We start from the raw sequence: 57,671 nt of genomic DNA on the forward strand, positions 1-57,671 counted from the left end.
AGAATATTAGGAGCACCTTCTGGAGCAGATTTAGGCGTAAAGGCGTCCCAATCGGACTCAGAATCTCTAATGTCAAGTGCAATTTTCCCATTGAATCCCTCATCATGTTTAGTTTCAGATTCCTTATTCGCTTGATCTGCACAGCTAAGCATCAAGGTAAACAACGTACCACATAATAAAATACTAGTCAAAACTTTCGCTTTGAAGTTGTGTGTTTTCATTTAGATTTAAATTAGTGTTTAGTTAAAAAATTTAAGTAAAAGATATGTGAAATTAACATAAGTTAATCTTAAAATCAATTTTTTTGTAAGAAATTAATTGCCCTAATTTATTCGGATTAAATTTGGGCTGCTTTTAATGACTTTCTTGAGCTACTAACTCAGCAATTTTGCAAATCACTTCAGTAGCTTTTATCATACTCTCTACAGGAACATATTCATAACGTCCGTGGAAATTATGACCACCGGCAAATATATTGGGGCATGGAAGCCCCATATAGCTTAATTGAGAACCATCTGTACCGCCACGAATAGCCTTTGTTAAAGGTTTAATACCAACTTGAATCATAGCTTCTTCGGCTAAGTTTACGATATGCTTCACGGGTTGAATCTTTTCACGCATATTATAATACTGGTCTTTAATTTCTGTAGTTATAACTTCTCTGCCGTATTGTCTATTGAGCTCTTTAGTTAGTTTGGTCATCACTTCTTTGCGTGCTTCAAAATGCCCCTTATCATGATCTCTTATAATATATTCTAAAATAGTTTCTTCTACATTACCCTTTATATCATGTAAATGAAAAAAGCCCTGATAACCTTCAGTGTGCTCAGGAGTTTCCATCCGGGGGAGTGAATTAATAAACTCGGTAGCTATATACATAGAATTTATCATTTTACCTTTTGCATATCCAGGATGTACAATTTTACCTTTAACTTTTACTACAGCACCTGCGGCATTAAAGTTTTCATATTCTAGTTCTCCAATTTGGCTACCATCCATAGTATAAGCCCAATCTGCACCAAATTTTTCCACGTCAAATTTATGAGCACCTCGACCAATCTCTTCATCAGGTGTGAAACCTACATTAATATTACCATGTTTAATTTCAGGATGATTTATAAGGTACTCCATTGCCGAAACGATTTCGCAAATACCGGCTTTATCGTCGGCACCTAAAAGTGTCGTGCCATCTGTAGTGATTAAAGTTTGACCTTTATATAGTAATAAATCTTCAAAATAATCTGGCGATAATACAATGTTTTCTGCCTCATTTAAGATGATGTCCTTACCATCATAGTTATCTATAATCTGAGGGTTTACGCTAGCACCAGTAAAATCTGGCGAGGTATCAAAATGTGAAATAAACCCAATAGTTGGCACATCATGGTTAACATTACTAGGTAAGGTAGCCATGATGTAAGCATTATCATCAATACTTACATCATGCATACCAATAGCTTTTAGCTCTTCTGCAAGTTTATTGGCCAAATCCCACTGTTTTGCAGTACTAGGTGTTGTTTCAGAAGACGGGTCAGATTCAGTATCAACAGTCACATAACTAGTAAACCGTTTAATGATTTGTTCTTTTGAAATCATAATTGAAATGATTAGAAATATTGAGAAATTAATAGCTTTTAATAGAGTTAAAAGTACGATTATTAATTTTTTTGAGCTTAAAAATTCCTTGATTTTTTAATTAGATCAATAAGAACTATTTTTGCACAAATAATACAGATGTACAAACTATTACTTCGGCCTTTATTTTTCTTGTTCGATCCTGAAAAAATTCACCATTTTACGTTTTCATTAATTAAATTTACTTCAAAAGTCCCTGGTGCTTCAGCTTTATTTAGAAGCCTTTACTTAATTGAAGATGAGCGTTTGGAAAGAAAATTGCTAGGACTTACTTTTAAGAATCCGGTAGGGTTGGCCGCTGGATTTGATAAAAATGCGGTGTTGTACAACGAACTTGCAGATTTTGGTTTTGGTTTTATTGAAATAGGAACAGTAACACCAAAAGGGCAAACCGGAAATCCTAAAAAAAGATTGTTTAGGTTGAAGGATGATCAAGGTATCATTAATCGCATGGGATTTAATAATGAAGGCCTTGAAGCGGCGATTGAACAATTAAAGAATAATAAAGGCAAACTTATTATTGGAGGAAATATTGGTAAGAATACAGAGACCAAACCAGAAGACTATACTAAGGATTACCTAACATGTTTTAATGCCTTGCACCCTTATGTTGATTACTTTGTTTTAAATGTGAGTTGCCCGAATGTAAGGAGTCATGCGAAGTTGAATGATAAGGATTATTTAGAAGAGTTGATTGGAGCTGTTCAAAAAGCAAATAAGACTTTTAATGTTGAAAAGCCAATTGTACTAAAGATTGCACCAGATTTAAACAATAATCAGTTAGATGAAATTGTTCAGCTTGTTGCCGATACTAACTTAGACGGTGTTATTGCAAGTAATACCTCAATGGATAGATCTGGATTAAAAGCATCAAAAACTTTGTTAGACCATATTGGTAATGGAGGATTAAGTGGTCAACCTATAAAAGAGAAGAGTACTCAGGTTATTAAATACCTTTCTGATAAAAGTAATAAAGCTTTCCCTATAATTGGAGTAGGAGGTGTGCATTCGGCAGAAGACGCTCTTGAAAAAATCGAAGCAGGTGCCGATTTAGTACAAATTTATACGGGGTTTATTTATGAAGGACCTAGTTTGATAAAACGAATAAACAAAGCACTGCTTAAATAGACTAACCTATTTAATAAATCGTTTTACTGTTTTTGAATCTACAGTTTCTAATAATAAAAAGTAACTCCCTGAAGACAACGTATTAATACGGATTCTATTATTTAGTGCTTTTCCAGAAAGAAGTAACTGACCTTGTAAGTTTATTACTTTAAAATATAATCTAGATAAATTATCAAAACCTTTTAGATAAATAGTATTATCTCTAATTGGATTTGGGTAAATGGAAACTGAATTTAGTGAGTTAGTAACAGAATTATCTTCACGAATTTCAATACCATTTTCAGTTTGCGTAAATTCATTTTTTTCAATGTTAAAATAGGCATACATTCTCGCCAACTGCTGAGGTGTAAAATGATTTCTACAAGCTTTTTTCGAATAAGACATGAAATTTTCAGTATCTGGTGAAAACTCATCTCCATTAGAATCTAATTCATTACCATTATAATTGCAAAAATTGTCAATCTTGTCACTAGATAAGCCAGGATCTGCAGGTGTATCACATATACCGTCACCTTCGGTATCGCAATTGCTACCATTTACTAATTCCGCAGTTATTTTTGTATTACTAATACCATGTGTATGTATTAATGAAAATACATGTCCCATTTCATGAATCAATGATGAATTATTAGATGTACATTCATTTTTCATTACTATCATATGGCAATTTTGTTTATTAACACTATAACCACAAATGCTATTGCCCGAGTTGTTTTCTATATAATCTACGAAATAAATATTAATGATACCCGAAGTATAATCCGCTTTTGTTAGTTTTTCTTCATCTCCCTTTTTGAAATGAACATATTCGGAGTTATCAATGAAATCAATATTTTCAAAAAGGTAAAAAGATATTAAAGCTTCTGAATAAATGCTATTCAACCTCTTAATAGCGTCGTTTAAGTCTGAAATATTAAGTCCTCCAGCACTTTCTGAACTTCTTATAACATGTGCTTTTATAGGTATTTGATGGATAAATTTTGAAGATCTACTGTTTTTAGAATACTTTTTGCTATTGAAGTCTTTTTCAAGTTCTTTAAGGGCAGGTTTTAAACTTTTTAAACGAGAAATGGATTCGGCACTTATAGAAGTATCACAACCCATTTCATCCTTATTTTGAGCAGTCAAAATAGAAGTGATTAAAAAAGAAATTAAAATTGTTATTTTGGTTAAAAGCTTCATATTGGGACAAAACATTTATTAAATGTAATAGCATAATGAGCCATGTAAAAAAAAAGACGATAAAGACTAAATTAAAATCGATTAATCTATTAAATGCATCTTTTTAAGATTAATGTACTACACTTGTAAGTGTCTGTGTATCAATATTTTTTTAATAAGTTTCAAGAGTAAGATGTTATTTAGAAAGCGTAAATTCCGTGGTTCAGATCTAACTCATAATTTGTGCTTCAGAAGAACTTAGTTTGTAATTGAATTATTAGTATTATTTTTATCTCCTTGTAAAATGAAGTCATGCTAAATCCAGTAAAAATAGTTGAATGCCCTAGAGATGCTATGCAAGGTATAAAGCAATTTATCCCTACGGCTCAAAAGGTGCAATACATTCAGTCTTTATTACGAGTGGGGTTCGATACTATTGATTTTGGAAGTTTCGTATCGCCTAAAGCAATTCCACAAATGGCCGATACTGCTGAGGTTTTAGCAAATTTAGATCTGGGCAAAACTACAAGTAAGCTGCTGTCTATTATTGCAAATACGAGAGGAGCAAATGATGCCTGTCTGCATGCAGAGATTGATTACTTAGGTTACCCTTTTTCTATTTCTGAAAATTTTCAAATGCGTAACACGCATAAAACGATAGCCCAATCGGTAATTACACTTTCTGAAATACTAGAAATAGCGAGTAAGGCAAACAAAGAAGTTGTGGTTTATATATCTATGGGCTTTGGTAACCCCTACGGAGATCCTTGGAATGTAGATATAGTAGGAGAGTGGACCGAAAAATTATCAAAAATGGGCGTTAAAATTTTATCCTTAAGCGATACCGTTGGCACCTCATTTCCTGAAACAATTGATTATCTTTTTAAAAACCTAATTCCACTTTATCCTCAAATAGAGTTTGGAGCACATTTGCACACCACGCCCGCTACCTGGTTCGAAAAAGTGGATGCCGCATTCAAGGCAGGCTGTCATCGTTTTGATGGTGCCATTCAAGGTTTTGGAGGCTGCCCAATGGCTAAAGATGAATTAACAGGTAATATGCCTACAGAAAAACTACTATCATATTTCACATCTCAGAAAAGAAACCCCTTAAATGCGTTAAGTTTTGAGAGCGCTCATAACGAAGCATCCAAAATATTTAAATTATATCGTTAATTTTTTTGAATTTATTTTACTGTAAATGAGTTATTTATATTTAACACTGAAAGTTTATTTAAATTTAATCTAAATAAACTTTGTGTAAATAATAATGAGTTTTATATTTGCAGCTGAAACAAAACATTATTTATATTAAGTCTAAATAAAAATCAAAAAATCGATTAAAAAATGAAAAAATTAGTACTTAGCCTATTTGTAGTTTCTGCTTTATTGCAATCTTGTTCAAATGACGATGATAATACAGGTGGAAATAATACCGTAGTTGCCCCAGCAACATATAAGTTTATAAGAAATGGAAACTCAACAGTGAGTTATTCAGGTCAAAGCACTCGAATCGCCATGGCTGAAGAATTAGTATCTGGCTTAAAAGATACTTCTAAATCTGAGGCTGTATTGGATGCTATGTTTGCTCATGAAGCTGGTAATGCAGATTTTTCGGATGCAGATTTAAATGCTTCTGGTAAAAATGTTAGAAGTAAATCGGCTGCTTCTTCTGATTATTTTGCGTCAAATTCCACAGATGCAAACGCTATAAAAGCAGGTTTTGATACTTGGATTAAATCACAAGTAGATGAGGTATTCCCTAACTGGGCAAATACGGCAACCGCTGGTAATGCTGGTCAGTTGCAAGAAGGCGGCGGTGGATCAACAAGGTATATCAGCGCTAAAGGTTTAGAGTACAACCAGGCTTTTGCGAAAAGTTTAATTGGAGCTTTGATGACCGACCAAATTTTGAATAATTATTTAAGCATTTCTGTTTTAGATGCAGGTTCTAATGTTGAAGATAACGGCAATGATGTTTTGGTAGAAGGTAAAGACTATACAACTATGGAGCACAAATGGGATGAAGCATTTGGTTATCTATATGGAGCAGAGGCTGACCCAGAAAATCCAACTTTATCTGCCGATAGTTTTCTAAATAAATATTTAGGTAGAGTAGAAGATGATGCTGATTTTGCCGGAATTGCTCAAGACATTTATGATGCATTCAAATTGGGACGCGCCGCCATTGTAGCCAAGAATTATGACGTAAGAGATGAGCAAGCCGAAATTATTAGAGAGCTAATATCAGAAGTTATCGGAGTAAGAGCCGTTTATTATTTACAACAAGGAAAAGGGAGTTTGACTACTGATCCAGCAGCAGCATTTCATGATTTGTCAGAAGGTTTTGGTTTTGTTTACAGTTTACAGTTTACAAGAAAGCCGAATTCAAACGACCCATATTTTACAAAGTCTGAAGTAGATGCTTTTATAGCAACATTAATGACGAATAATGGTTTTTGGGATGTTACTCCTGAAACTTTAGATACCATTGCCGCAGCAATCTCTGCACAATTTGATTTTACAGTTGATGAGGCTAAGTAATAAAAAAATAGAATAATTAATTTAAAAAAAAGTAGTTTTTGAGTGTAGCAGCTTAAAGGCTACTTTTTAGTACTTTTGCAAATATTTTAAAAGAATATGTTTACAATAAGAAAAGTGTTTTGGTCGGTATTTGTTATCTGTTTTGCAATGGCATGTAGTTCTTCTTCAGATGATAACCCTGGAGGGGGCAATAATGGTGATGGCTTTAATAGAGCTGCCCTATTAATAAATATTGCTGATAATATTATTATTCCGGCCTTTCAAGATCTTGATGCTAAACTAGAAACATTAAAGTCTTCTAAAACCAAATTTATAGATACGCCTAATCAAATTAATTTAGATGCGGTTAGAGCAGACTGGCTTGCCGCATATAAAGTATGGCAATTTGTAGAAATGTTCAATATTGGTAAAGCAGAAGCTATTATCTATGCTTTTCAAATGAATGTATATCCTACCTCGATTGCAGATATTGAAGCGAACGTAACTTCTGGTTCTTACGACTTAGAACATCCTAATAATAATGATGCCGTTGGTTTTCCAGCGTTAGATTATATGCTTTATGGTTTGGATTCAGATGATGCAGCCATTCTTTCAAAATATGCTGATGTAAAATATACAACCTATCTATCTGATTTGGTTGATCAGATGAAATCATTAACATCAATAGTGCTAGCAGATTGGAATACGTCATACAGAGATACATTTGTTAATTCGACCGAAAATACTGCTACCAGTGCTTTAAATAAGCTTACCAATGATTATGTGTTTTATTTTGAAAAAGGTTTACGAGCAAATAAAATAGGTATTCCGGCTGGAAATTTTTCGGCTACACCATTACCTGAAAAGGTTGAAGGGTTTTATAGTAAAGTATACTCCAAAACCTTTGCTCTTGAAGCTTTCAACGCAGCCGATAAATTGTTTAAAGGTGAAGCTTATTCGAGCAATGCTAAGGGAGAAAGTTTTAAAACGTATTTAGAGTTTCTAAAAAGAGAAGATTTAGTATCAACACTAAACACTCGATTTACTGAGGCCAATTCTAAATTACAAATATTGAATGATAGTTTTTACAATCAGGTAAACTCTGATAATGCTAAAATGACAGAAGCATATGATGCACTTCAAAAAATAGTAGTCCTTTTAAAAGTAGACATGCTGCAAGCTTTTAATATTAGCGTTGATTATGTAGATGCCGACGGCGATTAAGAAACTTTAAAATTAACTATTAGGTTGTCTCCATGGCAACCTTTTTTTATGTTCATGATTCCTAGTATAACAAAATATCTAAACAAACAAACTAGTGCTGCACCACTTGCTGTATTTAGAATATGTTTTGGTATTATGATGTGTTATGGAATGATGAGGTTTGGATATCATGGTTGGATTGATACACTCTATATTCAGCCAAAGTTTCACTTTTCTTATTTTGGCTTTGAATGGATTAAACCTCTAGGGGTTTATACCTATCTGCTGTTTATTGTCTGCGGACTTTCGGCCCTTATGGTTGCGATTGGTTTTAAATATAGGTTAACCATAATTACTTTTTTTCTTTGTTTTACATACATTGAGTTAATGGATAAAACCACCTATCTTAACCATTATTATTTTATAAGTTTACTGAGTTTTGTGATGATTTTTTTACCAGCAAATACTCATTTTTCTATAGACAATATTATTAGAAAAACGTCTTATAAGAACATACCAAGATGGACTATTGACGCCGTTAAACTATTATTAGGGATCGTTTATTTTTACGCAGGATTGGCAAAAATAAATAGTGATTGGCTGTTTCGAGCTATGCCATTAAAAATATGGTTACCCTCTAAATATGATTTGCCTTTAATTGGTGACTCACTCATGCACCAAGAATGGTTTCATTATGCAATGAGTTGGTGTGGAATGCTTTACGATTTAGCCATTCCATTCCTTTTGTTATATAAGCGAACAAGACTATTTGCTTTTTTCATGGTGCTATTTTTTCACATTTTCACAAGAGTTTTGTTTCCTATTGGTATGTTTCCGTTTATCATGATTGTATCTACCCTGATATTCTTCGATTCAGGATTACATAAAAGAATAATTAATGGAATTAAAAGCGTATTTGGTAGTATTGGTTCAAAGGTAAATATCGCGATTAATGAAAACTATAGGTACACTTTTAGAAGGCCGGTAGTAATATTGTTTGCCTTGTTTTTTATATGGCAAGTGCTATTCCCATTTAGGTATGTATTTTACCCTGGAGAGTTATTTTGGACTGAAGAAGGTTTTCGTTTTTCTTGGCGCGTTATGCTTATGGAAAAAATGGGGATTTCAACATTTAAAATTGTCAACTCAGAAACAGGAGACTTTTTCTATGTAGATAATAGTGATTTTTTAACAGATTTTCAAGAGAAGCAAATGAGCTTTCAACCAGATTTTATTTTAGAATACGCCCATTATTTGGGTGACCATTTTAAAGCTCAGGGCCATCAAAATGTGGAAGTATATGTAGAGAGTTACGTTGCTCTTAATGGTAGATTGAGTCAACCCTATATAAATGATAAAGTTGATTTATATCAACAAAAAGAATCGCTAAAACCAAAAGATTGGATATTACCATTTAATGATGAAATTAAAGGATTGTAAACTTATTTTCGCACTTCTGTTTAGCGTTGTGCTATATGCTCAGCATACTGTAAAAGGTGTTGTGTTATTCTCAGGAAACAATAACCCAGTAGCAGAGGTTAATGTTTATGATAAAGTTTCTGGACTTATCACAACAACAAATGCTATGGGTGAGTTTGAATTTACGACCTCAAAAGAAACTCTAACTTTAGTGTTTTTTTCTTTTGAATATGAGGTTAAAGAATATGCTGTAAATACCACAAATGCGAATAACTTAACTATTGTTCTCCAAGATTTAACAACCCAATTAAGTGAGGTTGAAATTACAGCAAAAAAGCGAAAATTATTTGAATTACAACGTTTAAAAGATGTTGAAGGGACGGCTATTTATGCTGGAAAAAAAACCGAGGTGGTTTTAGTAGAACAGTCCATGGCTAATCTAGCGTCTAATAACGCCAGACAAATTTACAGCCAAGTAGCAGGATTAAATATTTATCAGAACGATGATGCTGGTTTACAACTTAATATTGGAGGTAGAGGATTGGACCCAAACCGAACCTCAAATTTTAATACCAGACAAAATGGGTATGATATCAGTGCAGATGTTTTAGGTTACCCAGAAAGTTATTACACACCAGCTTCTGAAGGTATTGAGCAAATTCAGATCATTAGAGGAGCAGCGTCATTGCAATATGGAACACAATTTGGTGGATTAATCAATTTTAAAATGAAATCACCAAACCCCAACAAACCTATTGAACTAGTTACTAGAAATACCTTAGGAAGTTTTGGCTTATATACAAATTTTACAAGTTTAAGTGGTACTAAAGACAAGTTTAGTTATTACACTTTTTTTAATTACAAGAAAGGAGATGGTTTTAGGCCAAATTCTGAATTTGAGTCTAAAAATGTATTTGCCCATTTAGGCTATCAATTTTGTGATCAGACCAAGTTAGAGGGCGAAATAACCTATTTAAATTATTTGGCGCAGCAAGCAGGTGGGTTGACGGATTCGATGTTTGATCAAGATCCATTGCAGAGTAACAGAACCCGTAACTGGTTTGAAGTAAATTGGTTGTTGTATAATTTAAAACTGGATCATAAGTTTAGGGAAAAAACAACGTTTACGCTTAACTTTTTTGGCTTAGATGCTTCTAGAAAAGCTGTTGGTTTCAGAGGAGATCCGTACCCAACCGGTTTAAATAAAAACCCTATAACCACAGAAGATACTCAAAACGGTGATGGCACTTTTTTTTATAATCGTGATGTCATTCAAGGTGATTTTAAAAATTGGGGTGCAGAAGCTAGGGTGTTAACTAAATATGATTTATTTGGTCAAGAATCTGCCCTTTTATTAGGTGCTAAGTATTACCACGCTAATAACGCAAGTTTACAAGGGGCTGGAAGTAAAGGAACAAATGCAGACTTTATGATATACAATAATGATTTTCCCGATTACCCAAATGAATCTGATTTTAAATATCCAAATAGAAATTTAGCTTTTTTTGGAGAGAATATATTTAGGTTATCCGATAAATTTTCTGTGACACCAGGTTTTAGAATTGAGCAAATTAGGACTGAAACTGAAGGAGTTTATTTTCAAAAAAACTATGATAACGCCAATAATTTAATCTCTTCAGAAGCTTTTGAAGATAACCGTGTTTTTGATAGAGCTTTTGTTCTGCTGGGAGTAGGAACAAGTTATAAACCAAATGATTATTTAGAGCTATATGGAAATATCTCACAAAACTATAGATCGGTAACATTTAGTGATATTAGAACAGTTAGTCCTACCTTTATTATTGATCCAGATATTACTGATGAAGAAGGGTTTACGCTAGATATTGGTTTTAGAGGACGCTATAAAAATGCTTTTTCATATGATCTAGGAGTTTTTATGGTTAATTATAATGGACGAATAGGAAATATTCTTGATGATCGAGCCAATTGGGTAAGAACAAATGCTGGTGATGCCCTTATTTATGGTATTGAGAGTTTTATAGATTGGAATGTCATGGATGCCTTAAAGGGTAATTCTGATTATAAATTGAATCTAGGATTAAATTTAGCTTATATAGATTCGGAGTATACAAACTCAAAAGAAAATGGTGTTAAGGGAAATAAAGTAGAGTTTATACCTGAAATTAACTTGAAAACGACATTGCATTTTGGCTACAGGAATTTGCTAGGAAGTATTCAGTACACATATTTGTCTGAACAGTTTACCGATGCTTTTAATTCTCAAAAGGATACACCAGGTGGTTTAAGAGAAGGAATTATTGGAGAGATTCCGGCTTATGATATTTTAGATATTTCATTATCTTATACCTATAAACGTTTTAAAATAGAGACAGGTATTAATAATGTTTTAGATAATAGTTACTTTACACGACGGGCAACAGGGTATCCTGGACCAGGTATTATACCATCGGCACCAAGAAACTGGTATGGTACGCTTCAAATTAAAATATAATAGGTATGAAAATAGTTAAGAAAGTATGTGTTGGTTTGTTAATCGTTTTAGCATTATTACAATTTTATCGACCAGAAAAGAATAATGCAGAAACTAGAGACATAACTGCATTTGAAAAAGAAATGAAACCCGGTGCAGAAATTACGGCCATTTTAGAGGCTAATTGTTACGATTGCCACAGTAATAAAACAGTGTATCCTTGGTACGCTGAGGTAGCCCCAATTTCAATATGGATAGATCATCATGTTGAAGATGGTGTTAAACATTTTAATGTGTCCAATTGGAATTCATATACAAACAAAAAGAAAGACCATAAGTTAGAAGAATTAATAGAAGAAGTTGAAGAGGGAAAAATGCCTTTAGATTCTTATACATGGCTTCATGGAACGATGAGTACGTCTGAAAAAGAAGCATTATTAGCATGGGCTAAAAAGGCGAGGGAGTCATATCACTAAAATAGTCTATTCTGAGTACTTGAAGTAGCATGTTTCCCTGTTAATTTCTTAACAGAATTTAAGGATTAAAATCCGTAATTAAATTGTATATTTGCACGCAATTATAAACGTAATTGCAACATGACTGCACATCAAAACAAAATAGTAGGAGAAGGTTTAACCTACGATGACGTTCTATTAGTTCCAGCTTTTTCAGAAGTGTTACCAAGAGAAGTTAGTATAAAAACCAAATTCACAAAAAATATTACTATTAATGTACCAATTATATCCGCTGCTATGGATACGGTTACAGAAAGCAAAATGGCAATAGCTATGGCGCAAGAAGGTGGTATTGGTGTTTTACATAAAAACATGACTATTGAGGCACAAGCCATGAAAGTTAGAAAGGTAAAGCGTGCAGAAAGTGGGATGATTATAGATCCTGTTACGCTACCGTTAACTTCTAAAGTGAAACATGCTAAAAAGTACATGGCAGAATATGGTATTGGTGGTATTCCTATCGTTGATGAGGATGGTATTTTAAAAGGAATTGTTACGAATCGCGATTTGCGTTTTGAGCACGATAATAAAAAGCCAATTACGGAAGTAATGACCAGTGAAAATTTGGTGACTGCGGCTGTAGGAACGTCTTTGCAGGATGCAGAAATTATTTTGCAGGATCATAAAATTGAAAAATTACTGATTGTTGATGACAGTTTTAAATTATCAGGGTTAATTACGTTTAGAGATATAACCAAATTAAGTCAAAAACCTAATGCAAATAAAGATCAATATGGACGTTTGCGTGTTGCAGCAGCAATTGGAGTTACTGGAGATGCTGTTGAAAGAGCGGAGGCCTTAGTAAATGCAGGTGTCGATGCTGTGGTTATTGATACGGCTCACGGACACACTAAAGGTGTGGTAGGTGTTTTAAAAGAAATTAAATCTAAATTTCCTGAATTAGATGTTATTGTTGGAAATATAGCAACTGGTGCTGCAGCCAAATATTTGGTTGAAGCTGGAGCAGATGCCGTGAAAGTTGGTATTGGGCCAGGTTCTATTTGTACAACCCGAGTTGTTGCAGGTGTAGGTTTCCCGCAATTTTCGGCAGTTCTAGAAGTTGCTGCTGCCTTAAAAGGTTCAGGAGTACCGGTTATTGCTGATGGAGGTATTCGTTACACAGGAGATATTCCAAAAGCGATTGCCGCAGGGGCAGATACTGTCATGTTAGGATCGCTTCTAGCTGGAACTAAGGAGTCTCCGGGAGAAACTATTATTTATGAGGGAAGAAAATTTAAGTCTTACCGAGGTATGGGTTCTGTTGAAGCAATGAAACAAGGTAGTAAAGATCGCTATTTCCAAGATGTTGAAGATGATATTAAGAAATTAGTACCGGAAGGTATTGTTGGACGTGTTCCTTACAAGGGAGATTTATTTGAGAGTATCCATCAATTTATTGGAGGTTTACGTGCAGGTATGGGATATTGTGGTGCTAAAGATATTGAAACTTTAAAGGAAACAGGACAGTTTGTTAAGATAACAGCTAGTGGGATTAACGAAAGTCACCCGCATGATGTAACTATTACTAAAGAGTCTCCTAATTACTCTAGATAAATTAAGGTATGAAATTTTATTACGAATTCTCAGATAATTTAAAATACTTAAACTTTTTATCTAGGTATGATTTAGAAAATCAAAAAGCATTTAGATGATTTCAACATCATCGTCTTTAGAGACATCTTCAATAGCATCTTTTTCAACAATACTAACAGCCTTTTGTAGCATGAGGTTATTGGGGTAGGTAATTAAATCACCATTATTTAGTCGAAGGTATAAATGAAACGCTCTAATGTCTTCTATGATAGCTTCTACGGGAAAATCTTTGTCATGTATGTTTATTTTGTCTCCAACCTTAAATGGGAAATTAAAAAACATGATGATTCCAGAGGTTACGTTACTCAAAATTGACCAAACGGCAAAAAGTGCTATACCTAAAACAGCAAAAACTGAGGAGAAAATAACAATTAATTCTCGAAATTGGGCGCCAAAAATAAAGGATTCAATTATTAAAGCAAGTATAATGGCAGTCCCAGTAACATATCGGCAAATAAGTCTAATTCGTGCTTTATATATGCCGCTTTTGCGTCCTAGTTTACGAACTGCAACAATGGTAATTAATCTTAGAATAAATAAAATACCTATTACAAAACCAGAAATAATAAGTTCCTCACGATAAGCGTTAATGAAATTGGTAAACATGTACAAAAGTTTACTACAAATATACACTCAAAATAAACACGAAATTAATTTAGAAGCAGCGTTTCTCTCAAAATTTCATCAGCATTACTATTCTTTTGCCAATAAGGAGATTTGATGGTTTTGAGCTTAGTTGCTTTTGTGGTTAACATTTTAGTATGAGAACCAAAACCACTTTTAAACGTTTCTTCCCAAGCTTCTATTTCAAAAGGAAACTTAGGATTAAAATGAATAATTAATGTTCTATTTAATTCTGGATAATCAAGGGTATAGCTATCATTCTTTAAAGATGCATGAGCTGTATAAGCTTTTACATTTAAATGTCTAAGCCTTGTATATTCAAATGCAGGTATAACCTCTATGCTTCCTGTGGGTAAAGATTTCGGATTTATACGAAGTTGCGTCCATAACTCATTTTCCAAAATCGCCTTTTCAAGTTTAAAGGTTTTGTCAGCCTCTCCTTCGAAATAAGAGTGCGACATGACTTCAAATTGATCTCTATTATTTAACTGTGCATACACATGGCCACACCATTCCTGCATAGAACTTGATACTTTTATAGCATGCTTATTATTAGAAACAGGATAAAAGGTACTTTGCATAATGGAATACGGGTAAATGCCAGTATTGAAATTTTTAGTAGCATTTAATTTTAAGACTGAAATGCTTTTTTTATTTCTATTATCGGCTTTAACCTGAATTTCTGGTAGAAAATCTTCAGTCACATATATTAAAATAGCATGTCCTTCTCTTAATTCACCATAGCGTGCTTGCTCTAGTTTATATGACGAAATTTCAGCTTCACCTGCATACCAGTAAGCATTGAATTCCGGCGATGCTGGTTTTTTTGAAACCACAGTCTTTTCTGTAGTATTAACGTTTGAGTTAAAGGCAAGTTCCTTTTCTTGTGGTTTATTATTACAAGAAACCACAAGTAGTATAACCCCAATGATAAGCCAAAACAATATTTCGGCTTTTATAATTTTAAAAAGTTTTTTTAGAATGTCCATAAGGTAAATTTACAACCCTAAGTACTTTCTGCAATGCTATTTAACGTTTTGTAAACAAGATGTGTAGGCAAACCCATAACGTTAAAATAAGAGCCCTCTATTTTTGTAACACCAACTTGTCCTATCCAATCTTGAATACCATAGGCACCAGCTTTATCAAAAGGTTTGTAAGTGTTTATATAGTATTCAATTTCATCATCAGAAAGTGACTCAAAGCTCACTTTTGTAATGTTATGTATTGTTTTTTCGTAGTTAGTTGTTGTAAAGCATACTGATGAAATAACCTCGTGGGTACTATCACTCAAGGTTTTTAAAATTTCAATAGCATCTCGCCTATCATGTGGTTTACCAATGGCCTTGTTATTATGCCAAACAATAGTATCGCTGGTTATAAGAATATCTTTTGTATTCAATTCTGCTTTAAAGGGGAGCGCTTTTAACTGAGCTAGGTAGTTACTAATTTCAAAATGTGTTAATCTTGGCGGGTACTCTTCTTTTATTGGTTTTAATCGTATTTCAAAATCTAAGCCCAAATTTTTAAAAAACTCTTGCCTTCTTGGAGAACCAGAAGCTAAAATAAGATGATGATTTTTGAGTTTATCGTTCAGCATTAATTAAGAATTACATACTTGTATAAAAGTAAGGAAAGCATTCCGAAGAGCATGACTAATTTATACATATTACTGATGTGATGAAAATCATCTTTTAAGTTAGCGCTGAATGTTTTAATACTTATGTAAATTAGTGGACCAATAACCATGATTAAAAAATAACATACAGTTATGATTTCTTTGTAAAGATCAGATACCACATAACATATAATACCAATAAGAGGAATGAAATTTAAAGCAACCAATATATTTTTAGCGCGATCTCTTCCTATTGCTATAGGGAGCGTGTTCATGCCTGCTTTATAATCACCATCAATATCTTCAATATCTTTTGAAATTTCGCGCAATAGATTAATGATGAATGCAAACAGGGCATAATCAAAAACGACCTTAAAGAATATGATTTGTGTCGGTCGATTTGAAGTCGTTATTTCTGGTAATAAATCAAAAACACCTATAATGAGTATGCTCATGCCCACAAGTACCGAAATAACTATATTACCAATTAATAGCGTGCGTTTTAATTGTGTTGCATAAATATAAAGTAATGCAGAGATGAGCACAAAAATGATAAAGAAAGGTGCTCTGCCTACATGGTGTGATAAGTAAAAACCACTGCCAACACCAACAAGATTGAATATTATAAATAGGGTATAAGCTGTTTTTTCAGAAATGGCATGCCCAACAAGAATCCGATCTGGTTTGTTTATGAAATCGGTTTCAACGTCATTAATATCATTAATTATATTTCCAGCAGCTGCTATACAGGTTGAGGCTAAAATGAGTAATAAAATACCTAAAACATCTAATCGTGTACTAACACCAAAAGGTTCTAATAGTGCATACTTAATGAGCAATTGCACTAAAGCAATCATAAGGATATTTTTCCAGCGTATGAGGTTTAATATATTCAAAGGTAAAAGCTTGGAAGCGATTAATTAATCATATTTAGCACTAAAATTACCACTCCATTTGTCCTGTACTTTAAGTACTTGTTCAATAACATCTCTTACGGCACCTTGCCCGCCATTTTTATGCGAAATGTATTTTGAAATGGCTTTAATTTCGGCCACGGCATCTTGCGGGCAACATGGTAAACCAATGCCTTTCATAACAGGATAGTCAGGAATATCATCACCCATGTAAAGGGCGTTTTCAGATTTCACCCCTTTTTTATTAAAATAATCATCAAGCTGCTCTATTTTGTTATGAGCTCCTAAATAGATATCAGTAATACCCAAACCTTTAAGGCGTAGTCTTACACCTTCATTAGACCCTCCAGAAATGATACAAACGTTAAATCCTTTGTCAACCGCTGTTTTTAAAGCATAACCATCCTTTATATTCATGGTTCTAAGCATTTCGCCAGTTGTGGTTACTGTTACAGAGCCATCAGTAAGCACACCATCTACATCAAAAATAAATGTTGTAATGTGTTCCAAATACTCTTTATAGCTTTTATCTCCCATGAGTTTCTCGTATTGACTGAGTTAGTAGTTTATAAATGTCGTGGTGTCTTTTATTGTCTAAGCTTTTTAAATGCTTTTTAATCGTTTTTTTATCGTTACGCTTCGCAGGTCCGGTTTGCGCTTTGTAAGGAGAAATATTCTGAATTTTTTGAGCAGTTTCTAAAATAAGAGGTTTAAGTAAATCAAACTCTGCACCTTCACTTTCCGTAATTTCATGCCCAATTCTATAAAGTTGATTGGTGAAATTATTTACAAAAACAGCAGACAAGTGTAATACTCTACGCTGATCGCTATTGATTCTTTTCGTAGGACTTCCTAAACTTACAGCCAAGGCCTTTAAAAGTGGGTAACTTTTCTTATCAATAGTCTCAATACAAATAGGAACATTTGTAAAGTCCATGTCGGCTTCTTTGCTAAAAGATTGTAACGGGTAAAGTACACTACGTTTGTGTTTTTTATCTAAGTCGTAAATACTAACGCTACCTGAGGTATGTGCTATCAATCTGTTTTTAAAAGGCAAATCTGAAGATAGTTTGGCAATGGCATCGTCACTAACAGCCAAAATATAAATATCAGCCTCTACTAAATTGTTCAAATCATCGGTAACAGAAACCGTTCTTTCAAAAGGTTTAATAGAGTTCAAATTTCTATTATACCATTGAACAACAGAGGCTTCATTTGTTTTATTGAAGGCTTCGAATAAATGCGTGGCTACATTGCCAGCTCCAAGAATTACTACTGAAATCATAAGTGCTAAAATAGGTATTATTAGCCTATTTAAAAACCTAATGTGGTATCTTTGTTTTTATGGAAAAAAAGGATATCGAGACAAGAGAAGACGTATTTTTATTAGTGACTTCGTTTTATGATAAAGTAAGGAATGATGATGTATTAGGGCCTTTTTTTAATAATTTAATTGCAGATTGGGATAGCCATATTACTAAGCTAACTACATTTTGGGAATCGAGTTTATTTATGACACGAAAGCTCGAGCATAAATATCAAGGAGATCCTTTGGCTGCCCATGTTAAAGTTGATAAGGATAATAACCAGTGCATCACAGAATTGCATTTTGGGTTATGGTTAAATCTTTGGTTTCAAACGATTGATGATCTTTTTGTGGGTGAATATGCTGAAAACGCCAAACGACGAGCTAGAAAAATGGGCACATTCTTATATCTTAAAATTTTCGAAGCAAGACAATAGGAGTCATCATCTTAAATGCGCTTTAAACCTTGTAATTTAGCATGGTTTTTTAAATACTTTAACATGAAGGAATAAACATAAATCCTTAAATTTGCACGACCTCAAAAAAGGGTTGTGATTATGCAAAAAAAACTAGCCAATATTTTCTTTTCTACAAGACTTACTGCTGTATTGTTTATATTGTTTGCTGCCGCTATGGCAACGGGTACATTTTTAGATTCAGGGCAAGAAACATCGCCTACGCCATATACTAGAAATTTGATTTACAATGCTTGGTGGTTTGAAGCCATTATGGTCTTTTTTATTATCAATTTTACTGGTAATATTTTTAGGTTTAGACTGTATTCCAAAGAAAAATGGGCCACTTTTATTTTACACATTTCCTTTATTTTTATTTTGCTAGGTGCTTTTATTACCCGCTATGCTAGTTTTGAAGGTATGATGCCCATAAGGGAAGGTGTCACAGAAAATACGTTTCTTTCGCAAAAAACCTATATCACTGCTTATATAGACGGTGATTATGAAATTGAGGGTGTAGCACAACGATTGCCTATTGAAAGAGAAGTTGATTTTTCGGGACGTTTAGAAAATAGTTTTAAAATAAACACGAAGTATAACCAACAACCAGTAACGATTGAGTTAGAAAAATTCGTGGTTGGAGCAGAAGAAGATATTATTCCAGATGAAAATGGTGAAGATTATTTAAAAGTTGTGGAGGCAGGTTCAAACGGGCCGCATAATCACTTTTTAAAAGTAGGACAAGTACAGAGTATTCATAACGTTCTTTTTGCCTTAAATAAGCCAACAGATGGAGCCATAAATATTACTTATAAAAATGATGAGTTGACCATTAATTCTCCTTTTGAAGGAGAATACATGACTATGGCAACACGCACGCAGGGTAAATTAGTAAAAGACAGTTTACAGCCTTTGTATTTGCGGTCCAGATATGTGATAGGGAATATGCAAATGGTGTTTCCAAAGCCTGTAACAAAAGGTGTTTTTGATATTGTAAAACCTTCAGTCTTGCTTAAAAGTGGAAATGAGGACGGGGTGAAATTAAGAGTAAGTACCAATGGAGAAACTAAAACCGTGGGGGTTTTAGGAGGAAAAGGAGTTAATGGCAGGTTTAAGCAAATTAGTGTTGGCGGATTGGATTTTGCCTTCAAATATGGGTCTAAAACTTTGGAATTACCGTTCTCTATAAAATTAAATGATTTTGAGGCCGAACGTTACCCAGGTACGGAGCGCGGGTTTTCAGCCTTTTCAAGTGAGGTTACTGTTATCGACGAAAGAATGGATGATTTTGATTATAAAATATTCATGAATAATATTTTGGATCATGATGGGTATCGCTTTTTTCAATCTGGTTTTGATCCAGATGAAAAGGGGACTATCCTTTCAGTAAATCATGATTACTGGGGAACTATGTTAACCTACATAGGCTATTTTTTGTTATATTTTGGTTTGATGGCTATACTGTTTGTTAAGGGATCGCGATTTGGTGATTTAAAACGACATCTGGAGAATGTAAAATCGAAAAAAGCTAAACTTAATGTCATTATAATTCTATTATTTGGTTTAAATGGCTTTGCTCAGGTGCATGGTCCAAATGATGGTCATAACCACACAAAACCAACAAAAGCGCAAATTGATTCTATTTTAAAAGCTAATATTACTCCGAAAGAGCATGCCGATAAATTCGGTCATTTGGTGATTCAAGATTTAAGCGGACGTATGATGCCTGTGAATACTTACGCGTCTGAAATGCTTCGTAAACTGAGTAAGTCCGATACTTACGAAGATTTTGATGCTAATCAAGTTTTTCTTTCTATTCAAGAAAGTCCAATGCTTTGGTACAATGTACCAGTAATCTACCTTAAACCCAAAAAAGGAGATTCTATAAGACGTTTAATTGGTGTGCCAGAGGAAAACAAATATGTGGCCTTGGCAGACTTTTTTACTGATAAAGGGCAATATAAACTAGCGCCATTTTTAGATGAAGCTTATAAAGCTCAGATTCCTAATGGTTTTCAGAAAGAATTCAAAGAAACCGATCAACGCGTAAGCTTATTATATAACTCAATTGAGGGTATGTCATTAAAAGTCTTTCCTATACCTAATGATGATAATAATAAGTGGATTTCAACATATGATTACAAACAAGACATTTCAGTAATTAAAGATTCTTTATATGGAAATTTTGTAAAGAATGGATTCAGGGCGTATTTGTTTACTTTAAACCAAGCGAAGCAATCAGGAGATTTTAAGGAGGCCGAAAAATTACTTAAAGCATTTAATAAAACACAGCATCGCTATGGAGGTGAAGTTATGCTTAGCGATGATAAGGTGAATACAGAGCTACTCTATAATAAATATGATATTTTTAAGAAGCTATTTAGTTGGTATTTGTACGCCGGTAGTCTATTGTTTGTTTTATTGATTGTGCAAATTTTTAACGATAAGCATAAGGCTGTAAATGTTGGAGTAACAGTATTTAAGTTTATTGTTTTAGGGCTGTTCTTGTTGCATACGGCTGGACTTATTGTACGATGGTACATCTCTGGTCATGCGCCTTGGAGTGATGCTTACGAGTCTATGATTTACGTTGCTTGGGCAACTATGTTTTTTGGATTAGCTTTTGGTCGAAAAAGTGATTTAACAATTGCTTCTACTGCTTTTGTAACAGCTATGATTTTAATGATTGCCCATTGGAATTGGATGGATCCAGCCATTGCAAACCTGCAACCGGTTTTAAATAGCTATTGGCTCATGATACATGTAGCGGTTATTGTAGCAAGTTATGGTCCGTTTACGCTCGGAATGATTTTAGGCGTTGTGTCGTTATTACTTATGGTTTTTACAACTAAGGCGAACAAAGTTAAAATGGATTTAAATATTAAGGAATTAACCATTATTAATGAAATGTCTTTAACAGTTGGGTTAGTAATGTTAACTATAGGTAACTTTTTGGGAGGTATGTGGGCTAACGAAAGTTGGGGACGTTATTGGGGTTGGGATCCTAAAGAAACCTGGGCTTTAATTAGTATTATGATTTACGCTTTTGTAATTCATATGCGTTTGGTGCCTGGACTTCGGGGTCGTTGGTTTTTTAACCTGATGTCCATTGTAGCCTTTTCAAGTATATTAATGACTTATTTTGGTGTGAACTTCTATTTGGCAGGATTACATAGTTATGCTAGTGGAGATCAGATTGTGAGCGTTAAATTTATTGGTATGGCCTGCGCAATTGTTGCTACACTTGGCTTTTTAGCTTATCGCGGATATGCTAAGTTTTATAAAAAGTAAGATTTTATTAGGGTGAATGAAATTCAGAATAGACTAAGAGATTTAATGGAGCATGCTTCCAAGTTAATTTTAAATTATCAGGAATTTGAAATGTGCATAAAGCCTTCTCCTGAAAAATGGTCTAAGAAAGAAATTTTGGGACACCTGTTAGATTCAGGAATAAATAATCTTCAGCGATTCACAACGATTCAATTTGAATCAAAACCATTTAAAATAGATCCTTATAGTCAGAAAGGTTTAGTTGATTCAAATGATTATCAAAACTCGAATACTATAGAGCTATTAGAATTTTGGATAGCTATAAATAGAAGAATAATACATGTGTTCGGTATCCAGACTCAAACAACTTTAAACTTTGAAATTGTTTTGCCTAATGGAGATAAGTCTGATTTAAAATTTTTGATGATAGATTATGTAGATCACCTTGAGCATCATTTAAATCAAATTTTGGCTTAGGCCTTATTTCCCAATTATCCCAGAAACATAGTCATAGCCCAAACCAAAAGTGATGGCTAATCCAAAGCTAAGCAGGGTGCCAATTAAAATATATTCGGTGAGTTTACGGTCTTTAGCTTTGGAAAGATCTCCAAATCTAAATACTGATTTTGCTGCAATTAAAAATCCAACGCCTTCCCAATGATTGGTAATAATAAAAGCGAATACAAACAAACGTTCTAGCATGCCAATATAGGCACCTGCATTTTCTAAGGAAGCCTCTTCGGTGTATTCTTTTAAGTCCCATTTAGAGATTAAGGTTTTCATAATGATAGATGAGACTTTAGTAATACATAGTACGGCGGTTATAAATAGTAGCGTTTTAGAATTAAATAACAGATTTAAGCTAAATACATAAGGTTCGTAAAGTTGAATAACAACCGCTATAACTATAAGGTGAGCTATTTGATCTAACCCGAATAGGAGTCTGTTATTAATATGTGATTTTAGGTTTAGTTTAATGATATCTATAATTAAATGAGATAGAGCTATAATGAGAATTCCAAGCCAATATTTAAAATTGAATTGTAAAACTATAATTAGTGCACAGGTATGAACCAATACATGCCAATATAAATATTTTGATTTGTGTTTATGTATTTCTTTGTGCAGTACCCATTTTTGAGGTTGTAAAATGAAGTCGCCTATAACATGGGCAAGAATTAATGAAATGGCTAAGTTTAACATAAGGTTGTTATTTGGGTTTTATAATAGTCTAGTAGTTTAGATAATTCATCGAAACCAGCACGTTTAAGGCCTTGGCTAATATTACCTTGAGTTTTATTTAGTTTTTTAGCCAATGCTTTTTGGTTTAATTGTGGGTTTTCAAGAGCTATTTTTACTAGGTTAGCAGAAGTACTTGTCCAGTAGTTTGTAGTTAGCTGCGCTAATTCTAGCATAATATTTATTTGAATATCAAAGGATTCAAAAGGTGATTTTAGTGCCAGTGTTGTTTTTTTTAAAGCCTCAAAGCATTCACCAGAATTGACAAAAGCGGAGCCATTGGATTCTGTGATTTTTTCGGAAGCATAAGTTTTGTCTCCTATTCCAATTGCAAGTCTAACATCTAAGTTTTTATATTGTTTTATAGTGGCTTTAATTAGAAAAGATGCTCTGAGAGCTTCAGTCGTAGGTATTTCTAATTGAAAACTGTCCCCTCGGTAAATTTCCCATTGTTTAGGTGTGTTACCGAAATTGTTTAAAACTGATTTAAGTGTAGCTAACCAAGCTTGAGGCGAGCTATCCTTTGAGTTAATAATATCACCAGTTATTATACTTGTCATGTGTTATTTAACTAAAATAAACTCAAATGTATTGTTTTTATTTTGAAAATCAAAAAATATTAGTTAATTAGCTAATAAATAAAAATATTAGCTTTTAAGATTATAAATGAAAATATAGGTTGCTAAGGCAATATTCTAATATCTTTGCTAAAAGAAAGTAAATATAAAAAGATGAAGTTGTTTAAAGAGTTTAAGGAATTTGCGGTAAAAGGGAATATGATGGATATGGCCATAGGTATAATTATTGGTGCCTCATTTAATAAGGTGATTGATGTGCTGGTAAAAAAAGTGTTATTACCACCATTATCTTTAATGACAGATGGCGTAAATATGAATAGTAAACGTATTATTTTAAAGGATGCTGTTATTGATTCTTCTGGAACAACTTTAAAAGATGAAGTGGCTATTGGTTATGGCGCCTTTGGAGAAGCCTTTTTAGATTTTATTATAATAGGGTTCACTGTTTTTATAGTGGTTAAGTTTATGAATAGGTTAAGAAATAAATCGCAAGACACTAAAGATGAGACAGTGGCTACTCCAAAGGATATTGAATTATTATCTAAATTGACCAACCTTATGGAAGAACAAAACGCACTACTTAAATTTAAAAAATAGATACTTTCGTTATGGCTAAGAAAGGAAGAGAAAAAAATACTAAAAATAAAGCGAAGCATTCTAGATTGATGGATCAGAAGAAAAACAGGAAAAAGGCAGAGGAAGCTTTACGCAAAGAAAGATTAAAAGCAATAGTGCAAAAAGCAAACAACGAAAAGACTTAAAACAAATTATTGATTTTACTGAAGGTTATATCTTTAAAATCTGAAATAACCATATTAGCTTTACTATAGTCTTGATTTTTTGAGTGAAAACTATCATAGCCTACACAATAAATTCCAGCTCCTTTAGCAGCTTCAATACCATTAGTAGAATCTTCTATGACTATACATTCTTCTTTTTCAAAACCTGTGGCTTCAGCAGCTCTAATGAATATTTCAGGATGAGGTTTAGATTCTTTGAGGTCACCACCACTTAATTTAGCTACAAAATATTGATTCAAATCAAATCGCTCAAAAATTTGATTAATACTGGTCATAGCCGCCGAAGAAGCCAAAACTAAGGTTAATCCATTTTTATGATACTCTTTTATTAAATCTAACACGCCATCAATAAGTCCAAGGTCAGAATTACTATAAAAAAAATGTTTATAATGCTTTCGTTTTAATGCTACTAAGGTTTCAGGAGTTTCCTTAAGATTAAAATGATCACAAAGGCGTTTGCAAATATTTATGGTGGATTGCCCAGTGAACGATTCGTATAACTCTGTTGATACATCAATTCCAACTTCATCGAACATATCATGATATGCTTTATTGTGCATGGGTTCGCTATCAATTATAACGCCATCCATATCAAAAATAACAGCCTTTAGCATCCTTAAATTTTTATGCGAATATATAAGAATTCATTTCAACAACCTAAACCCATTATGTAAATTGTAATCACTAATTTCGCATAAGTTTTAACAGGAATATAACGATTCAAAATAACTTAAATCTATCAAAACAAAATCAAAATTTCATATAAAGAATAAGCATAAATCGGGGTACGACTTAAATGCATTGTGCGATTTATATCCAGAGTTAGAGCCTTTTGTTTATGAAAATAATTACCAAAATAAAACAATTGATTTTGCTCAGCCAGAAGCTATTAAAGCGCTAAATAAAGCATTGTTGTTAAAGTATTATAATATTAAATTTTGGGACTTCCCAGATGCTAATTTATGTCCACCAATACCTGGGCGTGTTGATTATATTCATCATATAGCTGATGTGTTAAAAGAGTCGGGAATCAATAATAGTATTAATGTTTTAGATATTGGTACAGGAGCAACTTGTATTTATCCACTTTTGGGAAACGCCGAATATGGTTGGAATTTTACTGGAACTGATATTGATAAGGTTTCTTTAAAAAACGCTCAAGATATTATTGACAAAAATAGGTTAAATGCTAGCATTAAATTGCGGTTACAAAAAGACAGTGCTCATATTTTAGAAGGAATTATTCTTGATACAGATGTATTTTCAATTTCCATCTGTAATCCACCATTTTATAAATCTGAACAGGAGGCGCTTGAAGCGACCTCAAAAAAGCTAAAAGGTCTGAACAAAGAAGGGCAGAAGCACGTACGTAATTTTTCAGGTAAAAGCAATGAGCTTTGGTATAAAGGAGGGGAGAAAGCTTTTATTCATAACTATTTATATGAAAGCTCATTATTTAAAGACCAATGTAAGTGGTTTACAACCTTAGTTTCTAAAAAAGATTTGGTAAAAGGCATGTATAGTTCCCTTAACAAACTTGGTGCGTCAGAGATCAAAATCATTAATATGGAACAGGGTAATAAAATATCTCGTATTGTTGCTTGGACGTTTCAATAGATTTAAAAGAACGTAAAAAGGGAACTCCTTAGAGTTCCCTTTTTAACATGTATAAACATTATCTATTAAAAAAATAGACTAAAATGGCCAAATTATTGGGACTAACACCATGGCAATAATGAAGAACATAAGAAGAAGCGGAGCGCCCACTTTTAGGTAATCCATAAATTTATACCCTCCTGCAGTCATTACCATGGCGTTGGTTGTAGTACCTATTGGTGTTAAGAATGCTGTAGAGGCACTAATGGCAACTACAATCATAAAAGGTGCAGGCGATAAGTTTAAAGACTGTGCAGCGAGAATAGCTATGGGTGCCATAAGCACTGCCGTGGCCGAATTGTTTATTACCTGACTAAATGTTGTTGTTAGTAAAAATACGCCACCTAGTAGCATAATTGGGTGTATAGCCCCTAAATATTCTACCAATGCATTAGCAATTAGCTGTGCTGTACCTGTTTTTTGAAGTGCGATCCCCATTGGTATCATTGCAGCAATCATAACCACACTGGTCCAACTAATACCTTTATAGGCTTTTGCTATGGGAACACATCCAGTAAGTAATACGACTCCAGCTGAAATTAACGCTGCTATAGATCCTGGAACAATTTTAAATACCATCATGATAATCATGAGTACTAATGCGCCTAAGGCAATGTATGATTTTGGGCTTAAGCTATCTACGTTTTTCGCCATACCTTCAGGACTACCAATAATTACTAAGTGTTCATGCTGATTCTTTAAATCTTCTATGCTGTTCCAAGTTCCTCTTAATAAAAAAGCATCTCCAGCTTTAATCGTAATTTCTTTATCGCTTAAAGGTTTATTGTTTCTTGAAGCAGCTAGTAATTGGATACCAAAACGTTTGAAATAATCACCCAGTTTATACTTTCTACCAACAAGCATAGAGTTTGGGTTAACAATTACTTCGGTCATTCCCACCTCTTGATTAATCAAGTTGTTTTTAAGTTCGTCAGTAATCGGTTCAAGAGGTAAAAGACCTAACCTAAAGCTTATCATCATTTTGTTAATGGCCTCAGTGTCGCCTTTAACGGTAATAATATCATGGTACAAGAATTCTGTACTAGGATCTGGAAATTCAATAAATTGAGGGATGCCTTTTAAAATTTTAGGATGTCTTCTTTTTATACGAATAATAGATACGTTGTACGTTTTTTCAAAATGCCACTGTTCTAATTTAGTATTTAGTAATGGTGATATGGATCGTACTCTCAATCTATAATATCCACTGTCAATTTTATAGGCTCCAATCCAATTGTGTAAAGTAGATTCAATATTAACAGGTTTATTATTGGTTTTGTTTTTAGGTAATAATCTGTAACCTACATATCTAAAATAGAGCAATGCTATAATTAATAGGGGAATACCTATTAAAGCAAACTCGAAGAAAGAGAAACCTTCAAAACCAGCATCTACTAAAGCATTACTAGCAATAATATTTGGAGGTGTACCGGTTAATGTTAATAACCCTCCAGTATTAGATCCAAAGGCAACAGGCATTAACATTTTTGATGGCAATGTTCCAATACTCCAAGCCGAAGATATGGTTAAAGGCATTAAGGTGGCTACAGTTCCTGTATTACTAACAAATCCAGATAGTACACCAGCACCAAGCGTTACAATAACTAGTAGTTTGGGAACGCTATTGCCAGCCCATTCAACAAACTTTTTACCAGCCATTGCGGTCCAACCTGTCTGTGCAATTCCCTCTCCAATAATAAATAATGCGGCAATCATAATTACCGTAGGATTACTAAAACCACTTAAGGTTTCTGACGAAGTTAAAATACCTGTCAAATATAAACTTAGCATGGAAATTAAAGCGACTATATCTGGTGTAAACTTTCCCCAAACAAAGAGACCAATGGTAATAACTAAAATGGCGAGCATTAAATAGATCATATTCTATAATTGTTTATTAGATTTAGTGTTTTATAAATATGAGGTAAAATTACCCTACAATTTAAGTATTAATTATGACTAATATCATGCTTTAACAAGCGGTGTTGTTTTTTAATAATTATGAAATTATAGTGGTTTTATTTGTTAATGTTGAAGACGAAAACGTGATAGTAATATTTAGTATTTAAGTATTCTTAATATATTTATTGAAATTAGAATTAGGGGAGTGATAAATGCGAAATATAAACGCAATTTTAACACTTAAAATGAAAATAAAAGACATATGAAATTAGATATTTTGGCCATTGCGGCACATCCAGATGATGTGGAGTTGGGTTGTGGAGCTACTATTGCGAAAGAAGTTGCTAATGGTAAAAAAGTAGGGATACTTGATTTAACTCGAGGAGAATTGGGTACAAGGGGAACAGCAGAAACCAGAGCGATTGAAGCTGCAGCTGCAGCTCGTATATTGGGAGTAGACGTTAGAGAAAATTTAGGATTTGCCGATGGATTTTTTGTAAATGATAAAAAGCATCAACTTGAGGTTATTAAAATCATAAGAAAGTATCAGCCAGAGATAGTTATTTGTAATGCAATTGATGATCGGCATATAGATCATGGAAAAGGTAGCAAGTTGGTGAGTGATGCCTGTTTTTTAAGTGGTTTAATGAAAATTGAAACGACATTAAAAGATCGAGTTTGTCAAGAACCCTGGAGGCCTAAACAGGTTTATCATTTTATACAGTGGAAAAATTTAGAACCAGATATAGCAGTGGATGTGTCAGGTTATATTGATGTTAAGATGGCATCTGTTTTGGCTTATAAAACACAATTTTATGATGCGAATAGTAAAGAGCCAGAAACACCAATATCTAGTAAAAATTTTACCGATAGTATTATTTATAGAGCCAGAGACTTAGGGAGACTTATTGGTGTTGAATATGCCGAAGGGTTTAACGTTGAAAGATACCCAGCAGTTGATAGTTTATTCGATTTAAAGTAGTTAGGGTAAGGCCCTTGTTTTATTTTTCAAATACAGAGAAAATATTAAAAAAGTCTTTGTAGATAAGATTGAAAACAATTACATTTGCACACGCATTACAAAATGCAGTTACACGGTGGTTGTAGCTCAGTTGGTTAGAGCATTGGTTTGTGGTACCAAGGGTCGCCGGTTCGAATCCGGTCTTCCACCCAAAAAGTAAAAGCCTTTCAAGAAATTGAAGGGCTTTTTTTGTTTTTAATCTTAGTTCATTTTGCGTATTTTGGTATAGCATAATTAGTAGTTTAAATAAAGTGTCTTTCACTTTTTTTAGGGCATTAATATTTTTATTAATGGTCTTTGTTATAATAGTTTTGCAATAAAATAAGCATTAAATAGACAGAGAATAAACCAAATTCTAAAACAATCAAATGTTAGGAAACAACAAATTCAAATTTACATTTTACTTTCTTTTTATCTGTACTATTACAATGGCGCAGGAAGTCGATTATGGGTTTTTAGATGCCACAAAGCCTCTTGAAGAGAGGGTTGAGATTTTAGTAAATCAAATGACATTGGATGAAAAGGTAAGTCAAATGACTCATAGTTCAAGTGCAATACCAAGATTACAAATCCCTGATTATAATTGGTGGAGTGAAGCATTACACGGAGTAGCAAGAAATGGAGAAGCTACAATTTTTCCGCAAGCAATTGGTTTGGGAGCAACCTTTGATTCTGAATTAGTACATAGAGTTGCAGATGCCATATCTACAGAGGCGAGAGCCAAATATGAAATAGCGCAAAAAATGGGAAACCATAGTAAATTTGCTGGACTTACGTTTTGGTCGCCCACTGTAAATTTATTTCGAGACCCTCGTTATGGTAGAGGGCAAGAGTGTTATGGAGAAGATCCTTATTTGGCCTCTAAAATAGGGGTTGCTTTTGTTAAGGGATTACAAGGAGAAGATCCAAATCATTTAAAAGTTGCCGCTTGTGCTAAGCATTTTGTAATGCATTCGGGACCTGAGCATAATAAACTTCAATTTAATGTTGAAGTATCTAAACAGGATTTGTACGAAACTTATTTCCCTGCTTTCAACGCTTTGGTTACTGAAGCTAAGGTAGAAGGTGTAATGACGGCATATAATATGGTATTTGGAAAACCATCTTGCATGAATGAGTTTTTATTGAAGGAAACCTTAAGGGAGGATTGGGATTTTGATGGTTATGTAACTTCTGATTGTGGTGCTATTTCTGGAGCTTCAGGAGGGCAGGGCTATGTAAAAACACCTCTAGAGGCATCTTCACTCGCTTTGAAAACAGGAGTGAATTTAAATTGTGGTGGTGCATATAAAAACTTGAAAAAGGCCATTGAAAAAGGCTTAGTCAGTGAGAAATTATTGAATAAAAGACTCATGCAACTTTATAAAACACGCTTTCGTTTAGGCATGTTTAATAAGGAAGAGGACAATCCTTACAGAAACATAGGGGTAGAAGACATTCACTCTAAAGCACATATTGCTTTATCTAGAGAGGTAGCGCAAAAATCTATTGTATTACTCAAAAATAAGAATAGTGTTTTACCTCTTTCACCTGATATAAAAGTACCTTATGTAACTGGCCCTTTTGCAAATTCTAATGATATGCTAATGGGTAGTTATTATGGAGTAAGTACTGGTTTAGTTACAATATTGGAAGGGATTACAGGGGCTGTTTCTAAAGGAACGTCATTAAATTACAGAAGTGGGGCACTCCCTTTTCAAATAAACCCTAATCCAAAAAATTGGGCACCGAATGTGGCTGCAGAGTCAGACGTTACTATTTGTGTTGTTGGTACCACAGCAGATTTTGAGGGAGAAGGTGTTGACGCCATAGCTTCAAGTCATGGTGGTGATAGGATAGATTTAAAGTTACCTGAAAATCAAATAAAATATATTCATCAAATTATAGAGAAGAAAAAAGATACGCCGTTAATTTTAGTTATTGCAAGTGGTAGCCCCATTTCTTTAGAAGGTATAGAAGAACATTGCGATGCCATAGTACAAATATGGTATCCTGGTGAACAGGGTGGGAATGCCGTGGCCGATATATTGTTTGGTAAAGTGTCTCCTTCTGGTCGTTTGCCAATTACATTTCCTAAAAATGTAAGTCAGTTGCCGCCTTACGAAACGTATTCGATGAAAGGGCGTACTTATAAATATATGACAGAGGAGCCCATGTTTCCTTTTGGTTTTGGATTAACCTATTCGGATACAGAATTCAAAGCCTTAGAGTTATCTTCAAAAAAAATAAAGAAGAACCAGGAATTGCGTATAAAACTGATTGTTGAAAATGTCGGTGACTTTGATATTGATGAGGTAGTACAGCTTTATATAAGCCCAAAAGACACCTCTGGAGGGATTCCGCTAAACAGTTTAAAAGGATTCAAGCGTGTCAGATTAAATAAAAGCGAGCAAAAATCAGTTGAATTTTTAATAAATTCAGATCAGCTACAAGTAATTTCAGAAGAAGGCAAAAATATTTGGAGAAAAGGAGGCTATAAGATTACCATTGGGAACTCTTCTCCAGGTAATTTAAGTGAGAGATTAGGAGCATCTAAACCACTTGAAGCAGAAATAGAATTAAAATAAAACAAACTATATAGTTAGATCGGTTATTGTTTTGTGAAAAGTTAGTATTGTTTAGAAAATGATAGTATAGATAATAAAGGAAGAATTGAAAGTCTTTTGAGTGCAGTTTGATTAAATTAACTTTTCACTTGATAAATACATGTAGGTATGAAGTCTGTAAAAGGCCTACCTATTTTAGTTTTCCTTTTTGAATAAATCAATAGCCTTTAAATACTTTAGTCCTCCATTTTTAGTTTGGTCGTGTATGAATCCTTTCAATTCTGGATGATTTTCATCAATCCAGTTTAAAAACCTATTTCTATTTCTAATGAATGTTGTATCATTAAAGATTACATATTTAGTTGTTTCAATACTACTTATTTTGTCCATATGAAATCTGATAACTTGATTAGTAACAATAGGTTCTTCATGAAGAAATAAAACTCTTTTATCTGTTTTTGAAATCCTTGCTTTAACAATTTCACCTTCTTGTTTAACTTGAAGGATTTTGTACGTAGGTTCAAATACAGAATCCCATTTCACCCATTCAACATATTCCTCTAACGAAAATGTCTGTTCATAGTCATATTCAGTTTCTTTAGTAAAAAGACTATCATTTAAAATAGTCGCTATTCCAGAAACATCAGAATTGTCCAGGCATTTGTAGTAGCTTTTAGCAATTTCTAATTTGCTAATTTCTTTTTCAAAAGTTTTCTCTTTACAAGAGATTGAAATTAGAACTAAAATTATGATTACAGAGAATTTTTTCATGGTGTATTACGACTTATTTATTTGCCTCAAATTATAATTCATTAAGAGCTAAACGAATATAGTAGAATTTTAATAAAATGCCACCAACATTACAGATCGAAGGAGTTAGAGGTACGGTTCTAATCAGGAATATTCAAATTCAGACCAACATTAAAAAATAAAGGAACATCACTCACATGGTTTACATAAGCTATATCAAAATTAACAGGACCTAAGATGGAATGATATGAAAAGGTAGAACCAACTGAAAATAAAAAGCTAGTTTCAGAAGTATCTATCCATTTCGCACTTGACGAAAGTATATTGTCAAAAAACGAATCTACATTTTTAAATCCTACAGAACCAAAATTCATGTAAGGGGTTATATAAATGTTTCGAGCAGCAGTTATTTGAGCACCCAAATGTGTTTTTATAAATTGAGTAACTATAAGCTCAGAGTCACCTAAACCACTAAAAGTAAATGAATCGCGTCGATTAACTGGTAAATTACCCCCAAGCGCGTATTGTGCTCCTTGTCCATTATTAACAAAGGATATTTTATTTGTTTGTTCAGTATCAATAAAAGTTAAGCCTGTTCCAGCATTAATTATAAATGAAAATTTATTTTTAATGGGTATGCGTTTTTCAAATTCAAAGCTAAATTTAGAAAAGCCATTGGTTGCTCCCGAAACATTATCTTCAAAAGCTTCGTCATATTGTACATTAACATTGTGAAGGAGTGATCTTGTGATTCTGGCTTTAAAATAAGTCCCCTTATTTGGGAAGAAGACTTTGTTCATACTATTTTGCGAATAATGTATCCCAATTTCAAAGTTATCGCTTGTATAGCGTCTTAAATCATAAATATTGTCATTTACACCAGGGTCAAGCCTAGGTTTAGTTTTGTTGTGCTCATAATTCAAGTCCAAACCAAAATATTGAAATAAAGGATTTAAATCTCTATTAAATTGAACAGAAGATTTAAAAAAACTGCTTTTTAGTTCTTCTCCAATATTTCCATTTACATAGTAGCTCTGTTTTGATTTCTGCCCATAAGCTTGTGCGCGCCACCACCATTTTTTGATTTCTCCAATATTTTGCTGATACTCAACTCTAAATTTTGGTTGTTCTGCTACATCAATTCCAACCAAAAGGCGAGAAGAATAGCCTAGAATATTTCTGCCAGTGTAATTAACTATGAGCCCAACACCTTGTCTGGTATCATAATGTAATGCACCATTTATTTGATTTCTAGCCTTTTCATAACAGGTTAGAATGAGGTTTGTCTGGTTTTCAGTTATATTGACCGCGTACGTAATTTGATTAAAAATTTCTGTACCCATAGCTCTGTCAATCGCCTGAGCTAACTCTTTTGAAGTATATATTGTATTAGGATGTATATTCATTCTGGCTTTTAGTAAGCTCATGTTTTCTGGACTCACATCTCTATATTCAATTTCATGAAAAGCAAATTCATCTTTAGTATTGGGAAGTTCATGTTCTTTTTTTTGGAAGTTTTCAAGAGTTTTTGATAAAGCGATTAGGTCTGTTAGTTTGTCATTACTTGCAATTAAACCTTGTTGGTAAATTTCTGGTGTTTTTACAAAATCTTGAGTAGAGTAGGTAAGGTTAGGGTAATGGTCTATGAGTATATTACAGCGTTTTTGATTATCAGGATTTTTTAAATTGCTAGTCATCATAGATGTTTGAAACAAAATAGTAGTAATATCATCAAGTTTATCAATAGGCTGCATACCTCCGCCTACATCACTACCAATAATGATATCTGCACCTAATTCTTCTGCAACGTCTGTGGGGAAATTGTTTAAAACACCTCCGTCTACTAATAAGGTGTTCTCGTATTTTACAGGCTCAAATACACTTGGAATGGACATACTTGCTCTTATGGCTAAACTCAATGACCCCTCCTTTATAATCACTTCTTTTCCATTAACAAGATCTGTAGTTACAGACCGGAACGGAATAGGTAATTTATCAAAATCTTGGATATTATATACAGGATATAGCAGGGAAGATAGTAATTCTCGTAAATTCTGATCCTTTAAAAGTGCTGGTTTTACTTTTGGTTTTCCATCAATAACATCTAGGTTAACGAGGTATCTATTGAATTCACTTTTTTCCTCCACACCAACATCGCTTAATGCTATGGTGCCCCCAAGAATTTCATCCCAGTTAACTTTCATGGTCAATTCTTCTATTTCATCACCAGAATAGCCAGCCGCATACAAACCACCGATAACACTACCCATACTAGTACCTAATACCAAGTCTGGGACAATCCCTAAACTATCAAGTTTTTGTAAAACTGGAATATGAGCAACACCTTTAGCCCCACCTCCACTTAACACAAGGGCTACTTTTGGCTTTTTATTCTGTGCAAACATGACAGAGTAGGATAAAAGGAGTATTCCAAAAATTAAAATTTTACGAAGCATAGATAAGAAAAAGGTGTAAGTTAGAATTTTGTTCAATATATTAATTTTATTTGTGCTAAATAGTTACTGGCAAAATTTACTTTTTGCCGTTTAGACATTCTCGATATTGTTTTTGAGAATATTTTTTGTACCGACGTTATTTGAATGCCGGTATAAAAAAAAATCCCTTTCAAATTTGAAAGGGATTTTTTTAAATAATACTATATGCTTTTATTCTTATTGAATTTCAGCACCAGTAAATGTAATATTTAGGTCTTCAGAACCTCCAGTTACTGAACCCCATTCGTCAGAATCGTCAGCACCTTCTGGCTCGTGTACTAAAGTAATTTGTACATTTCCAGTACCTGCAGCACCAGCAACCCAAGTTGTTTTTACACCTAGTTTATTACCATCTGCTCCATCCTCGTCATCACTATCTCTAGACATGGTTAAATTGATACCATTTACGGCATATACAAAAAAGTGCTCGTCTCCTTCAGGGATAATGTCGTCATTAAGAACATCTTCAGGCGGTGTTTCAGAAGCGTTAGTTATCGCAAGATTTAGTGAATATGTTGCATTCGCAGTAAAAGATCCAGTAATTACCTCCGTAGAAGCTCCATCTTGACCGTCAGGAGCAACACTCCCCATTACAACAACATCTGTAGCGTCTGCATCATTTGTAAAAGTTAAGGTAACATTAGTGATTAACTCTTCTTCAAGAACTGGTGGCGGTGTATCATCATCTGAACATGATGTAATAAGCGTTAAGCAAAAAAATACTCCAAGAAAAAATTTAGTGGTTTTCATAAGATTTGAATTTGAATAATTAATTTTCATTGTTTTAATATTTAAAAGATTGTATTCGTTTTATTAATAATTGAGTTGTATTTGTAATGTTACATTACGTCCAAGGTCATCGGCGAAGTATCGTAATTGGTTTAAATAATTTCTATAAGATGTATCTAAAAGGTTGTTTATTCCGAAGCTTACATTTAAACTTGTTTTTTCACTAAGGTTAAAAGTCGCTTCACTATAAAAATGTAATAAGTGATATGCAGGTGGGGGCGTGCTAATATCTATTTCACATTTTTCACCTGTCAGTTGGTCTGTTACTTCAAAATTAAAATCAGGGTATTCATTTTGTTCAGATACCCATTCAGATTTTAAACTCGCAGAAAAATTATGCCACGTTGTATTTTTATATGTAACCTGATTCATTGTATTAAATGGCGGCATTTCAATTAAAGGTATATGGTTTTCTAAATCATAGCCCCTTATAAAAGACGTTCTATTTTGTAATTGCCAGTTATTTGTTAAATTATAAGTGGCATTTATATCAATGCCATACAATTCAGTATTGGCTTGTTGGTATTCCCAAAACGGAAAGGGGCCTCGTATTGTGCTTATAAAATCAAAGGGTATTAAATAGATAAAATCTTCTATTTTGTTATAAAATATTTCAGCAGATAGATTGAATTTTGGTGTATTGTAATTATACGATGCAGAAACTCTGTTAGAAACTTCTTTATCAAATCTCAGGTCACCAAGCTCAAACCTTGCGGCCGAATGATGCAAACCATCACTGAATAATTCTGAAGGATTAGGTGGTCTGCTTGAAAGCGCGTAATTCCCAATCACGTAGCTTTTATCATTTAAATAGAATTTAGCACCCACCGAAGCAGAAAGGTTATGATAATCAAAAATGGGATTTGTTAAATACTGTGTTGGTAACTCTTCAATAATAATATCTGAAAAATCATCATCGTATCCACGTTCTTCCCATCTCGATTTGCGGTAATACTTTTTTGCATCAATTCTATTAAAATCGTAACGTATACCTGTATCAACAACCAAGTCGTTTTTTATTCGCCATTCGGTCGTAGTGTAAACACCAAAATCATACTTGTCATAGTCAGGAATTAAACGTCTTACACCCGTATCCGGATTTGCAAAATTATCCTGATAGCGTCCCATGATGCCAAAATTAAATTTTCGATTTAAGTTAGCATCCAAATTTAAATCTGCTAGGATAGTGTGAGTTTGTAATGTTAAATCTATAGCAGGGGTATTCTTTCTATCTCCAATTCTAACATCAAATTCCAGGCGCCTATTGTTTTGATAGTCATATTGAAAAGTAACTTTACCAAAGTTTGAAAAACGCTTGTAATAACTTGCCTTGGCTAAATGATGTGTTATATCCTGTTTGGGAGCATTGATATCATAGCTGAAATCCTTAATAACAGTTGGTTGTCCCGTATTTATGGCACGCTTTAGATCAAAAACACTACCAATATGCGAAGCGCTCAAAATTCCAATTTCATTATTTAAATAGCTATAGTATGCTTCGAAACCAGATTGAAAAGCGGTTTTACCAAATCGCGCAGAAAAACCTTTTGAATCTAAGCCTGTATTAGTAAGGTTATAATCAGGGGCATGGAAATCACCATTTTTTCTGTAAGACCCTTGTAATTGTGTAAACCACCCAGAACTATAATTTTTATTCAAAGTAGAAGATATATTATAGCCTCTACCATTGGTTTGCGCACCTAAAATAGTACGCCCAAAAAGCGTATCTTTTTGGACTATTTTACTTGGTTTTATAACAACTACACCACCAATAGCATCACCACCATAGGCTAAAGCACCGGCTCCTTTAATAACAGATATTTGATTTGCGCTATTGATGTCAATATTTGGAGCATGTTCAATACCCCATTCTTGGTCCTGTAAACGTACACTATTATTAAGAATCAGTATCCTACTACTATGCAAACCATTTATCATAGGTTTTACAATTGTATTACCAGTATTTATTGAGGATACACCTGGAACTTCCTTTAGAGCATCACCCAAACTGAGACTACTATAGCGTTCCAAAACGTCATCTTTAATAACCGTTTCCTGAGCTGTTTTTGTAGTCTTAGTTCCTTTGTTTCTTAAGCTGACTTCATCTAATTCTTCTAAATGATGCTCCATATCTATCTTCTTAAATGTATCACCAATAATATCAATTTCAATACGGTTGGTTTCACATCCAACATGAGATATGACCAAAATTAATTTGCCATTGCAAAGGTTCTTAATGGAGAATTTACCATTTATATCTGCCGTTGTGTAACGATTTAGTGATTCAATATGAACAGTTGCTCCAGACATTGGGCTACCATCATGAAAATCTGTTACTTCACCAATAAAAGTATATTTACAACTTTGAGCATGGTATGTGCTAAAAATGAACATGACCACAATCAATAAATTGTGTTTCATTGTGTTATGTTTTTATTGTATTATTTCTTAGTTTAAATCGGAATATTAAACTAGAACTGGAGGTCCGCGAAGGGAGAAAGATAAAACTGTATGATTATAACAGAAGTTATAAGAGATAGAGATAACCTCAAAATTGTTGAATAATACAGACTCTATATTGTAATGCTGAGATTTTAAATCGTAGTGTTGAAGATTGTATTTATAAAACACACAATCCACTTCACACTCATGAAAATTGGCAGTATCAATTTTTTCGCAAGATGGATGACCTTCATGCTCAAAGATATGGGCAATTTTTATGCATGTTGGAACCAATAGAACCAAAACAATTAGTGCTGATACTATCCTGAAAGTTATATGTCTTTGTTGTGCCTCCAATTAAGCTATAAACCGTTTTAAACCAAATCTACGAAGCATCTTTTTTTCAAAATTCCAAAAGAATTTATACTGACCAAATAACCAACCAATGGCTACAAGCAAAATTTGATAAAAGATGAAGCCAATTAGTATATATAAAACCCAATAGGCAAAAACAGGAAGGTTATCTTTATTGATGCCCATAATTTTTATTAACGGCCTACTAATAAATACCGATGAAGAACCTGTAATTGCAAAAACTAAAAAAATAGAAATAAGCTCCCATCTATAGGTAACGTTCCATTTTTTTTCTAATTTGGAAAATATAAAGAGAACTAATTTTAAAAGCACTAAAAAAAATATGGCACTTAATGCTAAATTAAACGCAATGTGTTGATCTTTTAAAAATAAAGAAGATAGTCTAAAAGCTGAGTAACCTAAACCCAATATTCCCAGTATTGGGAATATAAGTTGCCAATTGCTAACTATATTCCATTTTTCTTTTAATTTTTTCACTCCTGCAATTTAGTTGCAAAAGTATTAAAATGAAATTAAATACGTGGCACAAAAGGTCCTAATCTTTGATTATAGGTTAATTGGAAGTAAATGAAATAATTATAGAGCATATAATTAACTTCATATCCATAATCTATATTTTGTTCGTAATTAATTTGCATTTCATAAAGACTAGGGTTAAACCTTTGCGGGGTTAGAACACGTTGGTTCCATTCAATTACCATAATTTTATTTCTGGCTTCTAAATAGCCTTGTGAATAAAACCCTCTGGGTTGTGCTGTACCTTGTAACCAATTATTAAACCCAGGTTCAATGATAATTATTTCATACTCTAGCTCTTCATTTGTAATTTTAACAGTATCATTTAGCTTGATTGCTTCAAGTCTCTCGTTGCTTGTCGTAGTTGTTGTTTTTGAAACTTTACAATTAAGTACAAAAATAGATAGCAGTAATATGTAAAAAAGATTTTTCATAATATTTAAGGATTTGTTTATTTAACAAATGTACCCCACATTACAATTCTGAAAAATGGAAAATGAGTTAACCTATCTTTTCAATGAGTCGGACAATATCTTAAAATACTAAAAAAGGATGATAAAATTGCCAATTTTAAATTGATTTTAACAAAAAATGCTAAACTTTAAAGTTTAGCATTTTTTAATATCATTTAATCAGGACTTATTTTCCTCCAAAAAGACCACCTAGTAAACTTCCAAGGCCTCCTTGTTTTTTGTTTCCTCCTAGTACCATTCCTGCAACATCATCAATAGCGCTTCCGTCACCATCTGCATCTAAAATAGATTCTAAAAAGCTTTGTTCTTGTCTAGCAGAATTACCCCCAAGTAGTCCCCCTAATAAGTCTTCCATTCCGCTAGAGCTATTTACATTTTGCTGTCTTGTTTGTTTCCCTAGCATACCCATTAAAAGAGGTGCTGCAATTTTTAAAATTTGAGCAACAGAACTAGCATCCATACCAGCTTTTGCTCCTAAGGTGTTTTCAACATTTCGTTGTTTTGCTCCTAATACGTGTCCTAATATTTTACTACCATCATTTATAACGCTAGAGTCTACACCGCCTCCAAATAAACCATCTAGGTTATCCAAGATACTTCCGTCATGTTGGTTGCTTAGAGCTCCCATTAAGCCTTCAGCGCCTTGCGGAGTAGCTGCATTACGTTTCATAGCTGCCATTAAAACGGGTAGAGCCATGGTTAATACATCTTGCGTTTTGCTTTGTGGTTGATTAGTTTGACCGGAAACACCATTAATAATTGTTTTTCCTAGGTCACTGTTTAATAAATCTAAAATTCCTGACATAATATGTTTTTTATTTTAAAGAGGTTAAATTATGGGTTGAATAAGGTACAAAAAAAGTACTGACATCTGTTCTTTAGACGCAGTAATGACAATAAAGTCACATATAGTTAAAAAATAAAACCCCAACACTTAGTGCTGGGGTTTTATTAATATATATAATTTGAAATAAAGGTTACGCTTTATCCTAAAATATTAATTATTTGAGATGCTAATTCAGTACCAATTCTATCTTGCGCTTCATTAGTAGCCGCACCTGTATGTGGGGTTAAGGATAGTGCTGGATTCATTAATAATTGCATTTCTGGTTTAGGTTCTTTTTCAAAAACATCTAAAGCAGCTCTGGCTACTTTACCACTTTCAATAGCTTTAACAAGAGCAACTTCGTTAAGTACACCACCTCGAGCAGCATTAGCAATTATAACACCCTCTTTCATAATGTTAAATTCAGCTTCGTCAATAACATAATCCTTTTGTGCAGGAACGTGTAATGTGATGAAATCTGCTTGTTTTAAGACATCTTCTTTAGAAATAGTCTTGATATCAAAATTTACAGTTTGACCATCAAAAAAATCTAATTCTAGATTAGCATTTTCTAAAAACGGGTCGAAAGCAACAACTTTCATACCAGCTCCTAAAGCTACTTTAGCGGTTGCTTGACCAATACGTCCGAAACCTAAAACACCTAAAGTTTTTCCTTTAAGCTCTGTTCCTTTAGCGTACGCTTTCTTTAAACCCTTAAAATTGCTATCGCCTTCAAGAGGCATCTCTCTATTGGCGTTATGTAAAAAACGAGCTAATCCGTATAAATGTCCAAATACCAATTCGGCAACAGAGTGGGAAGATGCAGCAGGAGTATTAATTACACTGCGTCCTTGCTCTCTAGCATATTCTACATCAATGTTGTCCATACCAACACCACCACGACCAATAATTTTTAATCCTGGGCAGGCATCAATTAAATCTTTACGTACCGTGGTTGCACTACGAACTAATAAAACTGCAATATCTTTTTCGTTGATATAGTTTATTAATTGTTCTTGTGCTACTGTTGTTGTACTTACTTCGTAACCTGCTTTTTCTAAAGCATCAATTCCGCTTTGTGAAATACCGTCGTTTGCTAATACTTTCATTTTATAGTTTTTTATTTCCGCAAAAGCGAAAATATTATTATTTATAATTAAGCTTTACTCTCTAATTCACTCATAACCTCTACTAGTACTTTTACGCTATCAAGAGGTAATGCATTATACATAGACGCTCTATAACCACCAACGCTTCTGTGCCCGTTTACAGCACTAATACCAGCTTCTTTAAGCATGGTTTCAAAAGTATCTTTAAGATTATCATTTTCTAAAGTGAAAGTTGCATTCATTAAAGATCTATCTTCTTTAGCTGCAAACCCTTTAAATAATGGGTTTAAATCTATTTCAGAATACATTAAAGTTGCTTTTTTCTCATTTTCTTTTTCGATAGCCGCAATTCCACCAAGACCTTTTAACCATTCTAATGTTAACATAGCTGTATAAATTGGGAATACAGGAGGTGTATTAAACATACTACCTTTGTCGATATGTACCTTGTAATCCATCATTGATGGTATTTTTCTCGACACAGCTCCTAAAACATCTTCTTTAACCACAACTAAAGTTGTTCCTGAAGGTCCCATGTTTTTTTGAGCACCAGCATAAATGATATCAAATTTAGTAAAATCCAGGGTACGTGAAAAAATATCACTACTCATATCACAAACCGTAGGAATAGGGGAGTTAGGAAACTCTTTTATTTGCGTACCAAAAATAGTGTTGTTTGAAGTACAGTGGAAATAATCGTAATCTGTAGGAATTTCGTAACCTTTTGGGATATAATTATAATTCGCATCTTTTGAGGATGCTACTTCATAAATATCGTCATAAATTTTAGCTTCTTTAATAGCTTTTGCTGCCCAAGAACCAGAGTTTAAATACCCAGCTCTTTTTTCTAAAAGGTTAAGTGCAACCATTAGAAATTGAGTACTCGCACCACCTTGTAAAAATAATGCTTTATATCCCTTACCTTCTAAACCAAGTAATTCTAAAGCTAAAGCTCTAGCATTTTCCATGATGTCAACAAAGTCCTTACTTCTATGAGAGATTTCTATTAAAGATAATCCACTATTGTTGTAATCAATTACCGCTTCAGAGGCTTTTAATAAAACTTCTTGTGGTAAAATACTAGGTCCTGCACTAAAGTTATGTTTTTTCATTTTATGTGGTAAAAATTAAGTTGCAAAGGTCCTAATTAATTACATATTTTACGCTAAAAAATCAATAATTTTTTTGTCAAATTGCTAATAAAAATTCAATAGAATCTACGTCATCCGCATAATCCCAAAGTTGAGGTTTTTGGGTCGCTCCAAATGCGATTTCATTTTCCATAAATCCACTTGAAACAATGCATTGAATTTGTTCTTTTTTAGTTTTTAATAATTCCTTTAGCTGATTGGTGTCTTGATAGTATTCGTAGAAAACGGTAGCTATTGGTGAAGCAAAACTTTCATCTTCTTTAATCATGAAGAATCCGTTTTCAAGCATATCAAATTCACTCATTAAATATACGGCTTTATTGTAGTCGTAATTATTAGCGTATTTCGCTTTTTCTATTATGGGATGCCAATGATAAATAGATTCAAAAAAGGTGTCAAACTTGTATCCTTTTGGAACAAAGAGTTTGGATACATTTCGGCAACCTAAACCATAATATCTAAAGATATCATCAGACAGGTTTTTTAAATCATCAGTTGTTTCGTTGCCTGTAAGTACAGCAACAGAATTCCTATTGTTTCTTATAATTGAAGGCTTACCCTTAAAATAATATTCAAAATAGCGCGCTGTATTATTACTGCCTGTAGCTATTACGGCATCAAAACCTTCTACTTTTTCCTCTGTAAACACAATTTTTTCATTAAATTGAGGTTCTATATATTCTAAATACTTAGCTAAATAAGGAAGTAGTTGCTTGTCGTTTGATGATTGTTTCACTAGCACATCGTGTCCACATATTAAAACCGATAAGAAATCATGAAATCCAACTAATGGAATATTACCGGCCATAATAATGGCTACTTGTTTAGAGGCGATTTTATCCATATTATATGGACCTAACCAAGTATTAAGGTTTTCTAAAGTTAAAGCTTCACTCCAAGAATTTATTGCAAACCGAATGTTGTCCTGGGTAAACCAGCCGTTATGTTCTGTAGCCAATTTTAGTTGGTGCTTAAACCCGTCAAAGAATATATTGTTGTGTTCAATATTTTCGGCTTTTAAGATATCTTCATTAGAAAATTGCCTTAAAAAATCTCCTAATTTTACAAAAGCATCAATTCTTTCTTGTAATTGCATTCTGAATTTGGTTATGAAGGGTTTTGGCTTTATTTTTGCGATTGCAAATTTAAGGAAACTGAAATAGAGTTCTTGAATTTTAAAAGATAAAAAAAATACTATGGCAATTATAATAACAGATGAATGTATTAATTGTGGTGCTTGCGAACCAGAGTGCCCAAATACAGCAATATATGAAGGTGCCGATGATTGGCGCTACAAAGATGGTACAAGTTTAGAAGGCACTGTGGTTTTAACAAATGGTAATGAGGTGGATGCTGATGAGGCTCAGGAACCTGTTAGTGACGAGCTTTACTATATCGTACCAGATAAATGTACCGAATGTAAAGGGTTTCATGACGAGCCGCAATGTGCAGCTGTTTGTCCTGTAGACTGCTGTGTGCCTGATGAAGATGTTGTAGAAACGGAAGAAGAATTGTTGGCAAAACAAAGGTTTATGCATCCAGATGGATAGCATATCAATAAGATCAAATTAAAAGAATCCTGAGTCTTTGGCTTAGGATTTTTTGTTTATATACGATAATGATTTTAAAAGTATTAATTTTAGAGTTGAACTGTTTAGTAGTCGTGTAATATGTCCTTTTTAGAATTCTACAATACTATGTTAAATACATCATATAAGTCGTATGACGATTTACCGTATTCAGTCATAAAGGTTCATTTCAAAAAAGGAGAAGTCATTACTGATTATAATGATATAGAACCAGTTGTTTATTTTATAAACGAAGGGATTGTTGAGTTAGATATAAAAAGCTATATGACCGAAAAAGTGATTGATTTCTTTTTTGAAAATGAAATGGTTGCTGCTCTAACCTCTTTTTTAACTCAGACACCATCTGATGTTCAGGTTATAGCCTTAACAGATTGTGAATTAGAAATGATTTCTTTTGAAGCTTTAAAAAATGCTTATAATAAATCTTTTGAAGCTAATAAACTAGGTCGTATTGTAATAGAACAAGCCTATATTAGAAAAGCAAAAAGGGAAAAAGACTTTTTATCTAAAACGGCCGAAGAACGTTATGAAGATATGTTTAGCACTCATGCTAAATACCTATCGAACATTCCAGTAAATAAAATAGCAAAATATTTAGGTATTCATCCAGAAAGCTTAAGCAGAATTAGAAAGAAATTAAATTCCTAACATAGGTCAAGAATAATTTTTAGTTAGAAGTTAAAGTTGCACTTAGTTTTGTAGCTCCAACAAAAAACTATTAATTATGAAAGAGATTATTTTACAATTACCAACTCCCTTAGAATTATTGTTAGATCCTTTGTCGTTAACAGTATTAGCGTCGTATGCACTACTAATATTGTGGGAAGAAGTATTTCCAGCAAGAAAACTTCCTAAAGTCAGGTTTTGGAGAATTAAAGGGTTAGTCTTTTTCTTTGTTTTCTTTTTTGTAGCATCATATTTGCCAATTCTTATTGATCCTGTATTGGCAGAATTTCAGGTGTTTGATTTAACAAATTTAGGAGTTGTTACAAGCTCACTTATTGGTTTAATTATATATGAACTCGTGATTTACCTTTATCATGTAACCATGCATAAATATGACTTTTTATGGCGTACTTTTCATCAAGTGCATCATAGCGCAGAGCGATTAGATGCCTATGGTTCATTGTTTCATAGTCCTTTAGATATGGTTGGGTTTACTTTAGTTGGTAGTGTGAGTTTTGCGCTTTTGCTTGGTTTGCCAGCCCAGACAATTACCATTTTACTTTTTATTATCAACTTTTTAGCATTTTTTCAGCATGCAAACATTAAAACACCACGTTGGATAGGTTATCTCGTTCAGCGCCCTGAAAGTCATTCTATTCACCACGGAAGAGGAATACATAAAAATAACTATGCAGACTTACCTTTAATTGATATGGTTTTCGGAACTTTCCAAAACCCCGAAAATTATCAAAAGGAAACAGGTTTCTATGATGGTGCTTCTCAAAGAATAATTGATATGCTTTGTTTTAAGGATGTTTCAACGCCCAAAAAATAATATAAATCCTTAATGAAGGTTTAAAATGAAACCTCTAATTCCTATTTTGGATTAATTATTTTTTGCAAAATAGGTGTATCCAGATAATTCGTGATAGCCTAAAATTAATGGTGCTGGATAAAAAGGCTATTAATACAATAATAAAAAAAGTTTGAAGAGGAGCCAATTTAAATATGAAGTTGGAAATTATAAAAGTTGGAATAAATAAAGCTACGGCTAATGCGTAACTAATAAACATAGCTCCGAAGAAAAAACCAGGTTCTTTTTCAAATTTGAAATTGCAATTTTTACACGTTGAGTGCATTTTTGGAATTTTAAATAAAAGTAAATTTCCATTTGACTTGAAAATATAGTTTTTATTACAATGTGGATATTTTTCTTGAATAGTAGATAGTATACTCATTTTTAACTATTTAAAACTTTGTGCAAAGTTAAATGTTTAGGCTTGGTATTCGCTTGTGTCTATTTCGCTACTTTTTGTACTTTTAGGACATATTTGTGTGTTATGTCTACTATTTCAGTTTTAAATATTAATCAATTTGAACAGGATACACCGCTTTCCAATTTTTATAGTAGTGATTTAAAAAGTCATTTAAATAAGAACAAAGTCTTTTTTAGTAAGCCGCATAGTCATGATTTTTTTCTATGTGTCATTTTTTCAAAGGGTTCTGGTATTCATGAGATTGATTTTAACTCATATCCAATTAATGCAGGAAGTGTGTTTTTTTTAAAACCAGGTCAGACACATTTTTGGAAATTCACTAGTAATCCAGAAGGTTACATTTTTTTTCATACTAAAGATTTTTATGAACTTCATTTTACACGAAGTAGGTTAGAGCAATTTCCATTTTACTATTCCCACGAGAATACCCCGTTGTTAGAATTGTCCATAGAAAAAGCAGCAATGATTAAATCTAAATTTAAGAACCTGAACGAGGAGTATAACAAGGATTTATTATATCACAAACAAAAAATATCAAGCTTAATTAATATTATTTATATTGATTTATCACGGGAATATGGAGTTCTTCAATTAAACAATAAAATGGTGTCAAATAGATATGTAGAAACATTGCGGGCTTTAGAAGAATTAATTGATAGGCATTATAAAACCCAAAAATCCGCAAAATTTTATGCTAATCAATTGAATATGTCTACTAAACATTTAAACAGAGTGATTAAATCTATTCTTGGGAAGACAACAACAAATTTAATTATTGAGCGCGTATTACTGGAATCAAAACGATTAGTAGTCCATAGTAAAGAACCTTTATCTGTTATAGCTGAATTATTGGGTTATGATGACTACGCCTATTTTTCTAGGGTTTTCAAACAAAAAACGAATATGACACCAATGGACTTTAAAAGGCAATATTAGTAAAAAGTTTTATGTTTGGCGAGGTTTTTATTGGCAATAATAGGTTAAAAGTCTCCGTCCATTAAAGCTTGAGATTGTTGTAAAAAGTAATATAAGAAATGACTACATTTGCACTCGCAAAATAGAGATTTCCGTCTTTGCGGAAATAATAAAATAAAATTTTCAATGAAAGCAGGCATCGTAGGATTACCAAATGTGGGGAAATCAACATTGTTTAATTGTTTGTCAAACGCTAAAGCCCAAAGTGCAAATTTTCCATTTTGTACTATTGAACCTAACATTGGCGTAGTAAATGTTCCAGATCCTCGCTTAGAAAAGCTGGAGTCTTTGGTAAATCCGGAACGTGTTATACCTGCAACTGTTGAGATAGTTGATATAGCTGGTTTAGTAAAAGGAGCTAGTAAGGGTGAAGGTTTAGGAAATCAGTTTTTAGCAAATATTAGAGAAACAGATGCTATTTTACATGTTCTGCGTTGTTTTGACAACGATAATATTGTACATGTTGATGGGAATGTAAATCCTATTAGAGACAAGGAAACCATTGATATGGAACTTCAGTTGAAAGATTTGGAAACTGCCGAAAAGAAATTGGATAAGGTAAAACGTGCTGCAAAGACTGGTAATAAAGAGGCGCAAAAAGAAGAAGCGGTTTTACTCAAAATTAAGGAAGCTTTAGAGTCTGGAATTTCCGTACGATCTGTAGAATTTAGCGAAGAAGATGATTTAGAATTCGTAAAACCCTCTCAGTTCATTACAGATAAACCTGTTATGTATGTATGCAATGTGGATGAAGGTTCTGCTGTTTCAGGGAATGATTATGTAGAGCAGGTTAAAGAAGCTGTTAAAAATGAAGATGCAGAGGTATTGGTTTTGGCAGTAGGTACAGAAGCAGATATTAATGAATTGGATGATTATGAAGAGCGTCAAATGTTTCTTCAAGACATAGGTTTAGAAGAAGCTGGTTCGGCAAAACTTATTCGTGGTGCTTATAAACTGCTTAATCAGCAAACATACTTCACAGCCGGCGTTAAAGAGGTTCGTGCTTGGACTGTGGATATTGGAGCTACAGGTCCGCAGGCAGCAGGTGTGATTCATACCGATTTTGAGAAGGGCTTTATTCGTGCAGAAGTTATTGCTTATAATGATTACGTACAGTATGGTAGTGAATCTAAAGTGAAAGAAGCTGGTAAAATGCGTGTTGAAGGTAAAAATTACGTTGTTAAAGATGGCGACGTAATGCACTTTTTATTCAATGTTTAAGGTTTTTAACTAAATTTTGTAGGTTAATATGTCAATAAAGTAAGAATTTAACTATATTTGATTTTAATATTAGTTTAATCTTACGTCATGCCTCTAGTTGAAGTTAAAACTGAAATACGTTCTGATATAAATACTTGTTTTGATATCGCAACAGATATCGATCTTCACAAGAAATCATTAAAGCATACTAGAGAGATTGCTATTGCAGGAAAAACTTCGGGTCGAATTACTTTAGGTGAATGGGTGAGTTGGGAAGCCATACATTTTGGTTTAGTTCAGCATTTAACCTCTAAAATTACAAATTATGATAGACCTCATTTTTTTGTAGATGAAATGGTTTTTGGTGCTTTTAAATCGTATCGACATGAACATATTTTTTGGGAGGAGAATAATAAAACTATAATGGTTAATAGGTTCTATTTTGAATCACCATTCGGTTTATTCGGGAAATTATCTAATGTTTTGGTGGTAAAGCGATATATGAAAAAATTGCTGCTTACTAGAGCTGAATTTTTGAAAAAGCATGCTGAAAAACAGATGTCAGACAAAACAAAAAATAAGGTCAAGATTATCGAGAATACTCATGTTTATGAGCTTTAAATGAGATTGAAATACTTAATGTTTATTAGTAATAGAATTTGTTACAACTTTAATTTTCTTTTTAATTATAAATATCTGAGAAGGGAATATGTCTTTGTTAAGTAGGTAAGTTAAATAAATATAATCAAATACATTTGGTAATTAATGCATGGGTAATTACTTGATAAACAAGATGATCCTGTAATTAAGAATGTGCTTATGTTTAAAAATATTAAGGTTTTTTGTGACTAGTTCATTTTTTTATGTGTCTTATTTCTTAAAGGCCCTAACCATCAAACCACGAATATTTTAAAACTATTCCATGCCTTTAACGGAATATCAAACTGTAGTTAATGCCGACTTAAAAACATGTTTTGATTTAGCTAGAAATATCGAGTTTCATAGTAAATCTCTAAAACGCCACAATATAATTCCAATTGAGGGTAGAACAACTGGTTTGATTAAATGTGGTGAAATTGTAACATTTGAATCTAAGCATTTTGGTTTTGTTCGACATGTAACTTTGAAAATCACAGCGTATGATGCCCCAAATTATTTTATTGTCGAGATGACATCAGGTTTTTTTAAGTCATTTAAACATGAGTATATCTTTCATGAGGGGGAAGATGGAACTATTGTGATTAATAGGTTTTATTTCGAATTGCCTTATGGAGTGCTAGGGAAACTAGTCAATGTTTTAGTATTAAAAAAATATATGAGAAAATTACTCTCCTTAAGAGCAAAGGCTCTAAAAGATCGTGCAGAGAAAAACACTTAAGATAGATTGAAAGAAGAACTTCGAAGGGTCTATAGGATATAATTTTAATTGCTTAGTTATGATGTAAATCAATTTGTATTCTTTTTGTGCTTTAAATAGTTATGACTTTCAATTGGAACTGAACATCGTAATTAATGAGCTTTATTTGTAATTATTATAAGGCTCTCATTTAACTTAGTTCCATGCAAGCAACAAAAAGATTTTGGTATGGTGTGGTTTTAGGGGTTCTAGGGGTGGTTCTTTTTTCTTCTAAAGCAGTAATGGTTAAACTTTCTTATAACTATAATGTAGATCCAATTAGTATTTTATTAATACGTATGTTGTTTTCGTTTCCATTTTATATAGTTATTGCATATATCTATAGAAACCAAAATAGCCATACTAATGTAACTTTAAAAGACTATTCTTGGTTAGTGTTTTTTGGTTTTATTGGTTATTATTTAGCGAGTTATTTTGATTTTATAGGACTTACATATATCAAGGCGAGTTTAGAACGCATTATTTTGTTTTTGTATCCAACCTTTGTTATTTTGTTTAATAGATTGTTTTTGAAACAAAAGATTACCAAAGTGCAAACAGGAGCTATTGCATTAACGTATTTAGGTATCATTATCGCATTTTCAAATGAAGTTGTAATATCAGGCGATGAGGCTTATTTAGGAGGTTTTTTTATTTTACTGAGTGCAGTTACTTATGCTTCCTATTTGGTGGGTAGCGGATGGCTAATTCCTAAATTTGGTGTAATGAAATTTACAGCCTATGCAATGATGATCTCATGTCTATGTGTGTTTGTACATTATAGTTTAATAAGTGAAATAGATTTATTTAGCTTCTCTTGGGAAGTCTATTTTATTGGTTTTTTAATAGCGGTGTTTGCTACCGTTATTCCATCGTTTTTTGTATCGGCTTCGATAAAAATGATAAATTCATCAAATTTTGCAATAGTTGCAGGAATGGGACCAATTTCTACCATTATACTGGCTTCATTATTCTTAAATGAGTCGTTAACCTTATTGCAACTATTTGGGGCTTTGGTAGTTATTGTTGGAATCTTGTTGGTGTCCATTAATAAAGGGGAAAAAGCGTGAAATGATGTTCTCAACAATATTCTATTCTTATTGTTAATTACTTTGTCTATTGCCTATTTCATTTTTTAATTGGTTGTGTTATATTAGCCTTCTATCTTAAAGAACCACCACATATTTAATGGCAGTACAATCCAATTATACCGAAGATAATATACGTTCACTAGACTGGAAAGAGCATATTCGTATGCGTCCTGGAATGTATATTGGAAAACTTGGTGATGGAAGTTCTCCTGATGATGGTATTTACATTCTCCTAAAGGAAGTTTTAGATAACTCCATAGACGAATTTGTTATGGGGGCTGGAAAGACTATAGAAATTTCTATTCAAGGCACAAAAGTAACGGTTCGAGATTATGGGCGAGGTATTCCATTAGGAAAGGTAGTAGACGTAGTTTCTAAAATGAATACCGGTGGTAAATATGATTCTAAAGCTTTTAAGAAGTCTGTTGGATTAAATGGTGTTGGTACAAAAGCAGTAAATGCTTTATCATCTTTTTTTAGAGTAGAATCTACACGCGATAATAAAAGTGCTTCTGCGGAATTTGAACAAGGGACTTTAATCAATCAAGAATTACTAGAAGAGACATCGCGAAGAAAAGGGACTAAAGTATCTTTCATTCCTGATGATACTATTTTTAAGCATTATAAGTTTAGAAGCGAGTACATTGTTAAAATGCTTAAAAACTATGTGTATTTAAACCCTGGGTTAACCATAGTATTTAACGGGGAGAAATACTTTAGTGAGAACGGACTTAAAGATTTATTATCAGAAAAGATTAATGAATCAGATTTACTATATCCAATTATTCATTTAAGAGGCGATGATATTGAAGTAGCCTTAACCCATAGTAAGACCCAATATAGTGAGGAATACAATAGTTTTGTGAATGGACAAAATACGACTCAAGGAGGGACTCATTTAAATGCTTTTAGAGAGTCTTTAGTAAGAACTATTAGAGAGTTTTATGGTAAAACTTATGATGCGTCAGATATTAGAAAATCCATTGTAAGTGCTATCGCCATAAAAGTGATGGAGCCCGTTTTTGAAAGTCAGACAAAAACTAAATTGGGTTCTACAGATATGGGAGGTGATTTACCAACTGTACGAACTTATATCAATGATTTTCTTAAAAGATATTTAGATAATTATTTACATAAGAATCCTGATACAGCTGAAAAAATTCAACGTAAAATACTACAGGCAGAAAGAGAGCGTAAAGAGCTTTCAGGCATAAGAAAACTAGCTAAAGATAGGGCTAAAAAAGCAAGTCTTCATAATAAGAAGTTACGAGATTGTCGTGTCCATTTTGGCGATACTAAAAACGAAAGGAATCTTGAAACGACCCTTTTTATAACAGAGGGTGATTCGGCTTCAGGTAGTATTACTAAATCCAGAGATGTAAACACACAAGCTGTTTTTAGTTTGAAAGGAAAGCCTTTAAATTGTTATGGTTTAAGTAAGAAGATTGTTTATGAGAATGAAGAATTTAATTTGCTGCAAGCCGCTTTAAATATTGAAGAATCTTTAGAAGATTTGAGATATAATAATGTAGTAATTGCTACGGATGCCGATGTAGACGGTATGCATATTCGTTTACTATTGATAACCTTTTTTCTTCAGTTTTTTCCTGAAGTTATAAAGAATGGTCATCTATATATATTACAAACGCCATTATTTAGAGTAAGAAATAAAAAAGAAACCATTTATTGTTATTCTGAAGACGAGCGTAGAGATGCTATTGAGAAGTTAAAACCAAAGCCAGAAATAACGCGATTTAAAGGATTGGGGGAAATTTCTCCTGATGAGTTTAAGCATTTTATTGGTGATGATATTCGTTTAGACCCTATAATGCTAGATGATAATATGTCTATAGAAGAATTATTAGCATTTTATATGGGTAAAAACACGCCGTCAAGGCAAGAATTTATTATTGAAAATTTAAAAGTAGAATTGGATATTGTTGAATAGTTTTCAGTAGTAAGTGAATTTAATTCCGTTTTTAAATATTAATTAAAAAATAAGTTTGGAAATATCTTTAGCATTAAATTTGTTAGAACGATTATAGATTACTAAATTTAATAAGAACATTCTACTTTGGTAGAGATTAAACTATACTAAGATGTTATACAATAAAGGAAAAGGAGTAAGAAGAAAGCGTTCTTACGATTATTTACATGTTCATGCAAGTAGCGAACAAGTTCATAGGTTACAAAAAAATGGAAGAGTTATGCTTAATGGAACGCCTAAAAAATCAAAGTAATTAATGATTGAAGAAGGTGACGATTTAATTAACGAACAAGACGAACCTCAAGAAACGATTACCCGGGTAACTGGGATGTATAAAGATTGGTTTTTAGATTACGCCTCGTACGTTATTTTAGAACGTGCTGTTCCTGCTATTGAAGACGGTTTTAAGCCTGTGCAACGCCGTATTATGCACTCCATGAAAGATTTGGATGATGGGAGGTATAATAAGGTAGCAAATATAGTTGGTCATACGATGCAGTACCACCCGCATGGAGATGCTAGTATTGCCGATGCTATGGTACAAATTGGTCAGAAAGATTTGTTGATTGATACCCAAGGAAACTGGGGTAATATTTTAACCGGTGACCGAGCAGCAGCATCTCGTTATATTGAAGCACGTATATCCAAGTTTGGATTAGACGTGGTGTTTAATCCTAAAATTACCGAGTGGCAAGCCAGTTATGATGGACGCAGAAAAGAGCCAATAAATTTACCGGTTATGTTTCCTCTTTTGCTCGCACAAGGAGGAGAGGGTATTGCGGTTGGGCTTTCAACTAAAATTTTACCACATAATTTTATAGAACTTATAGATGCTTCTATAAAACACCTTCAAGGCAAAAGATTTACTATTTTACCGGATTTCCCTACTGCAGGGATTGCTGATTTTTCTAATTATAATGATGGTTTACGAGGTGGTAAAGTGCGCGTTCGAGCTAAAATTGCTCAACTAGATAAGAATACTTTAGTTATTACTGAATTACCTTTTGGAACTACCACGTCATCTTTGATAGATTCTATTTTAAAAGCTAATGATAAAGGAAAAATAAAAGTAAAAAAAATAGAAGATAATACAGCTGCCGAGGTTGAAATTTTAGTGCATTTACCATCAGGTCTGTCGCCAGATAAAACTATTGATGCACTCTATGCATTTACAAGTTGTGAATCATCTATTTCTCCTTTAGGTTGCGTTATTGAGGATAATAAACCATTATTTATTGGAGTAACTGAAATGTTGAAACGTAGTACAGATAATACGGTTCAGCTATTAAAACAGGAACTTGAAATTAAACTGGGAGAGTTAGAGGAGCAATGGCATTTTGCCTCATTAGAACGTATTTTTATTGAGAATAGGATTTATCGAGATATTGAGGAAGAAGAAACTTGGGAAGGCGTTATTAATGCTATCGACAAAGGGCTTAAACCTCATATTAAACATTTAAAGCGTGCTATTACTACGGATGATATTACACGATTAACAGAGATACGTATAAAACGTATTTCAAAATTTGATATTGATAAAGCACAGCAAAAAATAGATGCTTTAGAAGAACAAATAGCCGAAATGAAGCATCATTTGGCAAACCTTATTGATTATTCGATAGCTTATTTTACAAGATTAAAAAAAGATTACGGAGATGGTCGAGAGCGTAAAACAGAAATTAGAACTTTTGATGATGTTGACGCTACTAAGGTGGTAATAAGAAACACGAAACTTTATGTAAATAGAACTGAAGGTTTTATTGGAACATCACTACGAAGGGACGAATATGTTGGAGATTGTAGTGATATTGATGATATTATTGTGTTTACCAAATCGGGTAAGATGATGGTGACTCGAGTAGATTCGAAAACTTTTATTGGGAAAGATATTATTCATGTTGCTGTTTTTAAGAAGAAAGATAAACGTACGATCTATAATATGATATATAGAGATGGTCGTAGTGGACCTTCCTACATCAAACGCTTTGCAGTAACGAGTATAACAAGAGATAGAGAATACGATTTAACAAATGGAAATAAAGGTTCCGTTGGTTTATATTTTTCTGCAAATCCGAATGGAGAGGCAGAGGTTGTTACTGTAAATTTAAGACAGGCAGGTAGTATAAAGAAATTGAAATGGGATATTGATTTTGCCGACATTCTTATAAAGGGACGCGTTTCTAAGGGAAATCTAGTTACTAAGTACCCTGTAAAACGTGTTGAATTAAAGGAGAAAGGAGTATCTACACTAAAACCAAGAAAGATTTGGTTTGATGAAACTGTTCAGCGCATTAACGTTGATGGCAGGGGAGAGCTCATAGGTGAATTTAGAGGTGAAGATAAATTACTTATTATTAGTCAATCAGGTATTGTGAAAACGGTTACTCCTGAAGTTACGATGCATTTCGATAATGATATGGTTGTCTTGGAAAAATGGGTGCCTAAAAAACCCATTTCTGTCGTTTATTATAATGGAGAGAAATCGCTTTATTATGTTAAAAGATTTATTATTGAACTTGAAGGGAAAGAAGAATCCTTTATTCCAGATCATCCAAACTCCCAATTAGAAGTTGTTTCTACAGATTGGAGGCCTATGGCTGAAGTAGTTTTTGCAAAAGAACGCGGTAAGGATAGAAGGGATAGTTTAAAGGTGAATCTAGAGGAGTTTATTGCTTTAAAAGGGATTAGTGCTCTAGGAAATCAGTTAACAAAGGATAAAGTAAATCAGATTAATCTATTAGAACCTTTGCCATATGAAGCTCCTGAAGAAGTTCATGCTGATGATTTAGAGGTTGTTGATGAAACAGAAGTTTCTTCAAATGTTTCAGAAAACAATGCAGATATTACTAATGATCACCCCAGCGATGATTTAGATTTGGGTGATGAGGGGCAAATAACACTTTTTTAAAAACTGAGAATTGTTAGGTTTAAAAAGCTTTAAGTTTTTTTTTGTTAAGGTTGATGTTGTTTTAGCTGTTATAGCTAATATGTTTTTAATATTTGGATGTATAATTGTTTTCTTCACCGATAACCTTTTATCATTTGGGTTTTCCCTTACATTGCCAATTCTTTTATTTTTGAATTTAGTCTTAGGCATTTATTGGCTAATTAAAAAAGATATTTTTTTTTTTAAGTTCCTTCTTTAGCATAGTTGTTTATTTCCTCTGTTTTGATTTATTTGTACAGTTTAACTTGCTTAAGTCATTAAACTTAAATGAAAGTTCATCACGTCTTACTACTCTATCTATATTGTCATACAATGCTCATGGATTTAAGGGAATTGAGGACGAAATTAAAACAGGAGAAAGTGCGAAGATCGTAAATTTTATAGAGAATAAAGATACAGATGTTTTCTGCATTCAAGAGTTTTCTGCTATACAATATAAGTATTTTAGTGACTATCCCTATTTTTTTAAAACTAACATAATTGCTGGAAAGAAGAAATCAGTTATGGCAATATTTTCGAAATACCCTATTACTAATAAAGAATATATAAGTTTTCCTAATTCTCGTAATGGAGCAATGTTTGTCGATTTAGTTTTGAATGAAGAAAAAGTACGAATTTATAATGTGCATTTAGAATCATATAAAGTTAGTGATATTTCTAATTTAAGTAACCCAAAAAGTGGTTATTCAGTTTTGATCGGCAAAATAGGTGTAGCTGAAAGAACTAGAAAGGAACAGGCGTTATTGTTAAAAAAACACATTAACGAATTTAAGGGAAGGGTAATTATATGTGGTGATTTCAATAGTACACAATTTTCGTCATCATACAGAATAATAAAAGGGTTAAAAAAAGACACTTTTATTGAAGCTGGAATTGGTTTAGGAAAAACATATGAGTTTTTTAAATATCCTTTTAGGTTGGATTATATTTTAGTGGATGACAGTTTTGAAGTTCTATCTCATGAAAGTTTTGATCTAAAATATTCAGATCATGAGCCCATACTTTCAAAATTAGTTCTAAACTAAGGTTTAAAACTATTTAATGGCTTCACCTCCTCTGGTTCTTGTTCTAATTCTTATAGCTTCTTCAACATTATATATAAATATTTTCCCATCACCTACCATATTTTCTGAAGAATTATCTAGAATAATATCAATGCATTTTTCCAAATTATCATCACTAACTATGCACATAATCATGATACGAGTTTTTAATATCATGGACTGCTCTGTACCTCTATAGCGTTCAGAGTAACTGGTTTGTAAGCCTGTACCTTTAACAGGTACCACTGTTAAACATGGTATGTCTGCTTCCTTTAATCCACGTTGTACAGCTTTTAATTTTGATGGTCTTATAATGGCTTCTACCTTTTTCATTTATATTAGTTTAAGTTTACACTACACTTTCAGAGGTATTATTCGAACGTTGTATAGGCCTCTGCTCCAAACGTCACAGCATCTAATCCAGCATTTTCTTCAGATCTATTAACACGAATACCGATGGTCTTTTTCATTATACTCATAATACCATAAGTCAATAAAAATGAAAATGATCCAATTACAAGGACACCAATAAGTTGCGTGATTAGAAGGCTCGAACCTCCTCCAAAGAAGAGCCCATCATCAATAGCAAATAATCCAACGGCAATTGTTCCGAATAGCCCATTTACGCCATGTACAGCTATGGCTCCCACAGGGTCGTCAATTTTTATTTTATCAATGTATATTACTGCTATATCGACCAAAATACCAGCTATCACTCCAATTATTATCGCAGAAGTTGGATTAAAAACATTACATCCAGCAGTAACTGCGACTAAACCTGCCAACACTCCATTAATGGTCATAGTAATATCTATCTGTCCATATTTAAAGTAAGTATAAAACATAGTTGAAACACCTCCCGCTGCTGATGCTAGAAAAGTATTTGTAGCAATACTGCCAATTAACTCCCAATTACCTACAGCTCCTAATGTTGAACCTGGATTAAAACCAAACCACCCAAACCATAATATAAAGCCTCCAATAGCAGCTAATGGCAGGTTATGACCTGGAATAGC

The 57,671-nt window shown here is 33.1% G+C and carries 54 protein-coding genes and 1 tRNA gene (2 of these 55 running past the window's edge); 29 read left to right on the top strand and 26 right to left on the bottom strand.

Features of this window, described 5'->3' with window-relative positions; genetic code table 11:
* Together Q0857_RS06820 and pepT are read right to left on the bottom strand one after the other, a co-directional pair.
* Positions 1 to 221 carry the 5' portion of an arylsulfatase gene (locus Q0857_RS06820; protein WP_298533274.1) on the bottom strand. The gene continues 2,224 nt to the left of window position 1, outside the view, so the window shows 221 of its 2,445 coding nt (coding positions 1-221); it begins with the start codon at positions 219 to 221; its stop codon lies beyond the left edge, outside the window.
* Between the two features lie 133 nt (positions 222 to 354).
* Positions 355 to 1,596, bottom strand: a complete 1,242-nt coding sequence (gene pepT / locus Q0857_RS06825; RefSeq protein WP_298533275.1) for a peptidase T — start codon at positions 1,594 to 1,596, stop codon at positions 355 to 357.
* 138 nt (positions 1,597 to 1,734) lie between these two features.
* Here pepT and Q0857_RS06830 point away from each other — a divergent pair, with 138 nt between their 5' ends.
* Positions 1,735 to 2,763: a quinone-dependent dihydroorotate dehydrogenase gene (locus Q0857_RS06830; protein ID WP_298533276.1), complete on the top strand. Its 1,029-nt coding sequence runs from the start codon at positions 1,735 to 1,737 to the stop codon at positions 2,761 to 2,763.
* Positions 2,764 to 2,769: 6 nt separating this feature from the next.
* Here the strand turns inward: Q0857_RS06830 and Q0857_RS06835 are convergent, their stop codons facing one another.
* On the bottom strand, positions 2,770 to 3,945 hold the full coding sequence (locus Q0857_RS06835; protein WP_298533279.1) for a zinc-dependent metalloprotease: 1,176 nt from the start codon (positions 3,943 to 3,945) through the stop codon (positions 2,770 to 2,772).
* 291 nt (positions 3,946 to 4,236) lie between these two features.
* Here Q0857_RS06835 and Q0857_RS06840 point away from each other — a divergent pair, with 291 nt between their 5' ends.
* The 7 genes from Q0857_RS06840 (at position 4,237) to guaB (ending at position 13,590) form a co-directional block, all read left to right on the top strand.
* Entirely contained in the window at positions 4,237 to 5,100 is an 864-nt protein-coding gene (locus Q0857_RS06840) for a hydroxymethylglutaryl-CoA lyase (RefSeq protein ID WP_298533281.1), read from the top strand.
* A gap of 171 nt (positions 5,101 to 5,271) precedes the next feature.
* Entirely contained in the window at positions 5,272 to 6,468 is a 1,197-nt protein-coding gene (locus Q0857_RS06845) for a DUF4856 domain-containing protein (protein ID WP_298533283.1), read from the top strand.
* 96 nt (positions 6,469 to 6,564) lie between these two features.
* Positions 6,565 to 7,671: an imelysin family protein gene (locus Q0857_RS06850; RefSeq protein ID WP_298533285.1), complete on the top strand. Its 1,107-nt coding sequence runs from the start codon at positions 6,565 to 6,567 to the stop codon at positions 7,669 to 7,671.
* Positions 7,672 to 7,725: 54 nt separating this feature from the next.
* Positions 7,726 to 9,090: an HTTM domain-containing protein gene (locus tag Q0857_RS06855; RefSeq protein WP_298533288.1), complete on the top strand. Its 1,365-nt coding sequence runs from the start codon at positions 7,726 to 7,728 to the stop codon at positions 9,088 to 9,090.
* Positions 9,068 to 11,542: a TonB-dependent receptor gene (locus Q0857_RS06860; protein ID WP_367278080.1), complete on the top strand. Its 2,475-nt coding sequence runs from the start codon at positions 9,068 to 9,070 to the stop codon at positions 11,540 to 11,542. Before Q0857_RS06855 ends, Q0857_RS06860 begins: the two co-directional genes overlap by 23 nt.
* A gap of 5 nt (positions 11,543 to 11,547) precedes the next feature.
* The gene (locus Q0857_RS06865) at positions 11,548 to 11,997 is read left to right on the top strand and encodes a heme-binding domain-containing protein (protein WP_298533290.1); all 450 of its coding nucleotides are present in this window, start codon (positions 11,548 to 11,550) and stop codon (positions 11,995 to 11,997) included.
* 120 nt (positions 11,998 to 12,117) lie between these two features.
* Positions 12,118 to 13,590 (top strand): IMP dehydrogenase, encoded by a 1,473-nt coding sequence (gene guaB / locus Q0857_RS06870; RefSeq protein WP_298533292.1) that lies wholly within the window; start codon positions 12,118 to 12,120, stop codon positions 13,588 to 13,590.
* Between the two features lie 90 nt (positions 13,591 to 13,680).
* Here guaB and Q0857_RS06875 read toward each other — a convergent pair whose 3' ends face one another.
* The 6 genes from Q0857_RS06875 to Q0857_RS06900 are packed head-to-tail and all read right to left on the bottom strand — an operon-like array spanning position 13,681 to position 18,070.
* The gene (locus Q0857_RS06875) at positions 13,681 to 14,235 is read right to left on the bottom strand and encodes a mechanosensitive ion channel domain-containing protein (RefSeq protein WP_298533294.1); all 555 of its coding nucleotides are present in this window, start codon (positions 14,233 to 14,235) and stop codon (positions 13,681 to 13,683) included.
* Between the two features lie 44 nt (positions 14,236 to 14,279).
* A complete protein-coding gene (locus Q0857_RS06880; protein ID WP_298533296.1) occupies positions 14,280 to 15,242 on the bottom strand; it encodes a septum formation inhibitor Maf in 963 nt (320 codons plus the stop codon).
* Between the two features lie 17 nt (positions 15,243 to 15,259).
* Entirely contained in the window at positions 15,260 to 15,853 is a 594-nt protein-coding gene (locus tag Q0857_RS06885) for a Maf-like protein (RefSeq protein WP_298533298.1), read from the bottom strand.
* Positions 15,853 to 16,767 carry a geranylgeranylglycerol-phosphate geranylgeranyltransferase gene (locus tag Q0857_RS06890; protein ID WP_298533300.1) on the bottom strand — a complete coding sequence of 305 codons (915 nt, stop codon included), beginning with the start codon at positions 16,765 to 16,767 and terminating at the stop codon, positions 15,853 to 15,855. Before Q0857_RS06890 ends, Q0857_RS06885 begins: the two co-directional genes overlap by 1 nt.
* A gap of 24 nt (positions 16,768 to 16,791) precedes the next feature.
* Complete coding sequence (locus tag Q0857_RS06895; RefSeq protein ID WP_298533302.1) at positions 16,792 to 17,322, bottom strand: HAD family hydrolase; 531 nt, start codon at positions 17,320 to 17,322, stop codon at positions 16,792 to 16,794.
* Entirely contained in the window at positions 17,312 to 18,070 is a 759-nt protein-coding gene (locus Q0857_RS06900) for a Rossmann-like and DUF2520 domain-containing protein (RefSeq protein WP_298533304.1), read from the bottom strand. Before Q0857_RS06900 ends, Q0857_RS06895 begins: the two co-directional genes overlap by 11 nt.
* Before the next feature lie 59 nt (positions 18,071 to 18,129).
* Between Q0857_RS06900 and Q0857_RS06905 the strand changes: the two genes are divergently transcribed.
* The 3 genes from Q0857_RS06905 to Q0857_RS06915 all read left to right on the top strand — a co-directional run bounded on the left by Q0857_RS06905 (position 18,130) and on the right by Q0857_RS06915 (position 22,293).
* A complete protein-coding gene (locus Q0857_RS06905; protein WP_298533306.1) occupies positions 18,130 to 18,528 on the top strand; it encodes a group III truncated hemoglobin in 399 nt (132 codons plus the stop codon).
* Between the two features lie 120 nt (positions 18,529 to 18,648).
* Complete coding sequence (gene ccsA / locus Q0857_RS06910; protein ID WP_298533308.1) at positions 18,649 to 21,837, top strand: cytochrome c biogenesis protein; 3,189 nt, start codon at positions 18,649 to 18,651, stop codon at positions 21,835 to 21,837.
* A 12-nt stretch (positions 21,838 to 21,849) separates the two neighbouring features.
* Positions 21,850 to 22,293, top strand: coding sequence for a DinB family protein (locus tag Q0857_RS06915; protein ID WP_298533310.1), 444 nt, complete (start codon positions 21,850 to 21,852; stop codon positions 22,291 to 22,293).
* Positions 22,294 to 22,296: 3 nt separating this feature from the next.
* Here Q0857_RS06915 and Q0857_RS06920 read toward each other — a convergent pair whose 3' ends face one another.
* Both Q0857_RS06920 and Q0857_RS06925 read right to left on the bottom strand, forming a co-directional pair.
* Entirely contained in the window at positions 22,297 to 23,019 is a 723-nt protein-coding gene (locus Q0857_RS06920) for a DUF3307 domain-containing protein (RefSeq protein ID WP_298533312.1), read from the bottom strand.
* Positions 23,013 to 23,615, bottom strand: a complete 603-nt coding sequence (locus Q0857_RS06925; RefSeq protein WP_298533314.1) for a transcriptional regulator — start codon at positions 23,613 to 23,615, stop codon at positions 23,013 to 23,015. The genes Q0857_RS06920 and Q0857_RS06925 overlap by 7 nt, the downstream gene beginning before the upstream one ends.
* Positions 23,616 to 23,786: 171 nt before the next feature.
* Here Q0857_RS06925 and mscL point away from each other — a divergent pair, with 171 nt between their 5' ends.
* A complete protein-coding gene (gene mscL / locus Q0857_RS06930; RefSeq protein ID WP_298533316.1) occupies positions 23,787 to 24,230 on the top strand; it encodes a large conductance mechanosensitive channel protein MscL in 444 nt (147 codons plus the stop codon).
* Positions 24,231 to 24,241: 11 nt separating this feature from the next.
* Entirely contained in the window at positions 24,242 to 24,394 is a 153-nt protein-coding gene (locus tag Q0857_RS06935) for a hypothetical protein (RefSeq protein WP_298533318.1), read from the top strand.
* Here Q0857_RS06935 and Q0857_RS06940 read toward each other — a convergent pair.
* Positions 24,391 to 25,047, bottom strand: a complete 657-nt coding sequence (locus Q0857_RS06940; protein ID WP_298533320.1) for an HAD family phosphatase — start codon at positions 25,045 to 25,047, stop codon at positions 24,391 to 24,393. The genes Q0857_RS06935 and Q0857_RS06940 overlap by 4 nt on opposite strands.
* Positions 25,048 to 25,171: 124 nt before the next feature.
* On the opposite strand from Q0857_RS06940, the gene rlmF reads away from it, so the two are divergent.
* The gene (gene rlmF, locus Q0857_RS06945; protein WP_298534093.1) at positions 25,172 to 26,050 is read left to right on the top strand and encodes a 23S rRNA (adenine(1618)-N(6))-methyltransferase RlmF; all 879 of its coding nucleotides are present in this window, start codon (positions 25,172 to 25,174) and stop codon (positions 26,048 to 26,050) included.
* 78 nt (positions 26,051 to 26,128) lie between these two features.
* Here rlmF and Q0857_RS06950 read toward each other — a convergent pair whose 3' ends face one another.
* Complete coding sequence (locus Q0857_RS06950; RefSeq protein ID WP_298533322.1) at positions 26,129 to 27,970, bottom strand: SLC13 family permease; 1,842 nt, start codon at positions 27,968 to 27,970, stop codon at positions 26,129 to 26,131.
* Positions 27,971 to 28,253: 283 nt separating this feature from the next.
* On the opposite strand from Q0857_RS06950, the gene bshB1 reads away from it, so the two are divergent.
* The 3 genes from bshB1 to Q0857_RS06965 all read left to right on the top strand — a co-directional run bounded on the left by bshB1 (position 28,254) and on the right by Q0857_RS06965 (position 31,579).
* Positions 28,254 to 28,973: a bacillithiol biosynthesis deacetylase BshB1 gene (bshB1, locus tag Q0857_RS06955; protein WP_298533324.1), complete on the top strand. Its 720-nt coding sequence runs from the start codon at positions 28,254 to 28,256 to the stop codon at positions 28,971 to 28,973.
* Between the two features lie 114 nt (positions 28,974 to 29,087).
* A tRNA-His gene (locus tag Q0857_RS06960) sits at positions 29,088 to 29,163 on the top strand.
* A 217-nt stretch (positions 29,164 to 29,380) separates the two neighbouring features.
* A complete protein-coding gene (locus Q0857_RS06965) occupies positions 29,381 to 31,579 on the top strand; it encodes a glycoside hydrolase family 3 C-terminal domain-containing protein (protein WP_298533326.1) in 2,199 nt (732 codons plus the stop codon).
* A gap of 174 nt (positions 31,580 to 31,753) precedes the next feature.
* Here the strand turns inward: Q0857_RS06965 and Q0857_RS06970 are convergent, their stop codons facing one another.
* The 10 genes from Q0857_RS06970 to Q0857_RS07015 all read right to left on the bottom strand — a co-directional run bounded on the left by Q0857_RS06970 (position 31,754) and on the right by Q0857_RS07015 (position 43,580).
* A complete protein-coding gene (locus Q0857_RS06970; protein ID WP_298533328.1) occupies positions 31,754 to 32,329 on the bottom strand; it encodes a hypothetical protein in 576 nt (191 codons plus the stop codon).
* Between the two features lie 119 nt (positions 32,330 to 32,448).
* Positions 32,449 to 34,800: a patatin-like phospholipase family protein gene (locus Q0857_RS06975; protein WP_298533330.1), complete on the bottom strand. Its 2,352-nt coding sequence runs from the start codon at positions 34,798 to 34,800 to the stop codon at positions 32,449 to 32,451.
* Between the two features lie 180 nt (positions 34,801 to 34,980).
* Complete coding sequence (locus tag Q0857_RS06980) at positions 34,981 to 35,553, bottom strand: type 1 periplasmic binding fold superfamily protein (protein ID WP_298533332.1); 573 nt, start codon at positions 35,551 to 35,553, stop codon at positions 34,981 to 34,983.
* 63 nt (positions 35,554 to 35,616) lie between these two features.
* The gene (locus Q0857_RS06985) at positions 35,617 to 38,013 is read right to left on the bottom strand and encodes a TonB-dependent receptor (RefSeq protein ID WP_298533333.1); all 2,397 of its coding nucleotides are present in this window, start codon (positions 38,011 to 38,013) and stop codon (positions 35,617 to 35,619) included.
* A gap of 378 nt (positions 38,014 to 38,391) precedes the next feature.
* Positions 38,392 to 38,886, bottom strand: coding sequence for a DUF6787 family protein (locus Q0857_RS06990; RefSeq protein ID WP_298533334.1), 495 nt, complete (start codon positions 38,884 to 38,886; stop codon positions 38,392 to 38,394).
* Between the two features lie 35 nt (positions 38,887 to 38,921).
* Positions 38,922 to 39,359: a DUF6146 family protein gene (locus Q0857_RS06995; protein ID WP_298533336.1), complete on the bottom strand. Its 438-nt coding sequence runs from the start codon at positions 39,357 to 39,359 to the stop codon at positions 38,922 to 38,924.
* Positions 39,360 to 39,564: 205 nt separating this feature from the next.
* Positions 39,565 to 40,203 carry a DUF937 domain-containing protein gene (locus tag Q0857_RS07000; protein ID WP_298533337.1) on the bottom strand — a complete coding sequence of 213 codons (639 nt, stop codon included), beginning with the start codon at positions 40,201 to 40,203 and terminating at the stop codon, positions 39,565 to 39,567.
* 179 nt (positions 40,204 to 40,382) lie between these two features.
* Positions 40,383 to 41,333, bottom strand: coding sequence for a D-2-hydroxyacid dehydrogenase (locus Q0857_RS07005; protein ID WP_298533338.1), 951 nt, complete (start codon positions 41,331 to 41,333; stop codon positions 40,383 to 40,385).
* A 47-nt stretch (positions 41,334 to 41,380) separates the two neighbouring features.
* A complete protein-coding gene (gene serC / locus Q0857_RS07010) occupies positions 41,381 to 42,445 on the bottom strand; it encodes a 3-phosphoserine/phosphohydroxythreonine transaminase (protein ID WP_298533339.1) in 1,065 nt (354 codons plus the stop codon).
* Between the two features lie 76 nt (positions 42,446 to 42,521).
* Complete coding sequence (locus Q0857_RS07015) at positions 42,522 to 43,580, bottom strand: acyl-CoA reductase (RefSeq protein ID WP_298533340.1); 1,059 nt, start codon at positions 43,578 to 43,580, stop codon at positions 42,522 to 42,524.
* Positions 43,581 to 43,680: 100 nt separating this feature from the next.
* Between Q0857_RS07015 and Q0857_RS07020 the strand changes: the two genes are divergently transcribed.
* The 3 genes from Q0857_RS07020 to Q0857_RS07030 all read left to right on the top strand — a co-directional run bounded on the left by Q0857_RS07020 (position 43,681) and on the right by Q0857_RS07030 (position 45,574).
* Positions 43,681 to 44,034, top strand: a complete 354-nt coding sequence (locus tag Q0857_RS07020; RefSeq protein ID WP_298533341.1) for a 4Fe-4S dicluster domain-containing protein — start codon at positions 43,681 to 43,683, stop codon at positions 44,032 to 44,034.
* 147 nt (positions 44,035 to 44,181) lie between these two features.
* Positions 44,182 to 44,721: a Crp/Fnr family transcriptional regulator gene (locus tag Q0857_RS07025; RefSeq protein WP_298533342.1), complete on the top strand. Its 540-nt coding sequence runs from the start codon at positions 44,182 to 44,184 to the stop codon at positions 44,719 to 44,721.
* Positions 44,722 to 44,797: 76 nt separating this feature from the next.
* The gene (locus Q0857_RS07030; RefSeq protein WP_298533344.1) at positions 44,798 to 45,574 is read left to right on the top strand and encodes a sterol desaturase family protein; all 777 of its coding nucleotides are present in this window, start codon (positions 44,798 to 44,800) and stop codon (positions 45,572 to 45,574) included.
* Positions 45,575 to 45,629: 55 nt separating this feature from the next.
* Here Q0857_RS07030 and Q0857_RS07035 read toward each other — a convergent pair whose 3' ends face one another.
* The gene (locus tag Q0857_RS07035; protein ID WP_367278081.1) at positions 45,630 to 45,977 is read right to left on the bottom strand and encodes a DUF983 domain-containing protein; all 348 of its coding nucleotides are present in this window, start codon (positions 45,975 to 45,977) and stop codon (positions 45,630 to 45,632) included.
* A 102-nt stretch (positions 45,978 to 46,079) separates the two neighbouring features.
* Here Q0857_RS07035 and Q0857_RS07040 point away from each other — a divergent pair, with 102 nt between their 5' ends.
* The 9 genes from Q0857_RS07040 to Q0857_RS07080 all read left to right on the top strand — a co-directional run bounded on the left by Q0857_RS07040 (position 46,080) and on the right by Q0857_RS07080 (position 56,637).
* A complete protein-coding gene (locus Q0857_RS07040; RefSeq protein ID WP_298533346.1) occupies positions 46,080 to 46,952 on the top strand; it encodes an AraC family transcriptional regulator in 873 nt (290 codons plus the stop codon).
* A 165-nt stretch (positions 46,953 to 47,117) separates the two neighbouring features.
* Complete coding sequence (gene ychF / locus Q0857_RS07045; protein ID WP_298533348.1) at positions 47,118 to 48,212, top strand: redox-regulated ATPase YchF; 1,095 nt, start codon at positions 47,118 to 47,120, stop codon at positions 48,210 to 48,212.
* An 87-nt stretch (positions 48,213 to 48,299) separates the two neighbouring features.
* Positions 48,300 to 48,812 carry an SRPBCC family protein gene (locus Q0857_RS07050; protein ID WP_298533349.1) on the top strand — a complete coding sequence of 171 codons (513 nt, stop codon included), beginning with the start codon at positions 48,300 to 48,302 and terminating at the stop codon, positions 48,810 to 48,812.
* Positions 48,813 to 49,113: 301 nt separating this feature from the next.
* A complete protein-coding gene (locus tag Q0857_RS07055; RefSeq protein ID WP_298533350.1) occupies positions 49,114 to 49,569 on the top strand; it encodes an SRPBCC family protein in 456 nt (151 codons plus the stop codon).
* 182 nt (positions 49,570 to 49,751) lie between these two features.
* Positions 49,752 to 50,657, top strand: a complete 906-nt coding sequence (locus tag Q0857_RS07060; RefSeq protein ID WP_298533352.1) for a DMT family transporter — start codon at positions 49,752 to 49,754, stop codon at positions 50,655 to 50,657.
* A 118-nt stretch (positions 50,658 to 50,775) separates the two neighbouring features.
* On the top strand, positions 50,776 to 52,626 hold the full coding sequence (locus Q0857_RS07065; protein WP_298533354.1) for a DNA topoisomerase IV subunit B: 1,851 nt from the start codon (positions 50,776 to 50,778) through the stop codon (positions 52,624 to 52,626).
* A 151-nt stretch (positions 52,627 to 52,777) separates the two neighbouring features.
* Entirely contained in the window at positions 52,778 to 52,918 is a 141-nt protein-coding gene (locus tag Q0857_RS07070; protein WP_298533355.1) for a hypothetical protein, read from the top strand.
* A gap of 3 nt (positions 52,919 to 52,921) precedes the next feature.
* Positions 52,922 to 55,573: a DNA gyrase/topoisomerase IV subunit A gene (locus tag Q0857_RS07075; protein WP_298533356.1), complete on the top strand. Its 2,652-nt coding sequence runs from the start codon at positions 52,922 to 52,924 to the stop codon at positions 55,571 to 55,573.
* A gap of 284 nt (positions 55,574 to 55,857) precedes the next feature.
* The gene (locus Q0857_RS07080; RefSeq protein ID WP_298533358.1) at positions 55,858 to 56,637 is read left to right on the top strand and encodes an endonuclease/exonuclease/phosphatase family protein; all 780 of its coding nucleotides are present in this window, start codon (positions 55,858 to 55,860) and stop codon (positions 56,635 to 56,637) included.
* 9 nt (positions 56,638 to 56,646) lie between these two features.
* Here Q0857_RS07080 and Q0857_RS07085 read toward each other — a convergent pair whose 3' ends face one another.
* Both Q0857_RS07085 and Q0857_RS07090 read right to left on the bottom strand, forming a co-directional pair.
* The gene (locus tag Q0857_RS07085) at positions 56,647 to 56,988 is read right to left on the bottom strand and encodes a P-II family nitrogen regulator (protein WP_298533359.1); all 342 of its coding nucleotides are present in this window, start codon (positions 56,986 to 56,988) and stop codon (positions 56,647 to 56,649) included.
* A gap of 38 nt (positions 56,989 to 57,026) precedes the next feature.
* Positions 57,027 to 57,671 carry the 3' portion of an ammonium transporter gene (locus Q0857_RS07090; RefSeq protein WP_298533360.1) on the bottom strand. 609 nt of this gene lie beyond the right edge of the window, so the window shows 645 of its 1,254 coding nt (coding positions 610-1,254); its start codon lies beyond the right edge, outside the window — the gene reads right to left on this strand; it ends in the stop codon at positions 57,027 to 57,029.

Source organism: uncultured Algibacter sp. (assembly GCF_947495925.1).
GTDB lineage: Bacteria > Bacteroidota > Bacteroidia > Flavobacteriales > Flavobacteriaceae > Algibacter_E.

Coding starts and splice junctions, on each gene's coding strand:
- pepT (WP_298533275.1), bottom strand. CDS start 1,596: ATGATTTCAAAAGAACAAATCATTAAACGGTTTACTAGTTATGTGACT.
- Q0857_RS06830 (WP_298533276.1), top strand. CDS start 1,735: ATGTACAAACTATTACTTCGGCCTTTATTTTTCTTGTTCGATCCTGAA.
- Q0857_RS06835 (WP_298533279.1), bottom strand. CDS start 3,945: ATGAAGCTTTTAACCAAAATAACAATTTTAATTTCTTTTTTAATCACT.
- Q0857_RS06840 (WP_298533281.1), top strand. CDS start 4,237: ATGCTAAATCCAGTAAAAATAGTTGAATGCCCTAGAGATGCTATGCAA.
- Q0857_RS06845 (WP_298533283.1), top strand. CDS start 5,272: ATGAAAAAATTAGTACTTAGCCTATTTGTAGTTTCTGCTTTATTGCAA.
- Q0857_RS06850 (WP_298533285.1), top strand. CDS start 6,565: ATGTTTACAATAAGAAAAGTGTTTTGGTCGGTATTTGTTATCTGTTTT.
- Q0857_RS06855 (WP_298533288.1), top strand. CDS start 7,726: ATGATTCCTAGTATAACAAAATATCTAAACAAACAAACTAGTGCTGCA.
- Q0857_RS06860 (WP_367278080.1), top strand. CDS start 9,068: ATGATGAAATTAAAGGATTGTAAACTTATTTTCGCACTTCTGTTTAGC.
- Q0857_RS06865 (WP_298533290.1), top strand. CDS start 11,548: ATGAAAATAGTTAAGAAAGTATGTGTTGGTTTGTTAATCGTTTTAGCA.
- guaB (WP_298533292.1), top strand. CDS start 12,118: ATGACTGCACATCAAAACAAAATAGTAGGAGAAGGTTTAACCTACGAT.
- Q0857_RS06875 (WP_298533294.1), bottom strand. CDS start 14,235: ATGTTTACCAATTTCATTAACGCTTATCGTGAGGAACTTATTATTTCT.
- Q0857_RS06880 (WP_298533296.1), bottom strand. CDS start 15,242: ATGGACATTCTAAAAAAACTTTTTAAAATTATAAAAGCCGAAATATTG.
- Q0857_RS06885 (WP_298533298.1), bottom strand. CDS start 15,853: ATGCTGAACGATAAACTCAAAAATCATCATCTTATTTTAGCTTCTGGT.
- Q0857_RS06895 (WP_298533302.1), bottom strand. CDS start 17,322: ATGGGAGATAAAAGCTATAAAGAGTATTTGGAACACATTACAACATTT.
- Q0857_RS06900 (WP_298533304.1), bottom strand. CDS start 18,070: ATGATTTCAGTAGTAATTCTTGGAGCTGGCAATGTAGCCACGCATTTA.
- Q0857_RS06905 (WP_298533306.1), top strand. CDS start 18,130: ATGGAAAAAAAGGATATCGAGACAAGAGAAGACGTATTTTTATTAGTG.
- ccsA (WP_298533308.1), top strand. CDS start 18,649: ATGCAAAAAAAACTAGCCAATATTTTCTTTTCTACAAGACTTACTGCT.
- Q0857_RS06920 (WP_298533312.1), bottom strand. CDS start 23,019: ATGTTAAACTTAGCCATTTCATTAATTCTTGCCCATGTTATAGGCGAC.
- Q0857_RS06925 (WP_298533314.1), bottom strand. CDS start 23,615: ATGACAAGTATAATAACTGGTGATATTATTAACTCAAAGGATAGCTCG.
- mscL (WP_298533316.1), top strand. CDS start 23,787: ATGAAGTTGTTTAAAGAGTTTAAGGAATTTGCGGTAAAAGGGAATATG.
- Q0857_RS06935 (WP_298533318.1), top strand. CDS start 24,242: ATGGCTAAGAAAGGAAGAGAAAAAAATACTAAAAATAAAGCGAAGCAT.
- Q0857_RS06940 (WP_298533320.1), bottom strand. CDS start 25,047: ATGCTAAAGGCTGTTATTTTTGATATGGATGGCGTTATAATTGATAGC.
- Q0857_RS06950 (WP_298533322.1), bottom strand. CDS start 27,970: ATGATCTATTTAATGCTCGCCATTTTAGTTATTACCATTGGTCTCTTT.
- bshB1 (WP_298533324.1), top strand. CDS start 28,254: ATGAAATTAGATATTTTGGCCATTGCGGCACATCCAGATGATGTGGAG.
- Q0857_RS06965 (WP_298533326.1), top strand. CDS start 29,381: ATGTTAGGAAACAACAAATTCAAATTTACATTTTACTTTCTTTTTATC.
- Q0857_RS06970 (WP_298533328.1), bottom strand. CDS start 32,329: ATGAAAAAATTCTCTGTAATCATAATTTTAGTTCTAATTTCAATCTCT.
- Q0857_RS06980 (WP_298533332.1), bottom strand. CDS start 35,553: ATGAAAACCACTAAATTTTTTCTTGGAGTATTTTTTTGCTTAACGCTT.
- Q0857_RS06985 (WP_298533333.1), bottom strand. CDS start 38,013: ATGAAACACAATTTATTGATTGTGGTCATGTTCATTTTTAGCACATAC.
- Q0857_RS06995 (WP_298533336.1), bottom strand. CDS start 39,359: ATGAAAAATCTTTTTTACATATTACTGCTATCTATTTTTGTACTTAAT.
- Q0857_RS07000 (WP_298533337.1), bottom strand. CDS start 40,203: ATGTCAGGAATTTTAGATTTATTAAACAGTGACCTAGGAAAAACAATT.
- Q0857_RS07005 (WP_298533338.1), bottom strand. CDS start 41,333: ATGAAAGTATTAGCAAACGACGGTATTTCACAAAGCGGAATTGATGCT.
- serC (WP_298533339.1), bottom strand. CDS start 42,445: ATGAAAAAACATAACTTTAGTGCAGGACCTAGTATTTTACCACAAGAA.
- Q0857_RS07015 (WP_298533340.1), bottom strand. CDS start 43,580: ATGCAATTACAAGAAAGAATTGATGCTTTTGTAAAATTAGGAGATTTT.
- Q0857_RS07020 (WP_298533341.1), top strand. CDS start 43,681: ATGGCAATTATAATAACAGATGAATGTATTAATTGTGGTGCTTGCGAA.
- Q0857_RS07025 (WP_298533342.1), top strand. CDS start 44,182: ATGTTAAATACATCATATAAGTCGTATGACGATTTACCGTATTCAGTC.
- Q0857_RS07030 (WP_298533344.1), top strand. CDS start 44,798: ATGAAAGAGATTATTTTACAATTACCAACTCCCTTAGAATTATTGTTA.
- Q0857_RS07035 (WP_367278081.1), bottom strand. CDS start 45,977: ATGAGTATACTATCTACTATTCAAGAAAAATATCCACATTGTAATAAA.
- Q0857_RS07040 (WP_298533346.1), top strand. CDS start 46,080: ATGTCTACTATTTCAGTTTTAAATATTAATCAATTTGAACAGGATACA.
- ychF (WP_298533348.1), top strand. CDS start 47,118: ATGAAAGCAGGCATCGTAGGATTACCAAATGTGGGGAAATCAACATTG.
- Q0857_RS07050 (WP_298533349.1), top strand. CDS start 48,300: ATGCCTCTAGTTGAAGTTAAAACTGAAATACGTTCTGATATAAATACT.
- Q0857_RS07055 (WP_298533350.1), top strand. CDS start 49,114: ATGCCTTTAACGGAATATCAAACTGTAGTTAATGCCGACTTAAAAACA.
- Q0857_RS07060 (WP_298533352.1), top strand. CDS start 49,752: ATGCAAGCAACAAAAAGATTTTGGTATGGTGTGGTTTTAGGGGTTCTA.
- Q0857_RS07065 (WP_298533354.1), top strand. CDS start 50,776: ATGGCAGTACAATCCAATTATACCGAAGATAATATACGTTCACTAGAC.
- Q0857_RS07070 (WP_298533355.1), top strand. CDS start 52,778: ATGTTATACAATAAAGGAAAAGGAGTAAGAAGAAAGCGTTCTTACGAT.
- Q0857_RS07075 (WP_298533356.1), top strand. CDS start 52,922: ATGATTGAAGAAGGTGACGATTTAATTAACGAACAAGACGAACCTCAA.
- Q0857_RS07085 (WP_298533359.1), bottom strand. CDS start 56,988: ATGAAAAAGGTAGAAGCCATTATAAGACCATCAAAATTAAAAGCTGTA.